Origin of the sequence: Amycolatopsis sp. WAC 01416 (assembly GCF_003947485.1) — a bacterium.
Lineage (GTDB): Bacteria > Actinomycetota > Actinomycetes > Mycobacteriales > Pseudonocardiaceae > Amycolatopsis.
On the sequence record NZ_QHHX01000011.1, the window covers coordinates 284,403 to 340,658 of the forward strand.

Below are 56,256 nucleotides of genomic sequence, written 5' to 3' on the forward strand. Positions count from 1 at the left end.
GCGACCGCGCCCCGTCCGGGCCCGCCGTCGAGGACGTTGCCCGGATGCAGGTCGCCGTGCACGATCGCGGTCTCTCCCCCATCGGTCGCGAGAGCCAGCGCCCGCAGCCGGGCGCGATCGAGCGTCTCCAGCGACAACGTGGACGCGGCCACCGATCCGCGCAGCCCTCGCTCGGCGAGGCCGTACATGAAGGTGACCCGGTCTTCCAACGTCGAGAAGCCTGACGGCGGAGTCACCGCATGGATCTGGGTCAGCAGATCGCCGACCTCCGCCCACGGCACGTTCGCCCCCGCCTCCAGCAACTGCGCGCCGGGATCGATGCCCTCCAGCAGGATCGCCCCGTCGGCGAGTTCGGTGGCGAGCACCTGCACGACCCGCGAACAGCCGTCCCACGCGCGGAGCGCGGCGGCCTCGGACTCGGCGATCGCGTGATCCGGGGTGAGTTTGAGGACCTTCTTGGCGCCGTCTTCCCCAGCACAGATCAGGGTCCGGCCGGTGTTGCCGGGTTTCGCGTCGACGACGGTGAGCCCCCACCGCGCCGCCAGCCGCGCCACGAGCGCGGGCAGTTCGTCGCACCAGGTCGTGACGTCGTCACCGAACCGCTTGACCAGGCGTGCGCGGGCCTGATCGTCCAGCACCTTCAGAACAGCGGCCACGGAATGGCGCGCCAGTCGTCGCCGGGCTCCGGGAAGACACCCTCCGCCAGCAGCAGGTCGGTGCGCTCGGCCAGCGCGCGGATCTCGAAACCGGTGAGGTGCTCGCCGAGCGCGTCGCCGAGTTCGCCGTCCAGCCGCTCGCGCAGACCACGAAGCCTGCCCACCTCGGCCTCGCTCAGCCGCTCGCCGATCCAGCCCCAGAGCACCGTCCTCAGCTTCGGGTCGGTGTGCAGGCAGATGCCGTGGTCGACGCCGTAGATCCGGCCGTCGGCACCGGCGAGCACGTGGCCGCCCTTGCGGTCGGTGTTGTTGACCACGATGTCGAGCAGGGCGAGTTCCCGCATCCCCTGCCGGTCCGCGTGCGCGAGCACCGCGGGTTCCCCGTCGCGATCGTGTGCGTGCAGCACGACGCGCCAGTCGTCCGGCAGATTGTCCGGGGAGCGGACGTCGACCAGTTCCTCGTCGGTGGTCTCGATCCACAGCTGCACCATGCCGGGCCCGAACGGCCCGTCGCGCAGCACCGTTGGCGGGATCGCGCCGAGCCCGGAGGCTTCGGCGACCATGGCCGTCGCGACCTCGCGACCGGCGAGCGTCCCGTCCGGGAAGTCCCACAACGGCCGCTCACCCGACACCGGTTTGTACACGACGTTGCCGGTCACGCCGTCGAGTTCGATCGTGCAGAAGAGCGTGACGTTGGAGGCGTCGACGAGCCTGCCTTCGACGTCGATCTTGCCGCGCGCCACCAGCTCCCGCGAAGTCTCCGTCACCCTGTCAGTCCTCGAGGACGTCGACGTCGCGCCGGTACCCGTTCTGACGCGGGCAGATGTGGCCCGCCGGATCGAGCGGCTCGGCGCACAGCGGGCACGGCTTGCGGCCGGCGTTGACCACCCGGTCGGCCCGCTCCGCGAAAGCGCGCGCCGCGCCAGGGCTCAGGAAGACACGGACGGCGTCCGGACCTTCTTCGGTGTCGTCCAGAACGACCGTTTCGTCCACCTCGCCTTCCGTCATCGCGAGCAGTTCGATGACGACGGCGCTGCTCTCCGCGTCCCAGCCGAGACCCATGGTGCCGACGCGGAACTCCTCCTCGACCGGAACCGTGAGGGGGTCGACGTCGAGGAGCTCGTCGGGCGCGTCGTCCGGTACGTCCGCGCCGAACCGGCTGGCGACCTCTTCCAGCAGCGATCCGAGCCTTTCGGCCAAGACCACGACCTGCTGTTTTTCGATCGTCACACTGATCGTGCGGACGTCCTCGGACGCCTGGAGGTAGAACGTGCGGTCGCCGGGCTCACCGACGGTTCCTGCGACGAACCGGTCGGGCTGGCGGAAGACGTGGATTACGCGAGACATGGCACCGTTGACCCTAGGCCACGGCCCCATGATCGGCATCCGCCGCCCCAAGGTTCAGCCAAGGGCGAAACCGCCACGCCCCGGGCCGTCATCGGCAAAGGGACGAACCTAGTCTTCCCTTGTGGTTGAGATCGCCCCTTACGGCACCTGGACGTCTCCCCTGTCGGCCGCCGATGTCGCGGCCGCGGGAGTCAGCGCGCAATGGCTCGGAACGGCGGGAAACGAGGTGTGGTGGGCCGAAGCGAGAACCGGTGAGGGCGGCCGCGTGACCCTCGTGAGGTCCCGCGCCGACGGCACCGTCGAAGACGTCCTTCCCGCTCCGTGGAACGTCCGGAACCGGGTCCACGAGTACGGTGGCCGCCCCTGGCTCGTCCTCGGCGACGACCTGGTCTTCACCCACTGGGCCGATCAGCGCGTCTACCGCCGCGACCTGACCACCGGCGAGACGACCCCGCTCACTCCGGAACCGGCCACGCCGCACCAGATCCGCTACAGCGACCTGCGGCCCGGCCGGACCGGCGAAGTGTGGCTGGTGCGCGAACGCAGCACCGGTCCCCGGCGCGTGGACATCGCCCGCGACCTCGTCGCCGTTCCTCTCGACGGCGGCCCGGAACGGGTGTTGACGGCCAGTCACCACTTCCTCACCGCGCCGCAGCTCTCCCCCGACGGCACGCGTGCGGCGTGGATCGGCTGGAACCATCCCGCGATGCCTTGGGACGGCACGGAACTGTGCGTCGCCGGACTCCGCGAGGACGGGACCTTCGGGCCCCACCGCGTCCTCGCCGGCGCGGCGGACGTCGCCGTCTGCCAGGTCGAATGGGAGACGGCGGACAGTCTGCTGGCGCTGCTCGACCCGGACGGCTGGTGGAACCTGCACCGCGTCGGACTCGACGGCGGCATCACGAACCTCGCGCCGTCGGAGCAGGAGATCGGCGGTGCGCAGTGGAAACTCGGCGCCCGCTGGTTCACGCCGCTCGGGGACGGCAAGTTCGCCGTCATCGCCTCGGGCAAGCTCGCCGTCCTCGACGAGACGACGCGGCAAGTGACCCCTGTGGCGGCCGCCGCCGACCTCACCGCGTGGTCCACCAACGGTTTCGCGATCCACGAAGGCCGCGTGGTCGGCGTCGCGGCAGGGCCTGCCCGCGAAGACACCGTCGTGAAGGTCGATCTCGAAGCCGGGACGGTCACCGAACTCGCGTCGGCGCCCGAACCGCCGTCACCCGCCTACCTGTCGACGCCCGTGGAGCGGATCTTCAAAACCGAAGACGGCGACCAGATCCCCGCTTTCGTCTATCTGCCCGCGAACGCCGACTTCGCCGCGCCGGACGGCGAACGTCCGCCGTTGTTCGTGTACCCGCACGGCGGACCGACCGGCCGGGACAGCGCGGTGCTCGACTACGAGATCGCGTACTTCACCAGCCGCGGGATCGCCGTCGTCACGGTGAACTACGGCGGCTCGACCGGATACGGCCGCGCCTACCGCGAACGGCTGCGGGAACAGTGGGGCGTCGTCGACGTCGCGGACTGTGTCACCGTCGCCGAAGCCCTCGCCGCCGAAGGCACCGTCGACGGCGACAGGCTGGCTATCCGCGGCGGCAGCGCCGGCGGGTACACCTCCGCCGCCTCGCTGACCACCACGACGACCTACCGCGCGGGCACCGTGATGTACCCGATCCTCGACCTCGGCCAGTGGACCGGTGACGGCGGCGAGACGCACGACTTCGAGTCCCGCTACCTCGACGGGCTGGTCGGGCCGCTGCCGGAATGCGCACAGCGCTACCGGGACCGGTCGCCGATCAACAACGCGGGCACTCTCGCCGGCCCGTTGTTGTTCTTGCAGGGCCTGGAGGACGAGATCTGCCCGCCGGAGCAGGCGGATCGGTTCGTGGCCGGGCTGGCTGGGCGCGGCATCGAGCACGCCTACCTGAGGTTCGAGGGCGAGCAGCACGGTTTCCGGAAGGCGGAGACGATCGTGGCCGCACTCGAAGCGGAGTTGTCGTTCTACGGTCAGGTCTTCGGCTTCGAAACGCCCGGCGTGCCGAAGCTTCGGCTGAGCCGATGAGGCCGTCGAAGACGCGGCCGGGCGACACGATCGCCTTGGTCGCCCCGGCGGGTCCGGTCCCGGCGGATCTGGTCGAGAAAGCGCTGCCGGTCCTCCGCGGCTGGGGCGTCGAAGTCCACGTCGGCGAGTGCGTCCGCGCGGCGTCCACCGGCTACCTGTCGGCATCCGACGAGGCACGGGCCGCCGAGTTCACCCGCGCCTGGCTGGACCCCGGGGTGACCTGCGTCCTCGCCGCCCGCGGCGGCTACGGCTCACAGCGGATGCTCGACCTCGTCGACTGGACGGCGCTGCGGGCGGCCGGGCCCAAGATGTTCGCCGGGTCGAGCGACGTGACGGCGCTGCACCTGGCCGTGAATGTCCACTTGGGACTGGAGACGCTGTTCTCGCCCATGCCCGCGACCACGCTGTTCGACGCGGGCGCCGCCGAACACCTGCGGCTTTCGTTGTTCGAGCCGGACTCCGTGCGGACGATCGCGTCGCCGACGTCGTCACCGCTGGTGCCGGGCACCGCGACCGGCACACTCGTCGGCGGCAACCTCGCCCTCCTGGTCTCAAGCCTCGGCGCTCCGGAACAAGGCTCTGCCCGCGACGCGATCGTGGTGCTGGAAGACGTCACCGAGAGCCTCTACCGGATCGATCGGATGCTCACGCAGTTGCTCCGTTCCGGCTGGCTCGACGGCGTCCGCGGCTTCGTGCTGGGTTCGTGGAAGGCCTGCGGTGAACCCGAGGCGATCCGAGCCCTGATGCTCGACCGTCTCGGCCCCCTCGGCGTGCCCATGGTCTGGGAATTCGGCGTCGGGCACGTCCCCGCGTCGCCGACCATCCCCCTCGGTGCACGGGCCACCCTCGACGCGGACGCGGGCACCCTCCAGGTTTTGCCATAATGGCAACGGAACTTGCGGGATTGGTCGAACCGGGGGCATCTTTCGGACATGGATTCCACACAACAGTTCTGGGAAGACTTCTATCGCGACAAAGAGCAGGTCTGGAGCGGTAAGGCGAACCCGATCCTGGTGAACGAGGTCGCCTCGCTCACCCCGGGCACGGCACTCGATCTCGGCTGCGGCGAAGGCGGCGACGCCATCTGGCTCGCGCAGCAGGGTTGGCGCGTCACCGCCGTCGACATCTCGGAGGTCGCGCTCGAACGTGCCGCCGGGCACGCGGCCGGGGCCGGCGTCGAAGGCATCGTCTGGGAACGTCACGACCTGGCGAAGTCGTTCCCGGAGGGGCGCTTCGACCTGGTTTCCGCGCAGTTCTTCCACTCCCCCGTCGAGGTGGACGGCGAGCGGGACAAGGCACTCCGCCGCGCCGCCGAGGCCGTCGCCCCGGGCGGCACCCTGGTGGTCGCCGGCCACGCGGGCTGGCCGACCTGGATGGAAGAGCCGCCGCACAAGGACGTCCACTTCCCGACGACGGCCGAGGTCCTCGAAACACTGGCGCTGGCCGACGGTGAATGGACCGTGGAGCGGCAAGATCTGATCACGCACGACTTCCCGGGACCGGAGGGACAGCACGGAACGCGTTCGGACAACGTGCTCCGCGTGCGACGCTCGGGCTAGGTACCGTCGCGGCATGCGGATGACGCCTGCGGAAGCCCGGTCACGGTTCGAAGGCGAGCGGATAGCGAGGCTGGCGACGACGGGCTCGGACGGCGTGCCGCATCTGGTGCCGGTGACTTTCGTCGTCGAAGGCGACTCGGTCGCGTTCGCGATCGATCACAAACCGAAGAGCACCACGGCGTTGCGGCGGCTGAAGAACATCGCGGAGAACCCCGTGGTCAGCTTCCTGACCGACCACTACGCCGAGGACTGGACCGGACTGTGGTGGGCCCGGGCGGACGGTGTCGCCCGGGTACTGACCGATCCCGACGAGCAGGCGCTACCGGTGCGGCTGCTGCGGGAAAAGTATCCGCAGTACGAGGCGCAACCCGCTCCGCATGCCGTGGTGAGCACAGTGGTCTGCTCCTGGAGTGGATGGCGCGCTTCTTGAGCTTTTTGGCGTTGTTGCCGCCCGGCGGCAACAACGCCACCGCCGTGCTGTATAGGTCGTTATACACTTTGGTGGCCGGGTCAAGTCCATGAAGGACTCCTTGAGGGACTCTGGGTCCGTGAAGGGGCCCTTCACGGACCGCTTGCTCGCCTCAGGAGTCACACCCGTCACATCTTGATCGCGTGAAGGCCCCCTTCACGCGGCTCAGCCGAGGAAACTCGCCCTTCTCGACCGCGCCATTCCCCACCCTGGAAGGCAGGGCCCGGCAAGTCGCATAGCCTCTGGTCAAGCAGGTCTTGGAGCGGCGGAGGCGGGCTCGCCACAGCGGCCTGATACCTCCTCGACTGTCCACAGGGGACAGTTCCGGGGGTGACAGTGCCTCATCCGGGTGTTCCGCGGCGGGGTCGTGAGTGGCGATTCGGGTTAGGGCGGACCTGTATTTGCCTACCTACGCTGGACCAGGCCGAGAGGGTTGACGATGTAGGAATTGGGACGTTGAGTGTCCCGATTCCTACATCGTCACGACGTCGTGCCGGCCCCGGATCTTGATCAACGGAGGAGGGGGACACTCAACGTCCCCCAATCCTCCACGCCTGGCCCTTGCCGTAACACCGGCACCAATGGGTAGGCAAATACCGGTCCGCCAGAACCGTCCTTGCCACTCACGACCCTGTCGAAAACCGAACATATAAGCATCAAGTGGACATTCCGCCGCCGACGAGGGTCCTTTGTGGACATTCAGGCTCACCCCTTGAGCAAGCCGAACCGCCACTCAAGCTCTGCCCCTTCGGACAGTCGACGATATCCGGTCGAATCACCAATAACGCCACCGACCAGCGGATATTCGACTTTGCCGGGACCTGACTCTGAAGGCAGGGGCCCAGTCGAAAATCAGGAGGAGCGGGGGGCCTCGGCGGGCAGGAACTGCTCCACCGGCCTCCCCCGCCAAGCCGAGATGATCCCCAGCGGATCAGGCCGCAGCAGCGACGCGGCCGCGTACACGCTCGCCGCGACGACGCCCGCCATGAACCACCAGTCGTACAGCGCCTGCTCCCCTGTCGGGTAGTAGACCAGCGTCACGAACACCGACACCGCGACGACGACCGCGAGGTTCCGGCGACGCCATTCGAACGCGGACAGGACCACGAAACCCCAGGTCAGGTACCACGGCAGTGAGGGCGGCGGGACGATCGCGCCGGCGAGCAGGACGATCGCCATCCGGTGGATCGCCGGGTTGCCGCCGTCGCGGGCGAGCCACCATTGGCGGCCGGCGAAGACGAACAGGCCGACCATCGCGATCGCCCGGAACACGGTGACGAACGGCGAGACCTCGACGTCGATCACCAGGTTCACCAGCGAGTAGAAGATCTCGCCGATCCCGGTCGGGAAGTTCATCCAGTTCGCGATCAGCGTCGGCGCCTTGAGGCCGGTCAGCCAGCCGAGGTTGACCGAACCGAGCGACAGCCAGGTACCCGCGACGAACACCGGCAGGAAGATCCCGACCGACGCGGCGCCCGCACGGAAGAAGTTGACCACCTTCCGGTCGCCGGGCAGGTGGTTCGCCCACACCCAGACCAGGAACGGCAGCGCCCACGCCGCGGTGGGTTTGATCAGCATGCCGACGGTGACCAGGACGATCGCGACGACGTGTTTGCGCTCCAGCGCGGCCAGCACGCCGACGGTGAGGAAGCCCAGCATCAGCAGGTCGTTGTGCGGGCCGCCGACGAGGTGGATGACCGTCATCGGGCTGGCGATGGCGAGCCACAGGGTGATCGGCAGCTTGCCGCCGAGGTGTTTGACCAGCCGCGGCAGCGACCACAGCATCCCGACCAGGCCGAGCATCAGGACCAGGCGGGTCGCGATGACGCCGGCGATCATGTCGTTGCCGGTGACCGAGACGATCCCCTTGGCGACCAGCAGGAACAGCGGGCCGTACGGCGCGGGCGTGGTCTGCCACAGCGGGTGCACGTTCTGCACGACGTCCGGCAGCACGGTCAGCTCGGCGGGTCCGTTGGCGTACGGGTCGAGCCCATGCAGGAGCTGAGCGCCCTGCGCGAGGTAGGAGAAGACGTCGCGGGTGAACAGCGGCGGCGAGACCAGAAGAGGCGCCATCCAGCAGGCGGAGGCGATCACGATCGGACGGCTGCCGATCCGTCCGGCGAGCGCGTAGCGGCCCAGCCGGACCCATGCCCAGATGATCAGCCCGAAGCCCGTGTAGAGCATCGCGTTGGCGAGGATGCGGCCGTGGCCGTAGCGGATCCACGACAACGGTCCGTGCCCGAGGATCGGGTCACGGATGAGGATGCCGCCGGCGCCGAGCGCCGCCAGCATCAGCAGCGTGCTGCCTATGGTTCCCATCGCGATGGTGCGGTACGGGAACCGGGAAGGCACCCGGAGCCGCTCGCCGAGGGAACCGGCCGAGGGCGTCTGCGGGGGTTCTGTCGTGGTCGCCATTTCGAGATTGGAGGTTACACACCGCGCCTGTGCGTGTGCGCGGCAATGGGTGTTTCCCGCGTCGGACACGGGAATCCCCTCGCTCAGCGGTCGGCCGCCGCACGCTGGGCGGTGCCACCGGGCAACGCCGCGAGCAGCGACTTCGTGTAGTCGTGTTTCGGGTCCAGCAGGACCTCTTCCACGGTACCGACCTCCACCAGTTCCCCGCGATACATCACCGCGACCCGGTCGGCGATGTTCCAGGCCAGTCCGAGGTCGTGGGTGATCACGAGCCCGGCGAGACCCAGCTCACGCCGCAGGCGCAGCAACAGCGCGAGGATCTCCCCTCGCACCGAAGCGTCGAGTGAGGCCACCGGTTCGTCGGCGACGATCACGCCTGGGTCCAGCGCGAGCGCGCCCGCGATGACGACCCGCTGCCGCTGCCCGCCGGACAGCTCGTGCGGGAGCCGGTCGAGGAACTTCTCCGCGGGCCGCAGTTCGGCCGCTTCGAGGGCCTTGATGACGAGCTCGTGCTCGTTCGCGGCCATTCCGTGGATGCGGGGGCCTTCCGCGACGGCCTCGTACACCGTGTGGTTCGGGTTCAGCGCGCTCGTCGGGTCCTGCAGCACGAGCTGGACCTGCCGCCGGTACGCCTTGAGCCCGGCGCCGCCGAGCGGGACCGGTTTCCCGGCGTACCGCACCGCACCGGAGTCGGGTTTCTGCAGCCCGAGCAGCGTCCTGGCCAGTGTCGTCTTGCCAGAGCCGGACTGGCCGACGAGCGCGACGATCTCGTCCTTCCGCACCTGGAGGCTCACGCCGGCGACGGCGTGGATGCGCTTGCCGGTGCGGTCGCGGAAGCTGACGCGCAGGTCCTCGGCCTCCAGCAGCGCGGGCTGGTCACCGGTGCGTTCCGGTTCCGGTGGCAACGGCGTGCTGGTGGCGGGCGCGAACCGCGACACCGGGTCGCCGACGGTCGGGAACGCGGCCGCCAGCGCCTTGCTGTGCTCGTGCCGCGGCGCGCTCATCAGCTCCGCGCTCGGCCGTTCCTCGACGATCTCGCCGTCGTACATCACCGCGATCCGGCGGCAGGTCGCGGCGAGCACCGACAGGTCGTGGCTGATCATGATCAGCCCGATCCCCTGTTCGGCGACCAGCCTGCCCAGCAGGTCGAGCACCTGTGCCTGGACGACGACGTCCAGCGCGGTGGTCGGCTCGTCCGCGATGATCAGTCGCGGTGAGCAGGCCAGCGCCATCGCGATCATGACGCGCTGTTTCTGGCCGCCGGACAGCTCGTGCGGGTACGCCCCGGCGCGGCCGGGCGGCAGGTCGACCTGTTCGAGCAGGTCCTTGACCTTGGCCTGGATCTCACCGTCCGACAGCGCCTTGCCACCGGGCGGGTGCAGGCGGATCGGCTCGGCGATCTGCTCGCCGATCCGGCGGACCGGGTTGAGCGCGTGCATCGCGCCCTGGAACACGACCGAGGCCTCGGCCCAGCGCACCGCGCGCAGCCTGCCCCACTTCATGGCCGTGACGTCTTCACCGTCGAGCAGGATCTCCCCACTGACCTTGGCCGACCGCGGGAGCAGCCGCAGGACGCTCATCGCGACGGTCGACTTTCCCGACCCCGACTCCCCCGCGACCCCGAGGGTGTCACCGGGTTCGAGCACGAGGCTGACGCCGCGTACGGCGGCGACCTCACCGCTGCCGGTGGCGTAGGTGACGCCGAGGTTCTTCAGTTCCAGCAAGGGGCTCATGAGTGCTGTCCCTTCAGGCGCGGGTTCAGCACGGTCTCCAGCGCGCGTCCGACGAGGGTGAAGGCGAGAACGACCACGACGATCGCGATACCCGGCGGCAGCAGGTTCCACCAGGCGCCCTTGCTGATCGCGCCGTTGTTCAAGGCGGTCTGCAGCATGGCTCCCCAAGAGACTGTGTTCGGGTTGCCGACGCCGAGGAACGCCAGCGTCGCGTCCGCGATGACCGCGTTGCCCACGACGAGCGTGGTGTTGGCCAGCACGAGCGGCATGACGCCGGGAAGGACGTGCTTGCCGACGATGTGCAGGTGACCGCCGCCGAGTGCTTTCGCGCGTTCGATGTACGGGCGGCCCTCGATCGTGAGGGTCTGCGCGCGGACCAGGCGCGCGGTGCTTGGCCAGGCGGTGACGCCGATGGCGATGATCACCGTCATCGTGCCCTGATCCAGCACCGAGGCGAGCGCCACGGCGAGGACGAGCGACGGCAGCACCAGGAAGAAGTCCGTGAACCGCAGCAACAGCCCGGAAAGCCAGCCACCGAAATGCGCGGCCGCGATCCCGATGAGGGTGCCGATCAGCACTGAGAGGAACGCCGCCGAGAAGCCGGTGAGCAGCGAGATCCGCGCGCCCCAGAACGTCATCAGCAGCACCGAGCGGCCGTCGATGTCGGTGCCCAGCCAGAACTCGCCGCTGGGCGGTTCCAGCGAAGTGCCTTCGGCCTTGGTGACGTCGAGGCCGGATTCGTCCGAAATCACCGGGGCGAGGATGGCCAGCAGCGTGATGAGGCCGAGGAAGGCCAGTCCGAAGACGCCCGCCTTGTTCGTCGTGAACTCGTGCCAGCGCTTCGCCACCGACTCACGGCGGCGGCGCCAGACGATCGAACCGGGTTTTTCCGCTGTGGTCATGCCGTCCGCACCCTGGGGTCGAGCACGCGGTAGAGCAACTCCGCGAGCAGGTTCATCAGCACCACCGCACCCGCGAGGGTCACGAAAACTCCTTGCAGGACAGGCAGATCAGGCCCGCGGAGCGCTTCGTAGAGCAGCTGCCCGAGCCCCGGCCAGCTGAACACGGCCTCCACCGAGACCGCACCCGAGACGACCATCCCGAACTGCATGAAGACCAGCGTCACCGTCGGAAGCAGGGCGTTGGGCACGGCGTGCCGCTTGCGGACGAGGTCGTCGCGCAGCCCCTTGGCCCGCGCGGTGGTGAGGTAGTCCGAATTCATCTCGCCGATCAGGGACGACCGCATGACCAGCATGTACTGCGCGTAGAACACCACCAGCAGGGTCACGCACGGCAGCACCAGATGGTGGAGTACGTCGAGCCCTTCGCTGAAGAAGCCCGGCGCGACGTCCGGGGAATGCATGCCACGGCTCGGAAAGAGACCGTTGCTGGCCACCAGCAACATGAGCCCGAGCCAGAACTGCGGTACCGACCACAGCGTCAGCGCGAGTCCTGTTTGGACCTTGTCGAACCTGCTCCCCCGGCGCCAGCCCGCGCGGATGCCGAGCCACAGGCCGAGCATGACCGCGAGCACGGTCGCGCTGCCGACGAGCAGGATCGTCGGCCACAGCCGCTCGCCGACCATGTCGAAGACCGGGCGCCGCTGCAGGTACGAGACCCCCATGTCGCCCTGGAGCAGGCCGACGACGTAGTCCCAGAACTGTTGCAGCAGGGGCTTGTCCACGCCCATCTGCTCGCGCAGCTCGGCCATCATCTTCGGGTCGGTCGGCCGGTCGCGGACCATGAACCGCACGGGATCGCCGGGCAGTGTCCGGAACAGGAAGAACCCCAGCACGACGACGAGCGCGAGGCTCGCCAGCGCGCCGCCGATCTTGGAGAGCACGAACCGGGCGGTGCCGGTCCCGCCCCGGCGCTCGTCGGGATCGACGAGCGCCGGGGTCTGGTCGAGGGAACTGAGTGCTTCGGTCAACGAGTTCTACTCCCGGTCGTCGGCCGACTTGCCGCGCCGCCCGAGCAGCACGCCACCGCCGACGAGCACCACGAGCACGACCGCGCCGATGCCGATCCACAGTCCGGTGTTGCTGCTTTCCTCGGCGCCCGGCGCTGCCGCGTCGGCCGGAGTGGCGCCGTAAACGCCCCAGTAGCCGGACTGCTCGAGGATCGCGCCGTCGGGCTGCGGCTGCTTGGTGAACGAGGCGAACTTGTCCGAGCGGTAGGCCTCGAGCACGTTGTCGTAGTCGAGGACGACGTCGACGTACTCGCCGGCCAGCACGGCTTGCGCTTGCTTGACGAGCTCGGCGCGCTTGGCGGGGTCGAACTCGGTCAGCTGCTTCTTGTACAGGTCCTCGTAGCGCGGCTCGCAGAAGAACGTCGCCGAGCTGCCGCCGTTGCCCTCCGCGTTCGGGCGGCCGGCGCAGGTGTTCAGGCTGAGGGCGTAGTCCGGGTCGGGCGAGGTGCCGTAGCCGGAGATCGCGAGGTCGTAGTTGCCCGCGGTGGTGCGGTCGTCCAGCTCGTCGTCGGAGACGAGTTCCTGTTTGACGCCGATGCCGACGTCCTTGAGCCAGCCGCTGACGAACTGCGCGACACGCTGGTCGAACGGCCGGTTCGCGTGACCGGCGAGCCGGAACTCCAGCTTCGCGCCGCCGGGCGCGACGCGGATGCCGTCCGCGCCCTTGGCGTAACCCGCCTGGTCGAGGGTGGCGTTCGCGGCCGCGATGTCGAACTTGGTCTTCTCCGCGTCCGACGGGGTCCAGGTGTAGGCCTTGTAGATCGCCGGGACGACACCGGTCCCGGGCTGGCCGTAGCCGTTCATCACCTTCTGGACGATGCTCTCCGTGTCGATCGCCTGCGCGATCGCCTTGCGGACCCGGACGTCCTTCAGGATCGGGTTGCCGTCACCGATCGGCTGGTCGAGGACGTTCTTGACGCCGAAGTTGATGATGAGCTCGTTGTACCGGCGGCCCGGCGCCTTGTTCGTGGTGATGTTCTTCTCGCCCTTGAGCGCGTCGAACTGCGTCGGCGTGAGCCGGTTGATGACGTCGACCTCGCCCTGCTTGAGCGCGTTGACCGCGGCCTCGGCGTCCTTGAACTGCAGCAGCTGCAGTTCGTCGACCTTGGGCGCGCCACGCCAGTAGTCCTTGTTCGCCTTGAACTTCACGAACTCGTTCTTCTTGTACTCGGTCAGCAGATACGGTCCGCTGCCGACGCCGACGACGGCCATCTCGTCGGTCGAGGGGGCGTTGAGGTCCTTGATCGGCTCCCAGATGTGCTTGGGCACGATCGGGACGTCGAGCGAGGTCATGCTCGCCTGCGGTGCCTTGGTCTTGATGACGAGCGTCTTGTCGTCCGGCGCCGACACCGACTCGAAGTTGGTGACGTAGCTGCCGTTCGCGGTGCGGGCGTTCTCGTCGTCGAGCATCCGCTGGAAGGTGTACGCGGGGTCCTGCGCGGTGATCGGCTTGCCGTCGGACCACTTCATCCCCTGACGGATGGCGAAGGTCCAGGTGAGCTTGTCGTCCGAGGTCTTCCAGGACTCGGCGATGCCACCCGTGGGCTGGGTGTCCTCGGCCGAAGGCAGGGTGAGGAACTCGTAGTTGAACCGGCCGACCTGCGTCGACGCCGCCAGCTGGGCGGTGAAGGGATTCAGGTGGTCGATGCCGGTCGTGAGCGCCACCCGGAGGACCTTGCCCTGCTGCTGTGCCGCCGCGACGGGCACGAAAGGCACCGTCGCGACCGCCGAAGCGGCAAGGACCGCGACTACGCGAAGACCGCGTAGTCGCTTCGGAAAACGCTCAGTGCGCACGAAGACCACCCCATCGAAACTCGCTGTAACCCAACCCCCGAGGCGGAAAAGTAACCACATGTCGCGGTAACCGCGCAATGACTCGCCAACACCGATCGTGCACGGCGGATGTCGTCGCGTGGTCGATAGCTACTTTACGTCTCGACGACATTGCGGTGAGTCACCATTTCGGCGCGCGAGACGGCAACACGTGCAGTGTCCTGGGTATTCAAGGGAAGCGTGCTTGCAGCACGCTTGCGCCCGATGATGCTCAATCGATACGTGCGACGAAGTGCGAGCAAAGCGACTCGTCACCTGCTTGCGGTACTTGCGTGCGCAACCATCGCAAGCAGGTGACGAATCGCGACGCGTCAGCCGACGGGGACCTCACGCCGTCGCGCGCTGGCGGCGGCCGCGTAGAGCCACGCGAACAGCGCCCACATGCCGGCGAAGATGAGCCCGACGGTCACGTACGCGACCGTCCACAGCACGGCGGGCGTCTCCGACTTCCGTTCCCGTTGCAGGAACTCGATCTCGGACATGAACGGGCGGGTACCGGACGCCGCGTCGATCGCCGGGGCGTCCGCGGCCGGGTCGGCGGGCGCGTAGATCGGGGCGAGCCCCATCACCCGGTTCGGGACGTGCACGCGGATCCCGGTCTTCCACTGTCCGAACACCGGCAGCGGCTGGGTCGTGCGATACACCCCGTCGCCGATCTTCTCCAGCGGCGCGGTGAAGAAGTCGCCGCCCTGCCAAGCGAAACCGTTCAGCCACACGGCGTCGTCGGCGAGATCGGGATGGGAGATCGTGACGGTCGCGTCGACCCAGCGGGGCGCGCCACCGCCGTGCGGGTTCGAGATCGGCAGCCCGGCCGCGGCCTCCGTCAGCCGGACGTCGGCGGTGAATCCGCCGTCCGGATCCTGCGGGACGGCGACGGCCGACATCAGGGCGACCGCGCCCAGCGCGCCGACGAGTCCGACGGTGTGGCGGGGGCCGGCCGCGGGCACCTGCGTCGCCGTCTCCTCCACGCGCTGGTACTGCCAGACTCCGATGAATGCACCCGCCAGAGCGGCGCCGGTCCCGAACAGGACGAACAACGGCAAATGGGCCGCCGGCCAAGGGTTCGGCATCAGCCACTGGGTGAACGCCGCCTCGGCGAGCATCCCGGCCGTCCCCACGAGCAGACCGGCGACAGCGGCGAAGGTGTAGCCCCGACGGCTCCGCATCGCCAGCGCGACGACCTCGATGATCACCGCTTCGGCGACGTACGGCAGCAACGAAGCCACGTGCAGATCGGCGAACAACGGGATGATGGTGAACGAAGCACGGGAGGCGAGGAAGACCGCCAGGACGATCAGCGCGCCGCCGGGCCCCCAGGACAACCGCCCGTAGGTCAGCGTCCAAGCTCCGATCAGGCCGACGAGCACAACCTGCGACAGCATCGGGAACTGCGGGACGCCGAGGTCGAACTCCATGAGGAACGCCGAAGCGCCCATCATCCAGGCGCCGGCGAGCACCGGGCCGAGCAGGCGCACGACCGGTCCGGTCGCGCCGACCTGTCGCGCTTCGCCGAGCAGCAATTGCAGCCCCAGCACCACGCAGACGCCGCCACCGATCATCAGGACGTGCGTCGGCCCCCATTCGGTGACGTCCTGGCCGAACAGCCGGTGCCAGACGTCGTCGAGCGGGAATCCCGCGATGCCGACCAGACCGGTCGCCATCATCTGGATGGACCCCATCGGTGCCCGCCAGTGCGGGCCGATCTTGAACGTGCGCTTGGGCAGGTTCTTCGTAGCCAGTGTCGCGCTGAGCACGCCGCTGGCGAAGATGCCCATCAACCCGAAGTAGATCGGGAAGTGCGACGGGTTCGCGAGCGGGCCTTCGTCGCGGCCGAGTTCCATGTGGATCGGCACGTCCCAATAGACGCCGATCAGCGCCGACATCCCGGAGAGGAACGCGACGAACATCGGCAGCGCGGCCCAGCGTGGCAGACCGCTGAAGTCACCCATCCATTCGGCGACGCGGCCGATGACGGTCCGCTTCCCCGCGCGTTCGCGGAGCACGAAAAGGGCCAAGGGCAGGAAGACCGCGGTGAACATCAGGCCCGCGATGACGATCTGCCCGAATTGCGCGCCGCCGGCAGGCGGGCTCTCCTGAGCCATGAACACCGTTCTCGCCTTCCTGCTAACCTGAGTAACTGTTACCTTGGGGTAACACGATAGAGGCATGGTTCCGGCCAGGCAAGCCGGGGCGTACGACTTGGAGGAACCTCGATGCGGAGGATCGGCGGGATCTGCGGGATCACCGTGGCCGCGCTGCTGGCCGTGACCGGCTGTTCGGGATCGACCGGCTCCCAACCGTCGCCGGGCACCGGCACCGTGAAGTTCTCGATCACCGCGGGCAAGCGCACAGCGGGCCCGGCGGAGGTCTCGGTGCGCACCGGCGAGAACGTCGCGCTCGAGGTCACCTCCGATCAGGCGGACGAACTGCACGTCCACGGCTACGACAAGGCCGCCCAGCTGGCCCCCGGGGTTCCGGGGACTGTCTCCTTCACCGCGAACATCGACGGGATCTTCGAGGTGGAACTGCACAAGAGCGGCGCGGCGGTGACCAAGCTCCGGGTCAGCGGATGATCCTGGCGCACGGCCTCGGCGGCAGGTCCGATCTGCCGGTGCCACTGTGGCTCGCGCTCTACGCGGGAGCGGCGGCCGTCGTCGTCTCCTTCTTCGCGCTCACCGTGTTTTGGAAGGAACCAAGGCTCCGCGGCGCCGACGCCGGCAGCGCACTCCCCCTCCCCCTGCAGCGGTTCGTCGACAGCGCGTTCTCGCGGGTCGCGTCACGCATGGCAGGCGTGGCGCTGTTCGCGGGTTTCCTCGCGATGGCGTGGGCCGGTCCCGGCAGTTCGGCCGACAACCCGGCTCCGGCATGGTTCTACGTCTGGTTCTGGGTGGGACTGGTTCCGCTTTCGCTCCTGTTCGGCCCGGTCTGGCGGCGCCTGAATCCACTGAGGACGGTCGCGTCGCTGATCCCCGCGCGGCATCGCGAACTCCCGGACCGGCTGGGCTACCTGCCCGCGATCGTCGGTCTCCTGGCGTTTCTCTGGTTGGAACTGGTGTTCCCGCACTCGGATTCGCCGAGGGCGATCGCTCTTTTCTGCACCGTGTATGCCGTTATACACATTGCTCTCGGGGTGGTCTACGGTCCGCGCTGGTTCGACCGCGGCGATGCTTTCGAGGTCTACGCGCGCCTGATCGCGGCCTTGTCCCCGTTCGGCAGGCGCGGTGACGGACGGCTCGTGGTCCGGAATCCACTGGACGGGCTGGTCGCCATCTCCCCCGCGCCCTGGCTGACCGCGCTGGTACTGGTGGTGCTCGGCTCGACGGCGTTCGACGGCCTGACCCGGCTCCCGTTCTGGACGTCGCTGGACGCCAGTGTCCTCGGGGGCACCGCCGGGCTCGCGGCCTGTATCGCGCTCACGTACGGCGCCTACGCGGGCGCGATCAGCCTCACCAGGCCGTATCTGCGCCGAGGTTTCGACCCATATCCCGCGTTCGCGCCGTCGCTGATCCCGATCATGGTCGGCTACACGGTCGCGCATTACTTCTCGTTCGCCGTGTTCTCCGGGCAGCAGGGCTTCGGCCGCGCGATCGACTACACGGTCGTCTCGACCGGCGTGATCGCGCTGGTGCAGATCGCCGGAATCGTCGCGGGGCACGTGCTGGCCGTAACCTCGGCGCATGACCGTTCCGTCGGCGTGCTGCGCGCGAACTACGTCAAGGTGGGCCAGTACCCCATGCTGGCGCTGATGATCGGCTACACCGCGCTCGGGATCGCACTGGTGTCCGGCTCATGACCATCGCTGCGCGGGTGATGATGATGCACCAGGGCGGCTGGGACGAGATCCTCATCTTCGTCGGCCCCGTGGTGATCATCGGGCTGCTCGTCTACGTCGCGCGCAAACAGGTCCCGACCACCCCCGAAGAGGACGACGACTAGCCCTGGGTGGGCAGAGGGAATCCCGGCTCCACCCAGGGCTTTGCCGTGCCTGGACACGGCCTAGTCACGGAACCGATCCGTGGCTGCCAGCAACGCGGCCAGGATGCCGGGTTCGTCGTACGCGTGCGCGGCATCCGGCACGATCACCAGTTCCGAATCCGGCCATGCCTTGTGCAGGTCCCACGCGGAGACCACGGGCGTGGCGAGGTCGTACCGCCCCTGCACGATCACGCCGGGAATGTCCTTCAATGCGGCAGCTTCCCGGATCAGCTGTCCTTCTTCGAGCCACCCGTTGTTCACGAAGTAGTGGTTCTCGATCCGCGCGAACGCCAGCGCGAATTCCGGCAAGGCGAATTCCGCCACCATTTCGGGCCGCGGAAGCAGCGTCACCGTCGCGGCCTCCCAGGTACTCCACGCGACAGCGGCCGGCCCGTGCACCAGGGGGTCAGGGTCGGCGAGCAGCCTCGCGTACAGCTCGACGGGATCCCCGTCGAGCTCCGCGATCGGCGCCATGAATTTCTCCCACAAGTCCGGAAAGACGTTCGCCGCACCACCCCGGTAGTACCAATTCAACTCGGACGAACGCAGCGTGAAGATCCCGCGCAGCACCAACTCCGACACGCGTTCAGGGTGCTTCTCGGCATACGCCAGCGCCAACGTCGACCCCCAGGACCCACCGAACACCTGCCACCGCGAGATGCCCAGCGACTGCCGCAGTCGCTCGATGTCATCGACGAGATGCCAGGTCGTGTTCAACGAAAGATCGCCCGACGCGGAGGCATGCGGCAACGACCGCCCGCAGCCGCGCTGGTCGAACAGGACGATCCGATACGCGGACGGGTCGAACAGCCGGCGGTGCGACGGCGAGCAGCCGCCGCCGGGACCGCCGTGCAGGAAAACCACGGGCTTGCCGTCGGGGTTGCCGCATTCCTCCCAGTACACGAGGTTGCCGTCACCGGTGTTCAGGTGGCCTGACGCGTTGGGTTCGATCTCCGGGTACATGCGCCTATCGTCGGACACCTGGCGCAGCTCACGGACGAGACGACGCTCACGGTAGGTGCTGCCTGCTTGTCCAGTGCGGTGAACCGCTGGATCAGGCCGCCGATTCCGCCACGCTGGCGCGCTTCACATTCCGGCTTCCGACACATCCTCAGCCGTCATGGCCTGGCCCGCCCCCGAGAAGCAACGCCCCCGCCAACTCGGTGACCTCGTCCCGAGAGCGGCCGTTGTGGTCGGCGGCCATGAAGTGCTTGCCGATCAGGAGCGAGAACGCGAGCAAGCACCGGGCTTCGACCTCGTCCTCGTCGGTGAAGATCTCGCGCATGAGGGAACGCAGGTAATCCATCCGCTGGTTGTCGACCCGCCGGAGCCGTTCGGCCACCGACTGGTCGCGCCGGGCCCAATCCCTGATCGCGAGGTCGATCGGCAGTAGCCGGTCGCCGGCGAGCAGTCCGGCTCGCCGGATCTTCGCCCTGGCGTCGCCGCCTTCGCGCTCGACGCTCTCGAACAGCAGGTCGGTGCTCATCCGCTCCCAGGTGGCGAGCATTTCCTCCAGCAGCGTGCCCCGATCGGCGAAATGGCCGTAGAACCCGCCTTTCGTGACGCCGAGCGCTTTCGCGAGCGCCTCGACGCGGACGGCGCCGGGACCTCCGGCAGCGAGGGCATGCAGTCCCGCGTCGATCCAGGCGCTCGGCGGGGTCCGGGTTTCGGCGGCCATGCGATCACCGTATCCCCCGTCACTCCGGCACCACGACGACGATATATACGCTACCGTATAGATGGCGGAAGTTGACTGGGAGGAACAACGACGATGACTGTCGGATTCGTGGCCACGCACTACCCGCACACCGATCATCACGACGATTTCGTCTCGCGCGTCCAGCGAGTCGCCGCCGTCCTGCGCTCCACTTCGGGCTGCCTCGCCGCCGAATGCTGGGTGACCGCCGCCGGAGACGCCGTGGTCTCGATCGTGCGGTGGGAATCCGAGGCGGCACAGGCGGCCTCGATGCAGGCTCTGGGCTCGGCGGATGTGGACGTCGCCTTCGACGATCGCGAGGTCCGGCCACGCGAGATCGTCCAACTGGTGTCGGCATGAAACTCGCGAACACGGCGCACACGGCCCACTCCTGGCGGATCCACGAAATCGCCGGGGACTTCGACCTCGAAGACGTCTGGGCACTGGAAACACCCGGCGGCCCGGACGACTTCGACAAGCTGGTGAAGCAGTTCTCGTCGGGCGATTTCCCGAACGGGGCGCCACTACCCGTCCGGGCGCTGTGGGCGCTGCGCTGGAAACTCGGCGGGCTGCTCGGCCTGGACAAGCGGACTTCCGGCCTCGACACCCGGGTGGGACCACTTCGCGCCAAACTGCCGGAAGACCTCCGCCGCACACCGACCGGGCCGGACGAAGATTGGTCGCCGTTCACCCCGGTATACCGGCTCGAAGACGAATTCGCCGCCGAAATGGCGAACGGGACCATGCACGGCGTCCTGCACATCGCGTGGGTCGAAGACGGGCAGGGCGGGTATCGCGGTCAGATGGCGGTGCTGGTGAAACCCAACGGCCTGTTCGGCCGGGCGTACATGGGATTCATCAAGCCGTTCCGGTACCTGATCATCTACCCGGCGCTCATGCGGATGATCGCGCGGGAGTGGCGCGGCTAGCGAAGGTCCGTGAAGGCCTCCTTGAGGGACCCTGGGTCCCTCAAGGAGGCCTTCACGGACAGCCGACCACGCGTCATCGCCGACTGCTCCGCACCAGCGTCATGTCTTTCTCTCGCACCGGTTCCTGGCAGTGTGCGCAGACGGTCTCCGGTGCGAGGACCTCGCCGCACGAATGGCGCCACACCGTCGGCGGCGGGCCGTCCGTGACATACCGGTCGCCCCACGCCATGAGGTTCAGCAGCACGTGGTTGAGCGCGTGCCCCGCCTCGGTGAGCACGTACTCGTAGCGCGGCGGATGCTCCTCGTAGAGCCGTTTCTCGAGGATTCCCGTCTCGACGAGCTTGCGCAGCCGCGCGGTCAGGATGTCCCGGCTCGCCCCGGTGTTGCGGACGATCTGGTCGAACCGCCGCGCCCCGAAGAACACCTCGCGCAGCGCGAGCAGGCTCCAGCGCTCCCCGATCACCTCCATCGCGTTGGCGATCGAGCAGTCCCTCGGTCCTTCGGTCATGCGACCAGCGTAAACCCAGTGAGTCTTGATTTCCAACCCACTCGATGCCACAGTGAGTTGGAGATTCCAACTCACCACTGGAGGCAGCCGTGCACGACGCGGTCATCGTCGACGCCGTCCGTACCCCGATCGGCAAGGGCAAGCCAGGTGGCGCCCTGCACGAAATCCATCCCGTCCAGCTGCTCGCCCACACGTTGCGAGCCCTCGTCCAGCGCAACGGCCTCGACCCGGCGCTGATCGACGACGTCATCGGCGGCGCGGTCGACCAGGTCGGTGAACAGGCCCAGAACGTCACGCGGTGGGCGGCACTCGCGGCCGGGCTGCCGGAGTCCGTGCCCGCGACCACCGTCGACCGGCAATGCGGGAGCAGCCAGCAGGCCGTGCACTTCGCCGCGCAGGGCGTGATGGCCGGCGCGTACGACGTCGTCATCGCCTGCGGTGTCGAGTCCATGAGCCGCGTCCCGATGTGGTCGAACGTGCTGCCCGGCACCGATCCCCTCGGCCCCGGGGTCGCCGAGCGCTATCCGGAAGGCCTGGTGCCGCAAGGGATCAGCGCCGAGCTCATCGCCGCGAAGTGGTCGCTCGGCCGCGACGCGATGGACGAGTTCGCGGTGTCCTCACACCGGAAGGCGGCGCGGGCGCACGCGCTCGGGCGGTTCGCGAGCCAGATCGTGCCGATCGAGACCCCGTCAGGCCTGGTCTCCACCGACGAGTCCGTCCGGCCGGGCACCGACCTCGAAACGCTGGCCAAGCTGCGCCCCGCGTTCCAGGACGAGGGGATCTCGGAAAGGTTCCCGCAGATCGACTGGTCGGTGACCGCGGGCAACAGCAGCCCGATCAACGACGGCGCCTCCGCCGTGCTCATCACCTCCAGCGAGACCGCCGCCAGACTGGGCCTGCGGCCGCGCGCCCGGCTGCACAGTTTCGCCGTCACCGGCTCCGACCCGCTGCTCATGCTCACCGGCGTCATCCCGGCGACGGAGAAGGTGCTGCGGCGCGCCGGTCTGCGCCTCGCGGACATCGACCTGTTCGAGATCAACGAGGCGTTCGCCAGTGTCGTGCTGGCGTGGCAACAGGAGACCGGGGCCGACCCGGCGAAAGTCAACGTCCACGGCGGCGCGATCGCGCTGGGCCATCCGCTCGGCGCGAGCGGCACCCGGCTGATGGGCACGCTGGTCAACGCGCTGCACCAGCACGGCGCCCGCTACGGCCTGCAGGCGATGTGCGAAGGCGGCGGCCAGGCCAACGCGACCATCCTGGAGACGTTGTGACCGACCGGCTTCCCAAGAAACTGGCGAACCATCCTTCGGTACGGGCGGTGCTCGCCAAACCGCGGGACAAGCCGTCACCGGTGATCGACGCCGGCTGGCTCAAGGAGATCTGCCTTGCCGCCGGTGCCGACGACGCGGCGGCCGTCCCGCTCGACCATCCGGATCTGGCCGGCGAACGTGAACACATCCTGCGCGCGCTCCCCGGCACCAAGACCCTGGTCTCGCTGGTGGTGCGGCTGAACCGCGACGACGTCCGCTCCCCCGCCCGCAGCGTCGCCAACCAGGAGTTCCATCGTGGCGGTGAGATCATCAACGAGGCCGGGCACACGATCGTTCGGACACTGCAGGACGCCGGATACCGCGCGATCAACCCGTCGGCGACGTTTCCGATGGAGATGGAGCACTATCCCGGCCGGATCTGGGTGGTCGCGCACAAGACCGTCGCCGTCGCGGCCGGACTCGGCGCCATGGGGCTGCACCGCAACGTGATCCACCCGAAGTTCGGCAACTTCGTGCTCCTCGCGACGTTGCTCGTCGACGCCGAGGTGTCCGGCCACGGCGAGCCCCTCGACTACAACCCCTGCCTGGAGTGCAAGCTGTGCGTCGCGGCTTGCCCGATCGGGGCGATCTCGAAGACCGGCGAGTTCGACTTCCTCTCCTGTTCGACGCACAACTACCGCGAGTTCATGAGCGGCTTCACCGACTGGGCGCAGACCGTGGCCGACAGCGAGGACGCCGCCGACTTCCGGTCCAGGGTGACCGACTCGGAGAACGTGTCGATGTGGCAGAGCCTCGCGTTCAAGCCGAACTACAAGGCCGCGTACTGCATGGCCGTCTGCCCGGCGGGTGAAGACGTGCTCGGGCCGTACCTCGACGACCGCCGCGGCTTCCTCGGCACCGTGGTGAAACCGTTGCAGGACAAGGTGGAGACGCTGTACGTGCGAGAGGGTTCGGCCGCGAAGGCCTACGCCGAACGCCGGTTCCCGCACAAGCCGGTGAAGGAGGTCGACGGCGGCTATCCGGCACGGTCCTGAGCCACGTCGTCACATCTTCGTTCCCCCACGCGTCAGGGTTACGACTGATCGACGAAGGATGGGGACCGTGGACGAACACGACTGGCTGGCACGACGCTTCGAGGGGCACCGGACGCATCTGAGGGCGGTGGCGTACCGGATGCTCGGTTCGCTCAGCGAAGCGGACGACGCCGTGCAGGAGGCCTGGTTGCGGCTGAGCCGGTCGGAGTCCGGTGACGTGGACAATCTCGGCGGCTGGCTGACCACCGTCGTCGGCCGGATCTGCCTCGACATGCTGCGCTCACGCAAGTCACGGCGGGAAGACCCGGTCGGCGCGCAGCTCCCCGACCCGATCATCGGCCGTGAGGACGGGATCGACCCGGAACACCAGGCCCTGCTGGCGGACTCGGTCGGCTTGGCACTCCTGGTCGTCCTCGACACCCTGGACCCCGCCGAACGGCTCGCGTTCGTACTGCACGACATGTTCGCCCTGCCGTTCGACGAGATCGCGCCGATCGTGGGCCGGTCCTCCGCGGCGACCCGGCAGCTCGCCAGCCGCGCGCGCCGACGCCTGCAGGGCTCGCCGACCGTCCCGGACGCGGACCTGAGCCGTCAGCGGGCAGTCGTCGATGCGTTCTTCGCGGCCGCGCGGGACGGCGATTTCGACGCGCTGGTCTCGGTGCTCGACCCGGACGTCATCCTCCGTGCCGAGGGCGGCGCGGCCCCGGCGGGGACCTCGCGTTTCGTGCGCGGGGCGGCCACGATCGCGAGCCAGGCACTCATGTTCCGGGCGGCTGGCGAGGGCGGGGAGCTGCGCCCCGCACTGGTCAACGGCGCGGCCGGGATGGTCGTCACCAAGGACGGCGTCCCGACGACGGTCTTCGCCTTCACCGTCGTGGACGGGAGGATCGCGGCGATCGATATCCTGGCCGACCCGGACCGGCTCGCCGCGCTGGACTTCGAACCGCTCGGCTGAACTGTCAGGAAAGGGTCGTTCAGGACATTTTGTCCTGAACGACCCTTTCCTGACCTGCGCGCTGCCGGGATCAGGAGGTCGGGAAGTTGTCCGCGGTACGGATGCGGTCCCGGATCCAGACGCCGGCGGGCTTCAGCGGAGCCGTGCCGGTGAACGAGCTGCCCGAGCAGGTGCCCGGCTTGAACACCGCGCCCGAACGGCTGTCGTCGGAGAAGTTCCAGTTGGTCCAGCTGATCTTCTTCGACGCCAGGAAGTCCAGGTACTTCTGGGAGTTGGTGAAGTCGTTCCCGCCGTCACCGCTGGCGGTCTGGGTGCCGAACTCGGTCACGAACAGCGGGATCTTGCTCGCGGCCCGGCTCAGCGCGTTGAAGTACTCCGTTTTGTGCGACGCCGCGTAGAAGTGGAACGTGTACATGAAGTTGCTGGCGCGCACCGGGTTGTTGATGATGTCGGTCTCGTTGCGGCCGTCGGAGATGCCGAGCGAGCCCCAGCCGTGGGTGCCCACGAGCACGACGCCGTCGGAGTCCTGGGCGCGGATGACCGGGATCATCTGCTCCGCGTAACTGCGGACGCGGTCCCAGCTGACGTTGTTGGGCTCGTTGGCGATGTCGTAGATGATGTTGGTCTTGTCCTTGTGCCGCTGGGCGATCTCGGTGAAGAACGTCTTGGCGCGGCTCAGGTTCGCGTTCGGATCGCCCGGCGTGAGCTGGTGCCAGTCGACCAGGGCGTACATCCCGCGCTTGGTGGCTTCCTCGATGTAGGAGTGCACCATGTCGGTGAACTTGCGCGGGTTGGTCTCGTAACCGCCTTCCTGGATGTACATCGAGATCCGGAGGACGTCGGCCTTCCAGTCGTTGGACAGTGCATCGAGCGAAGCGGTCTTCACGCACTGGCTGAACCACTGGATCCCGTGGGTGCTCATGCCACGGAGCTGGATCGGTTTGCCGGCGGAGTTGCAGAGCTGGAGGCCACAGACCTTCAGCTGTCCGTTGATCGCCGCCGGGCTGCCCGGCGGCAGCGCGGCGACTGCCTGCGTTGCGGGTTCTGTGCCGGTCTCGGTTGCCATCGAGGTACTCGTGGCGGCGATCGGCGCCAGCAGTCCGGCGGCCAGTGCGGCCGTCACCCGGAGACGGATCTTGTCCCAACGCATTCGGCTTCTCCTCTCGCGTCGACGGCGCCGTCGTTGGCGCGCCGACGGTCAGGGCGGCGGGATTAAATAGGAAACTTTCCTTACTATTGGAAAGTAAAGGAGAGATTACCCACGGGATCGACGGACGGTCAAGACTTGACCACCCACTGTTTCGACGACCTCCACGCCCACCCGGACGACGAAGCACTGCTGACCGGCGGCACCCTCGCTCGCGCCGCCGCGGACGGGCACCGAGTCGTACTCGTGGTCGCCACCATCGGCATGAAAGGCCCGGACCCGCCGGGCTGGGTCCGCTTCGTCCGCGCGAGCACCGACGAAGCGGCCGCGCGGCTCGTGGCGATCCTGCGCGAGGAGAAGGCGTCCGTGCTGCTGAGCTACGACACCTGGTGCGGATCGTGCGCCTACAGCGCCCGGTCCGAGATCACCCACACCTTCGACGTCCGCCGCTTCGCGCGCCGGAAACAGGCCGCGATCGCCGCGCATTCCACCCAGGTGAGGGGAACCTGCAGGCTCGCGCCGCTGATGCGTGTCATCACCCGGCTTCCGGCGCCGCTCTTCGGCCTCGCGTTCGGCCGCGAGTGGTACATCGACGCGACACCGCGCGGCTCACGCCCCTGACCGGCGAGCTCGATACGCGGCGGCCTTCACCCGGTTCTGACAGGCCAGGCCACAGAACCGTTTGATCCGCGCCTGGCTCGCGTCGATGTACACCTGATCGCACCGCGGCGCCGCGCACAACCCGACGCGATGCGGGATCTGCTCGCCGAACGCGGCGGCCACGGACACCGCGAGCCCGGCCGTCCACTGCTGGACGAGGTCGGCTTCGGGGCCGTGAAAATGGAGGTGCCACGTCTGGTCGCCGTGGCGGTGCAGCGACGGACGCGCCCTGCTGTCGGCGAGCAACCGGTTGAGCAACCCGGCCGCCTCGTCGTGCTCGCGCCTGGAGAGCGACTCGATGATCTCCCGCAACCGGGACGCGAGATTTCGCAGCCTCTCCGCGCTGGACAGGTCGACGCGGCCGTTCCCGGTGTCGCCGACCGCTTCGGCGGCCGCGCGAACCAGATCACGACCGCCGAGCGCGGGTTTCGGCCTGCCGTGCACGTGGTTCCCGGTGAGCGCGTTGATCAGCGCGACCCCGGCTTCGAGCCGCATCGCTTGGTGCCCGTCCTGCTCGTCGGCCATTCGACCCCTCCCCCGCACGTCACTGGTTCGCAGGACGTTCGCGGTGACGCTACCAAAGGCTCGCGTCACCACAAGTGCGGTGAAGTCTTTCGGAGCAGCGGAATCCGGCGGAAGGCGGAACCCGCGTCCACTGTGGACAGACAAGTGCCGGAGAGGGCGGGGCAGGTCTCGTGAGTGGCCAGGACGGTTCTATCGAGGGGCAAAGTCAAAGGTGGCGTGACCGGGTCTCTGTCGCGAGGTCAGCTTCGCCGACTCAGCGACAGGGAGGCCTTCGCGGCGCGGGTCCGGGCTGACTGACTGACGAAGCCCCACAGGCACCAGCAGTCACAGCTGGTGGAAGCGAAGGACTCCAGCCAGACACTCACGTGAGTTTCGCGGGAATGTCGTGAAGGGCCCCTTTGAGACGATGAAGGTCTCAAAGGGGCCCTTCACGACATCAGAGGTCGACGCCTGACTCATCGGAAGCACGGAAGGAGCCGCCCTCTCGAAATTACGAACTGGGCATCCGTGCCCCAGATAGCGTCCTTTGTGGATAGTCAAGGAATGGCGGGACTCACTCACGAGTCGCTGACGCAGCGAAGGGAGGCTTCGCCCCACCGCCGGCCCCGCCCGGGAACACGACACGTTTGCCTTTCCCGTCAATAACCGTCCTACCACTCACGAGACCGAGCCGCGTCACCACCGAGGCGGACCGGCGTCCACGATCTTCTGCGAGAGCTCCAGCGGGTCGAGATGCATCAGCGACTCCATCCACCAGGTCATCCCGGCTTGCCCGAGCGCGGGCAGGTCGACCTTGATGGGTTCCTCCCACGCGGGACTCGCGTTCCCGGCGACCGCGACGTCGAAGGGACGCCCCGGCTCCAGTCCGGCGAGGCGGAGCGCGCGGTGGGTCTCCGCGATCTCTTCGGCGGTCGGCGTGTGATCCTCCGGGTTGGGGAAGATCCCGTCGCACAACGCCGCCCGCCGGACGACGCGCGGGTTGTCGGTCGAGCTCGCCACCCAGATCGGGATCGGGAACGGCTCGGGCAGCGCCTCGGCGAGGGCGACCTGGTAGTGCGCGCCGTCGTGGTCGAACCGCCTGCCGGACCAGATCGCGCGGATGACGTCGAGGCCTTCGTCGAACATCGCCGATCGGGTCAGGAGGTCCGTCTGCTCACCGAACCGGCTGAAGTCACCGGATTCGTCCGAGCCGAGCCCGGTGCCGAGGATCAGCCGCCCGCCGGAAAGCCGGCTGACCGTCGACGCGTGCCGAGCGACCACCCATGGGCGGCGCCGGGCGGGCGGCGTGATCATCGGGCCGAACAGCAGGCGGCTGGTGGCGTGCGCGATCGCGCCGAGTGTCGTCCACGGGTCGGCGATGGGCATGGTGTCCGCGACCACGTGGTCCCACAGGAAGAACCCGTCCCAGCCCGCCGCCTCCGCGCGCACGGCGAGGTCGACGAGCACCCCCGGCTCACCGAACGGGCCGAAAGGCGGCAGATAGACGGCGTGTCGGACCGTGCTGCCGGTCAAGTCGATCATCTCCCCAACGTCATCGTCGAAGCCCCCGGACGGCCGCTTGTTTACGCCGTTCACTCACGTTAGCGTCCGGAAGATGGCGGACACCGGTGAACGATCGACGAAGTGGCCGGAGCATCGGAGAAGGTTACGCCGGGTGTTGTCCTCGGTGGTCGCCGTCTCACTATGCGCGACACTTTCGGCCGTGAACGCGTCCGCATCGCAGGATGACGACTGGTCCCGGGACTTCTACTGGGGTGTCGCGTCTTCGGGCTACCAGTCCGAAGGCAGCGCGCCCGACAGCAACTGGAAGCGGTTCGTGGACCGTTCCGCCGGCAAGGACGGCGTCGACGAGTACCGCGACTCCGTGGACTTCCGGCACCGCTACGCCGACGACATCCGCCTCGCGGCCGGGCTCGGCGTCAACACCTATCGCTTCGGTGTCGAGTGGGCTCGCGTCGAACCCTCGCCTGGCCGGTGGGACGAGACCGAACTGGCCTTCTATGACGACGTTCTCCGGCAGGTCCGGGCCGCGGGCATGACCCCGATGATCACGCTCAACCACTGGGTCTATCCGGGGTGGGCGCTCGATCAGGGCGGCTGGGCGGAGACGCGGACCGCCGACGCGTGGCTGGAATTCAGCCGGAAGATCGTCCAGCGCTACGCCGGTCAGGACGTCCTTTGGGTGACGTTCAACGAGCCGCTCATCTTCCTCAAGAACGAACAGAAGGTCGGCGCCCTGAACGCCACGCGGTACTTCGCGGCGCAATCCAACGTCGTCCAGGCGCACCGGCGGGCCTACGACCTGATCCACGAACTCGATCCCACCTCGAAGGTCACCAGCAACCAGGCCTACATCACCGGGGTCAACGGGATGGCCGACTGGTTCTTCCTCGACCAGGTCAAGGACAAGCTCGACTTCATCGGCATCGACTACTACTACGGCCTCAGCATCGACAACTGGACGGTGTTCGCCGCCGCCACCGACAAGTTCTGGGACGTGAAGCTCCAGCCCGAAGGCATCTACTACGCGCTGCGCAGCTACCACGACCGGTTCCCGCGCCTGCCTCTGTACATCGTCGAAAACGGCATGGCGACCGACAACGGCAAACCCCGCGACGCGGACTACAGTCGCGGCGATCACGTCCGCGACACCGTGTACTGGCTCCAGCGGGCGAAGGCCGACGGGATGAACCTCATCGGCTACAACTACTGGAGCCTCACCGACAACTACGAATGGGGCAGCTACCGTGCCCGGTTCGGACTGTACACAGTGGACGCTCTCACCGATCCGGCGCTGACCCGGCGCCCCACGGACGCCGTTCCCGCGTACCAGGGTCTGGTGACCGCGGGTGGCGTGCCGCAGGGCTACCGGCTCAAGCGCGGGCCCGGGACCTGTTCCCTCGTGGACGGACTGAACAGCTGTCTCAATCCGGCCAAAGTGGCCGGACCGCTCATGCCGCTGAGGTGACCAGTTCGAGCCGCCTGCCCTCGAAGGTCCGCCGCATCCGCCGGTCGTGGGTGACGACCACGAGCGCGCCGGAGTACTCCGCGAGCGCCTGTTCCATCTCCTCCACGAGATCCGGGGCGAGGTGGTTGGTCGGCTCGTCGAGCAGCAGCAGGTCGGTCCTGGCCGTCACCAGCCTTGCCAGTTCCAGCCTGCGCCGCTGCCCGACGGACAGCTCCCGCACCGGCTTGCGCAGATCCGGTGCCCGGAACAGACCCAGCGACAGCAACCTCTCGGCCGCCTCGTCCTCGTCACCGTCACCGGCGAAGACCGCCAGGACGGTTCGGGCGTCACCGGCGAGCCCGCCGTTCTGGTGTAGGAACCCGATCCTGCCCGCGCGCTCCGCCGATCCCGTCGACGGTGCCAGTTCCCCGGCGAGCACCCGCATCAGGGTCGTCTTGCCCGCCCCGTTGGGCCCGGTCACGAGGATCCGTTCGCCGGGCAGCACGCTGAGCGACGTCCGCGGCAGACGGCCGTCGACCGACACGTCGTCCACCTTCACCACGTACTGATCGGCTTCCGCCTTCCCCGCGGCGATGCGCGCGTTGAACCGGAGCGGCCGCGGCGGAGGCGGGACCGCTCCGGCATCGAGCCGCTGGATCCGCTCGCGGGCCGACCGGATCCGGCTCATCGCCCCGTGTGCCCGGGAGCGGGCCCGGAACGCGCCTGCCCCGCTGAAAGCCGCCGGGGCCTTGCGCGGGATCGCCGAGAACCGGTCGATGTTGACGTCCGCCAGCCGTTCGTAGCGGGCCTTCTCCAGTCGCCACTCCTCGTACTCCCGGACCCACCGGGCCCCCGCGGCCTCTTTCGCGGCGAGGTAGCCCACGTAACCGTCGCCGTGCCGGTGCACGGTCCGGCGATCGGCGTCGACCTCGAGGATGGCGGTGGTGACCCGGCTGAGGAACATCCGGTCGTGGGTGATCGCGACGATCCTGCCGCGATGCCCGCGGAGATGGTTCTCCAGCCAGGCGACGGCTTCGTCGTCGAGGTCGTTGGTCGGTTCGTCCAGCAACAGCAGTTCGGGCGATGCGGCCAAGGTGGCCGCGAGCACCAGCCGGGACCGCTGCCCGCCGGACAGGCTGCCCAGCGCGCGGCCGCGGTCGAGGCCCGGCTGCCCGAGCCCGTGCAGGGCGACCTCCACCCTGGCGTCGGCCTCGTAACCGCCGCGGGCTTCGTAGGCGGTGATGAGGTCGCCGTAGGCAGCGAGGTCTTCGACGGTCTCGAGCGACGTCTCGGCCGCCCGCAGCCGGGATTCGAGCTCCCGGATGTCGGCCAGCGCGAGGTCGATCGCGTCGCCGACCGTGGCCGTGTCCGGCAGTTCCAAGGTCTGCGGAAGGTAGCCGACACCTCCAGGCGCCGTGACGGTCACCGTGCCGTTGTCCGCCCGGTCGCGGCCGGCGATCAGCCTCAGCAGAGTGGACTTACCCGAACCGTTGTCGCCGATGACGCCCGCCTTCTCCCCCGGTTTGACGCTGAAGGAGACCTGATCGAGCACGACATGGTCGTCGAAACGCTTGGTGACACCGGAGAGCACGAGTTGTGTCCCGGGATTTCGACACGGGGTACGCATAGGGGCGTCCTCCTGGATTCTCGAAGGAAGAAGTGCGCGTGCGGAAGGACGCGGCCCGGCGGAGCGAAGGCTCTACGCCAGGGCCGCGTCGAAGACGAGAATCACAGGTTGAAGAAAATCCCCATGGCGAAGACGGTAGCCGGGGAACCCGGACGGGTAAAACGAATTAAAGGTTGTGTACGGGTTCACAGAGTGGTCTGTGTCCCCATACCGCGACAGCGGCGCCCCGGTGACCGAGAATCGAAGACGGAGGTTTTCGCGGTCTGAGGGAATGGGGTTCCTCGTGCACGGGTCCAGCGGTCCGATCGCCCGGTTCAGGCGACGGCTCTTCCCTGGTCACAACTCGCTCGCCCGTGGCTCCGACCGATTCGAAGCCCTTCTCCTCAAGCTCGTCATCCTCGCGGCGCTGCTCGCCGTCCCGGTCGCGGCCGCCGCCGGCTCGGCCAACCACGGCAGGCAGGTCGCCGCGGCCGCCGTCGACGCGGCCGGACGTCAAGCCACCACCGCGTACCTGCTGAAGGCCGCACCCGTCCGCATCGTGGACAGCGAGAGCGTCGGGACCGACAACCCGGCCGCCGAGGCCACCTGGACCGACTCGCGTGGCGTGCGGCACACCGGCGGCGTCCTCGCGACGCCGGGCAGCCCCGCCGGAACGGCCGTGCCGATCTGGATCGACGCCCGCGGTGCCCTCACCGCCGCACCGAGGACCGCGTCGACGGCCGTGTTCGATTCCGTGCTCGTCGGACTCTGGCTCTGGTTCGCGGTGGTCGGCTCTCTCATCCTGCTGCACCGGGTCGTCCGGCTGGCGCTCGACCGGCACCGGTTCGCGGCGTGGGAACGCGCCTGGGCGGTCTACCCGCGTTCCGGTTCTTGGCCCTGATCCCGGCGGCGAGGGCAAAGAACCTCGGCTAGTCTGCCCCGCATGCGCATCATGATCTCGGCGGACATGGAGGGCGCCACCGGCGTCACCTGGACCGAGGACGTCATCCCCGGCACCGAGCAGTGGCAACGATTCCGGCGCCTGTTCACCGGTGACGTCAACGCCACCATCGCGGGCCTCTTCGACGCCGGCGCGACCGACGTCCTGGTCAACGAGGCGCATTCGTCCCAGCGGAACCTCCTTCTCGAAGACCTCGACGGCCGGGCGCGAATGCTCACCGGCAGGCACAAGCCGCTCTCGATGATGCAGGGCATCGACACCGGCGTCGACGGCGTCGTCTTCCTCGGCTACCACGCCGGCGCCGGTTTCGACGGCGTGCTTTCCCACACGTACCTGGAGAATCAGATCACCGGCGTGTGGCTCGACGACGTCCCCGCCAGCGAAGGCAGGCTCAACGCCGCGATGGCCGCCGAGTACGGCGTCCCGGTGCTGGTCGTCTCCGGCGACGACAAGGCCTGTGACGACGCCCAGGATTACGCGCCGGAGGCCGAACTGGTCACGGTGAAGGAGTGCGTCAGCCGCTACGCCGCGATCTGCCTGCCGCCCGCCAGGACCGCCGAACTGCTGTCCTCGGCCGCGGCGGACGCGATGAACCGGGCGGGCCGGGTCGAGCGGTTCACCACCCCGCACCGGATCGAGGTCGAGTTCGACGCGAGCCATCTCGCGCAGGCGGCGGCGGTGATCCCGACGGTGGAACAGATCGGCGTGCGGCGGGTCGGCTTCGACGCGCCGGACATGACCGAAGCGATGAAGGCGTTCAAGATCGTCACGGCGATCGCGGCCGGGGCGGTGCAGGGCATCTATGGCTGACATGGAATCGCGGAGCGAGGTTCGCGCTGACCTGGATGTCGTCGAAGTCTGCTCGCGGCTGATCCGGTTCGACACCACGAACCGGGGCGACGGGGACTCCGAAGGCGAGCGCGAAGCCGCCGAGTACGTGGCGACACTGCTTTCCGGGCTCGGGATCGGCGCGAAGATCATCGAATCCGCGCCCCGGCGCGCGAACGTGATCGCCCGGGTCCCCGGCACCGACCCGAGCCTGCCGTCGCTCCTCGTGCAAGGCCATCTCGACGTCGTCCCCGCCGACGCGGCCGACTGGTCGGTGGACCCCTTCTCGGGCGAGGTCCGCGACGGGTTCCTCTGGGGCCGCGGCGCCGTCGACATGAAGGACTTCTGCGCGATGGTGCTCGCCGCCCTCGCCACCGGCGTCCGCCCGCGGCGTGACATCGTCCTGGCGTTCGTGGCCGACGAGGAGGACAAGGGCGAGTACGGCGCGCACTGGCTCGCCGCGGCGCACCGGGACCTGTTCGACGGCTGCGCGGCCGCGATCAGCGAATCGGGCGGGTACACCTACCACGTTCCCGCCGCCGACGGCCGGACCATGCGGCTCTACCCGGTGGCGACGGCCGAACGCGGCACCGCGCATCTGCGGCTGACCGCCAAGGGCCGCGCGGGGCACGGATCGCGCCCCAACGACGAGAACGCGGTCACCCGGCTGGTCACGGCGCTCGGCAAGATCGCCGCGCACCGCTGGCCGGTCCAGCTGACACCGACGGTGCAGGCGTTCCTGGAACGCACCGGGGAGGCGCTCGGCGTCCCGGTCGATCTGTCCGATGTGGACGGAACGATCGCGCGGCTCGGGCCCGCCGGGGCGCTGGTGGTGCCGACCGTCCGCAACAGCACGACGCCCACCATGCTCGACGCCGGTTACAAGGTGAACGTGATCCCGACTTCGGCCGAGGCCCAGGTGGACGTCCGAGTCCTCCCCGGCACCGAACCGGATCTGCTCGCCGAGGTCGACGCGATGCTCGGCGAGGGCGTCACCCGCGAGTTCGTCGCGCACCAGCCGCCGGTCCAGGCGCCGGTGGATTCACCGTGGTTCGACGCGATGGCGGGAGCTTTGCGCTCAGAAGACCCCGAAGCCGTCGTAGTCCCGTACTGCATGGGCGGCGGAACGGACGCGAAAGCGTTCAGCCCGCTCGGGATCGACTGCTACGGCTTCGCTCCGCTGTGGCTGCCGGAAGGCTTTCCCTACCGGGCGATGGCGCACGGTGTCGACGAGCGGGTCCCGGTGGAGGGACTGCGGTTCGGCACGCGGGTGCTGCGGCACTTCCTGGCGACCTGCTGACCGACCTCGGCCGTGTCACGCCTCCAAGCACGCGAGTTCGCTCTTCAAGCACGCGTGCTCGCTGCCTGGGCGCGTCCCGAGAGCGGTTTCGCAGCACAAGGCCCTTCATCCGAATTTCATGAAAGCCGCCTAGCTTCGGTGACGTGAGACCCCTGACTTCGCGCGTCCGGACGGGCGTGCTCCTGATCGGCCTCGTCACGGCTCTTTCGGCGTGCCGGGCCGGGCTGCCGATACCGCGTTCCGACTCTTCGCCCGCGACGCCCACCTCGGACTCCGCTCCCTCTGCCCAGACCCAGACCCTGACCGTGACGTCCCCGGCGCCCACCTCGTCGTCCGCGCCGGGTCTCGAGCCCGCCGCGATCGACAGGGTGTTCCAGGTCTACATGAACGGACTGGCCAATCACGACATGACCGCGTTGCGCAGCGGGACCTGCCCGCGCCTGCGGTCGACCCTGCTCGGCTTCGAACTCCGCGGGCACTACGTCGAACGCTGGCAGATGCTGCCGTACACGGTCCCGTCCGGGCAGGAGTTCGTGACGGTCCAGGCCACGGTCACCCAGCGGAACGCACGCACCGGCAAACTCGCCGGTGACGTCGTCTACTCCTGGTACGTCGAGCGGAACGAGGACACCGCCTACTACGTTTGCGGGTGGCTCGACCACAAATGACGCCAGGAGGCAGCCGGTGAAATCCGTCGCGCGACTCGCACGGGACGAACGGGCGGACTTCGCCGCGTTCCTTCGCTCGCTGTCCCCCGAGCAGTGGGACGCGCCGACGTTGTGCGCGGAGTGGACGGTCCGGGAAGTGGTCACCCATGTCGTCGACTACGACACCCTGCGCCTGCGCGAGGTGCTCGGCCAGGCCGTCCGCGGAAGGCTGCGACTGGACCGGATCAACGCGCTCGGTGTCACGCGAAAGCCCGACCGGACGCCTGAAGAGCTGATCGCAAGGTTCGAAGAACATCTCGAACCCCGTGGTCTGACCGCCGCGTTCGGCGGGCGGGTGGCACTGCTCGACGGGCTCATCCACCAGCAGGACATCCGGCGGCCGCTGGGGCTTTCCCGCGAGGTGCCGCCGGACCGTCTGCGCCACGCGTTGGCCTTCGCCCGCTACGCCCCGCCGATCAAGGCCAACCGGCGGGCACGCGGGCTCCGGCTCGTCGCCACCGACCTCGACTGGTCGGCCGGATCCGGACCGGAACTCCACGGCCCCGGCGAGGCGCTCCTCCTGGCGATCGCCGGGAGGGCCGTGGCGCTCGACGAGGTTTCCGGCCCTGGTGCTGCGATCCTCGCGTCCAGAGTGGACGGATAGGCCAAGGTCAGCCGACCGCCACGGGAACGGGCGCGGTGGCCATCCGGTGACGGACCGCGTTGCCGAGCAGCAACTGTCCCACGGCCGCCGCCAGGCACAGGCCGAGGCAGACCGTCCACAACACGGGCGCGCCGAGTACCAGCAGCTGTGTGCCGCCGAGCGGGGCGACGAAAGCGGCGAGGCCCGCCGCCGTGCCATAGGCGCCGTTGTACCGGCCGCGCAGATGCGGTGGGGCGAGCTCCGCCACGATCGCGACACCCACCGACTGGATCACGATCTCGCCGAGGGTCCACACCACGGCGCACGCGGCGTACACCAGCGTCGTCGACGCGAAGGCCGTGGCGCCGAACCCCAAACCCGTCAACAGGATCCCGAATGCGAGCACCCGCGAAGGGTCCCAACGGCCCAGCCGATGACCCACCAGTGGTTGCACGACCACGATGACAACGCCGTTGACCGCCATCACCAGTCCGTACCCCGCGGGCGAAAGCCCGTCCTCTCGCATCGCCAGCGGCAACGTGGCCAGGCTCTGCAGGAACACGAACGCGACCACCAGCGAGATGAGCATCAGCCCGGCCATGACCCGGTCGCGCAGGACGACGGTGAAGCCACCCGGTTCCCGCGATCGGCCGCCGCCGCGCGTCTCCGGAACCGCCCGCCAGACCAGCAGGCCGAACAGCACGCACGTCGCCGCGTCCACCCAGAACAGCGTCGTGAAACCGGCGCGGGCCATCGTGCCGCCCAGCACCATCGCGATCGAGAAGCCGAGGTTGATCGCCCACAGCAGCAGCCCGAAGGCCCGCGTGCGGTCGGCGCCGGGCACCAGATCCGCCACGATCGACTGGGTGGCCGGGCGGAACACGTCGAGTGCCAGCCCGAGCAGGAACGCGGCGACGGCGATCAGTTCGAGGCGCTCGACGTAACCCAGTACCAGCATGATCGCGCCGGTGGCGAGCATGCCTCCGGTCAGCGTCGCCCGCCTGCCGATACGGTCGGCCAGCAGGCCGCCGATCAGCTGCGAGAACACCTGGCCGATGCCGAGCAGCGCCAGCACGGTTCCCGCCGTCGCCACCGAAAGGCCGCGCTCGCTGGTCAGATACAGCGCCAGGAACGGCAGGACCATCGTGCCCAGCCGGTTGACGAGCGTGCCCGTCCACAGCACCCAGAACGACTTGGGCAGCCCGCCGAGCCGCGTCCGGAAGAACTCCGGCGCCGTCATGGTTCGAGCTCGTAGCAGCCGACGCCGTCGAGGTACCGCAGCGTGCCGAGGTCGCGCAGGACGTACTCCTCGATCTCGTGCATGAACGTGACGACCACCGGGAACGTCGTGTCGTCGACGGTGCGGCGCAACGACTTCCCCGGCCGGGTCAGCACGAACATCTCGTGGAAGCTCTCCAGCCGCTCGATCTCGTCGAGCACGGTGTACCCGCGGAGCGTGCCTTCGACCGGTGAGAGCAGCGCGGACCAGGCGTAGTGCCGCCGGATCCGGTAGTCCTCGCCCCACCGCTCGCGGAACCGCTCCGGCCGCAGCACGGCGTCGGCCATCCAGTCCAGCTGGGACTCGCCGATCGCGAGCCGCGCCAGATGCGGCAGGTCGCCGCCCGAGAGCCGGGAACCCACCTCGATCAACCGCGGGCCCTGTGGGGTCCGCTTGATCTCGACGTGCGCGGCGCCGTGCCGGATGCCGAGCGCGTCGAGTACCGCGAACGCGTAGTTCACCAGTTCGTCGTGGCCCGGCCCGCGCCTCGGCACGATCTGGCAGGCGCCGAGCAGGTCCGGCACCCCGTTGATGGCGAAACGCGAGCTCTTCCAGATGTCGCACACCTGGTGCAGGCCGTCCATGCTCACCGTGTTGACCATGTACTCGCTGCCTGCGAGGTACTCCTGCGCGATGACGAAGTCGTTGTCCTCGGAGAACACGTTCTGGCGGCCGGTGATCGTGCGCAGCGCCTCGGCCGACCGCTCCGGGGTGTCGCAAAAGGACACCCCGTCGCCGCCGGCGCTGCGGTTCGGCTTGACGACGATCCGCCCGCCCACTTCTCGGTGCCATGCGGCGAGTTCGGCCTCGTCCGCGGTCAGCAACTGCCGTGCGACGGGCAGCCCTGCCGCGGCGACGGCCTCGCCCATGGCGGACTTGTCCCGTCTGGCGAGGGAAAGCGCGGTGCCGTTCGACGGCACGCCCAGCGCCTCGCTGAGTTCGTCGGTGAAGGCGACCGCGTATTCGCCACCGGCCACGACCGCGACCGGCTCGTGCACGGCCAGCGCGTCCAGCGTCTTCGCGAGATCGCCGTCGTGGACGATGTTCTCGCGATAGTTGCTCATGGTCGGTGAGGACTTCCGGTACTGCCCGGGCGCGTCGGGCGCGCTCTGCACGCGCACACATTCCGCGCCAAGCGCCAGGAACGCCGGCGCGATGTGCCGGGCGGTCTGCGGCAACCCGTGATCGGCCGTTTCGTAGGTGTCCACGAGCACGACACAGGGCTTCGTCGACAAGCCTTTCACCCCTCAACCGGTGGGATTCGGAACACCGACGGTCTCATCCGCCGTGATCAACGGGCATCTCCCCGATTGCGATCCCGCGCCGGACTTCTTTCGGAGAGCGATTCAAAGCACGAAAGGAGAGGAAATGACCTTTTCGGAGATGCGACGGTTTCGGCACCCGCCCCCAGTGCCCGATCCGAAGTGAGGTCAGATGACGCCGACGGTCACCATGGAACCTTGGGAGAGAAATGCGGTAAAGCACACCGACGAACGGTTGAACGGGGCCCGTGATCCACAGTGGTGGTACACCGGGATCCGCCCCGAGCCCGGCCGATGCCCGGGTGTCGCCGAATCCGGCGAGATCAGCGCGCTGCCGTTGCCCGACTTGTCCGTATGCAGCCGCGAAGAGGTGCTGGACTACTTCGACAACGCCTGGACGATGCACGAGGTGATGTTCGCCGGGTTGAAAGGCGCGGAGGCGTTCTACCGCCCGCCGGACCACAACCTGCGGCATCCGATGATCTTCTACTACGGTCACACGACCGCGCTGTACGTCAACAAGTTACGGGTCGCCGGGCTGCTGGACGCGCCGATCGACGCCTATCTCGAACACGTCCTGGAAATGGGTGTCGACGAGAACTCGTGGGACGACATGTCGAAGAACGACATGGTGTGGCCGTCGGTTTCGGAGGTGAAGGACTACCGGGCCGAGGTGTACCGGACGGTCGTCGGCATCATCGAGACCACCCCGTTCGCCCCCGACCTCGGGCGGCCGGTGACGATGGACGACCAGGCCTGGGCGCTGTTGCTGTCCATCGAGCACGATCGCATCCATCTGGAGACCAGTTCGGTCCTGGTCCGCGAAATGCGTTCTGGCCTCGTAGAACGACCGGCCGCGTGGCCGTCGCCGTCGCCACTGCGCCGCACCACCGAGTCCGGCAAGCCCGAACCCGGTTCCGTGCCCGCCAACGGCACCGTCACCGTGCCCGGGCGCACGGCACAGCTGGGCAAGCCGCTGTCCTTCCCGTCCTACGGCTGGGACAGCGCGTACGGCTCACGCCGTCAGGAACTGCCGGACTTCGAAGCGGCCCGCTGTCTGGTGAGCAACGGCGAGTTCCACGGGTTCGTCGCCGACGGCGGTTATCGTCGGCCGGAGTTGTGGTCGGCCGAGGGCGAGGCATGGCGCCGCTTCCGCAACACCAAATGGCCGCGTTTCTGGGTGCCGACCGGCCCGACCGGGCTGCACGCGTTCCGGCTGCGCACGCTGTTCGACGAGATCGACATGCCGTGGGACTGGCCGGTGGTGGTGAACTACCACGAGGCCAAGGCCTTCGCCGCCTGGCGGTCCGAAAAGGACGGACGAGAATACCGGCTGCCGACCGAAGCGGAGTACTTCCTGTTGCGCGATCTGCCGGAGCGGCCTGGCGTCGAGGACGACGTGGCCATGCGGCTCGACGGCGGGCAGCTGCGCGATGCCGGCATCAACCTCGGTCTGGCCTGGGGTTCCGAAGGCCCTGTCGACCACTCGCCGACGACGTCGCAGGGCGTGCACGACGCCGCCGGCAACCTGTGGACCTGGAGCGAAGACACCTTCAACCCGCTCGAGGGCTTCACGCCGCACCCGTACTACGAGGACTTTTCGGTGCCCAGTTTCGGCGGACAGCATCAGCTGATCGTCGGTGGCGCGTACATCAGCACCGGGGAGCTGGGCAGTATCTGGGCGCGGCACTTCTACCGGCCGCATTTCCTGCAGCAGGCCGGTATCCGGCTGGTCGTGGCGCCGGAGTCCACTCTGGACGGTGATGCGCGGGCGGAACTCGACCGGGCGTTGCTCGGCCAGTACGGCACGGCCGAACATGCCTTCGGCCGGTCCGGTCATCCACTGGCCACGACCGCGGCCTATCCGGATCGGCTGGCCAGGAGGTTCACAGAGGCCGCGGCCGAAGCCGGGGTCGAGCTGCGCCGCGTCGCGGATCTCGCCACCGCGGCAGGCGGGTTGGCGTTCTCGCTGGCGGAGCGGCCGATCGAGGTCGTCGGACTGGACGACCGGCCCATGTTCGTCGCGGCGGCAAACCGGCTGGCCGAGGGCTGGGACGTCGGCTACCGGGTGCCGGGGCGCGGGGAACTGCACGCGCGGCGGCCGTCGATCGCGCCGGACGGCAGCGTCTCGTTCACCCTCGCCGAGTCCGGCCGTCCGCCTGCCGCGCTGGGCACGTTCGACGGCGTGGTCGTGGCGGACGCCTTCGACCGGCTCGGTGGCGCGGCGGGTTACCTGCGCCCGCTCGTCGGCTCGGAGAACTTCCTGCGCGCCGGAGGGCTGCTGCTCGTGGCACTCCCGCGGGCGTCGGCCGCCGAGCTCGCGAACGTCCTCGGCGAGACGTTCGAGCTGCTGTCGGAAAGCACGGAGCCGAGCCTGACCCGGGCCGACGGCCGCCGGTACGAGATCACCGACCTGGAGGTCTCCATCTGGCGCAAGCGTTGACCCTGGCACTTCCGGCAGGCAGCCTGACGCGCGCCATGAACGGTCCGTTCCTCGCAAATTTTGCGAGGAACGGACCGTTCCTCGCATCCGCCGCAGGCTTCACAACGCCGCAGCCAGGGCGTTGAAGGCGATGTTCAGCCGCTCGCAATGAGCGGCGGCGACGGCGGCGAGTCATCTCCGGCGACGGTGCGCTAGGCGGCGACGATCAGTGCGGCGACCAGTTCGCTGTCGCCCGTGAAGCGGATGCCGCTCTTCGAGCCGCCACGATCTCCTCGCTTCGCCATGTGACACCATTACCAAATAAGCTTACCGCATAAACCTAGCCGATACATGGAGCGCACCGATGTGATCGTCGTCGGAGCGGGGCCCACCGGCCTGTTCCTCGCGAGCGAGCTGGCCTTGCGAGGAGTACGGGTGACCGTCCTGGAGCGGCTCGATGAGCCGCGGCCGAACTGCGGCTCGCGGATCTGGCAGGCAGTCGTGGGTACTCACGCCGCGAAGTTCCTGGGAGCCCGTGGCATCGTCGCTACGACAACGAATTCGAGGCGGCCGGATTCACTCCGCGGGTCGTCCAGCGGGCAGCGACCGTGCAAGGTCTGCTCGGTCTGGTCGCCGCCGGTATCGGGGTCACGAGGCCGGCGCGGTCGTCGCACAGCCTGCGCCGGAGCGGTGTGGTGTTCGTGCCGCTGAGGGCCGACACCGCCCGGACAGTGGTGGCCTGATCGCCGGAGAACGGCAAACCCGCGCCGTCCGGCGTGCTCGACATCGTGACGGAGCTGGCGGCCGGGACGGATCCGACGGAGGCCGGCTGACCGGACATCGCGACCGTCACACCGCCATGATCACCCTGTCGGGCCAGGTGTCCGTAGAATCCGGTGACGATGCGACGTTTCCGGTGGTGGTGGGGTGCTCTCGCGCTCACGTTCGTGGTGGTTCTCGTCGGGTTCATTGCCTTTACCGGGTCGGAAAGCCGCCCAGGGCAGCCGTCCCCGCGCCAAGGCCCACCGGGAACGGGGCCGCTGACCGTCGTCTCCATCGGCGACAGCACCGTTTCCGGCGAGGGCGCGGGCGACTACACGCCCACGACCAACGGGCAGGGCGGCAACTGGTGCCACCGCTCCCCCAACGCCTTCGTCGAGCAGATCAAGATCCCCGACGTCACCGCGCGGGTGAACCTCGCGTGTTCGGGGGCGCCCTCGGAGCAGATCGCCCTCGGCGAGGCCAAGCAGTGGACCGAGCCGTCACAGGCGCAGCAGCTGGCGAACCTGATCAAGGACCACCGGGTCGCCGCGGTGGTGATCGCGATCGGCGCGAACGACGAGCCGAAGTTCTCCGCTCAGGTCAACGAATGCTTCAAGGCCTGGTTCTCCCCGCAGAATCCGCCGTGCAGCGCGGCGCTTCGCACCACCTGGAAGTCCAAAGTGGACGCCATGGTTCCGAAGGTGACCAACGCCGTCGCCGACGTCAAGAAAGTGCTGGCGCAGGCCGGTTACGTCCCGGCGGACTACCAGCTCGTGCTGCTGTCGTACGCCTCGCCGGTCGGCCCCCAGATCCCGGAGGCACTGCGCAGCCTCAACGGCTGCCCGTTCCGCACGGAAGACCTGGAGTGGATGCGCCGCGACGGCGTCCCCATCCTGTCGGATGGACTGAAGCAGGCGTCAAGGGCGACCAGCGCGCGGTTCCTCGACCTTTCGCGGGCGGGCGCCGGCCATGAGGCATGCAGCAGCGACCCGGCGAACGAGTGGTTCAGCAGGCTGACCCTGCAGCTGCGCGACCTCGGCCAGGTGGACCGTGCCAGCCACGCGTTGCAGGAGTCGTTCCACCCCAACGCGAACGGGCACGCACAGATCGCGAACTGCCTCAACGAGTTCCTCGCCGCGCGCGACGGCAACGCGTCGTGTCTCTCGGGCCCCGACGGCAAACTGCACGCCGCGCCCGAGGTGATCGCGCGTTAGTCGCGTGCTCCGGCTGTGGGCCGTGTCGTCCGTCCAATCACACGAGACGTCCGTCCAATCACACGTGACGTCCATCCGGTCACGCGTGTCGTCCGTCCGATCACGGCGAAACTAGAGGTCGAGGGCGGCGCGCAACGCGATGTCGATGCGCTCCTGGACCTCTTGGTCGATCTCCGCGATCTTCTCGTCGAACCACGGCCGGTACAAGCGCGTGAGGTTCAACGTGGAGACCCAATAACGCGCGTCGACGGCGACGCCGAGGATGTCCTGCGGGTCACGGTCCAGCAGTTCGGTGCCGAGCAGCCACGGCCGCTCGGATTCGTTCACCCCGTCCGAGGACAGCAGTACGACGGTGCGCTGCCGTGCCGGTTCGGTCGGGGGGTGGTACGTCCAGACTTCACCCCTGTGCACGCAGATCCTTCTCCGCGGCTGTCAGCTCGGCCTCGTCCGATTCGGCGGACGGTTCGACCGGGGCGCGCTGCGGGGTGTATCCGGTGCGGACGGCTTCCCTGCGGGCCGCCTTGGACAACCACGACGAGACCGAGATCCCGTGTGCTTTGGCGGCCCGCTCGGCGAACTCGAGCGCACCACTGTCGAGTGAGAGTGTGACCTTACGTGTTGCCATACCTTTTATCGTACCAGCGCCGCGCAAGCCCACCCTTTCCCGGTTTCACAGGGTGGGAGAACGGCCCTCGAACGGTGTCGACAGCACCACCGTGGTCCGCGTCGAGACCTTGGCGGACTCGCGGATCCGGCGGAGCAGGTCCTCCAAGCCGAGCGGCGACGCCACCCGGACCAGGAGGATGTACGACTCGTCCCCGGCGACCGAGTAACAGGACTCGATCTCCTTGATGTGCTCCAAACGCTGCGGATAGTCGTCCGGGGCGGCCGGATCGTTCGGGGTCAGCGAGATCAGCGCCGTGAGCGGGAGGCCGATCTGCTCGCCGTCGAGCCGCGCGGTGTACCCGAGGATGACCCCGCGCTGCTCCAGGCGCCGCACCCGCTGATGCACCGCCGACACCGACAGGCCGACCCGCTCGGCCAGATCGGTGAAACTGCGCCGTCCGTCCGCGGCCAGCTCCTGGACGATGGCCTGATCCAGCGGCTCCAGACCTCCGGTCATGCGTCGAGCACGATCAAGTCGTGCGGACGCTGGTTGACCGGCTCGACGCCGTCCTCGGTGACCACGACGATGTCCTCGATGCGGGCACCCCAGCGGCCGGGCTGGTAGATGCCGGGCTCGACGCTGAAGGCCATGCCGGGCTCGAGCGGCAGCGCGTTGCCCTTGATGATGTAGGGCTCCTCGTGCACGTCGAGGCCGATGCCGTGGCCGGTGCGGTGGATGAAGAACTCGCCGTAACCGGCCTCGGCGATGATGTCGCGCGCGGCGGCGTCGATCGACTCGGCGGTGACGCCGGGGCGGACGGCGTCGACAGCGGCCTGCTGTGCCCGCTGCAGGACCGCGTACGTCTCGGCGACGTCGGCGTCGCGCGGCTCACCGACCGCGTACGTGCGGGTGGAGTCGGAGTTGTAGCCCTCGGCTATCGGGCCGCCGATGTCGACCACGACGACGTCGCCGCGTTCGATCACCCGCTCGGAGACGTCGTGGTGCGGGCTGGCGCCGTTGGGGCCCGAGCCGACGATCACGAAGTCGGCGTGCGTGTGGCCCTCTTCGACGATCGCGGCGGTGATGTCCGCGCCGACCTCGGCCTCGGTGCGGCCGGGGCGCAGCCATTCGTGCACGCGAGCGTGCACGCGGTCGATCGCCGCGCCCGCGTCGCGCAGCGCCTGGATCTCGGCGGCGTCCTTGCGCATCCGCAGTTCGCGCACGATCGGCCCGGCCAGCGTCTGCTCGGCGTCGCCGAGCGCGCCGCGGAAGGCGAGCACGTGCAGCGCCGGGGTGAAGTCGCTGACGGCCACGCGGCCTGGCTTGCCCAGCCTGTCGGCGACCAGTTCGTAGGCGTTGTCACCGTCGACCCAGGTGACGATCTCGATGCCGAGTTCGTCGGCGGGGACGTCGGCGTAGCCGGGCGCCTCCAGCTTCGGCAGCACCAGGGCCGGGACGCCGTCGGCCGGGATCACCAGCGTGGTCAGCCGCTCGAAGGAGCCCCCGGCCTGGCCGATGAGGTAGCGCAGGTCCGAGCCGGGTGCGATCAGCAGGGCGTCGGTGTCCGCGGCGGCCGCGGCGGCGCGGCGCCGGTCGAGGCGGGCGCGGAGGCTGGCGGCGTCGGGAGCTGGGTTGTGAAGGGAACGGCGCGACATGACGCCGAGCCTAGTCGGTCCGCGCCCCTTGGTTCACCGGCCGGTCATCCCCGATCGGGGCGGGATCGTCGAGCCCGCGCCAAACCCGGAAGATCGCCGGGAAGGTGGTGGCGATCAGGTACAGGCCACCGAACACGGAGAGCGCGCCGACGAGCCCGATCCCGTCCAGCAGCAACCCTGCCGCCATCGAGCCCAACGGCGCCGCGGCGAGCACTCCGCCCACGAGGAGGCTGAGCACGCGGCCTCGGACGGCTTCCGGTACCCGTTCGTAGACCGCCGGGAGCACGATCGGGTTGAGCGCGCCCGCCCCGATCCCGGCGACCGCCAAGCCCGCGAGCAGTACGACCGGCGCCGGCTCCAGCGCGAGCAAGGCGAACCTCGGGGCGCCTTCGATTCCCACCGCGACGAGGATCGCCGTCCGCCGCGAAACGCGGTGGCCCACCCAGCCGTAGAGCGCCGAACCGAGCAGCGCGCCCGTCGCGACCGCGGTGATCATCGCTCCGATGAGCGCGGTGCTGTGCAGGACCTGGTCTCCGTATGCCGGGTACAGGACACCGAGCAGGCCGAAGTCGAGGCTGCTGGTGAGCATCAGCATGCCGACGACGGCGCGCAGCACCGCGTCGCGTTTGACGTACACGAGCCCTTCGCGCAACTGCTTGAGATATCCACCAGACGACGGTCTCGGCGGACCGGCCGCGACCGGGATCAGCGCGAACACCAGCGCCGAGGACAGCAGGAGCGCGCCCGCGTCGACGAACAGCACCGGTATCGGGCCGATGAGCGCGATCAGCGCGCCGGCGGCGGGTCCGCCCACCATCCGGCCGGTTCTCATCGCCGCTTCGACGGCGCTCGCCGCCCTGCTCACGCGGACATCGCCGAGTTCGGCGACGCCGGGGAGCAGCACCTGCTTCGCCGTGTCGGCGGGCCCCCGGGAAACACCCATCACGAACGACAGCACGATCAGTCCGGGCAGGCTGAGCCCGGTCGTGCCCATCGCGAGCGGGATCAGGAGCACCGCGACGGTGCTCAGCAGATCCGCGCCGACGCTGGCGCGGCGCGTGCCGACCCGGTCCACGATCGGCCCGCCCAGCAACGCGGCGACCATCAGGCCCAGCACTTCGGCCGCGGTGACGAGGCCGGTCTTGGTGCCGCTGCCCGTGCTCTGCAGCACGAACCAGGGAATCGCGAGCAGTGTCATCATCACCCCGGCCGAGGAGATCCCCGAAGCCACGACCAAGGCCCCCAGTGGCATCCGGCTCATGGCGTCTCCGGCCGCGATTTCCTCGGGAAAGCCGCCCACTGCACGCGAACCTGGGTGTCGCCGTCCTTCTCCGGACGGCGGTAGCGGTTGACCACTTCGAGGATCTCGTCGCTCAGCGCGGCGGCCTCGTCCGGCGTCAGCGAGAGCTGCGAGTCGTCGAAGACGACCTTGTCGATCCACTCGTCGGCCCAATCCCGCACTTCGGCGACGAACTGCGCTTCGGCGGCGTAGCGCCGCTCGACCATCGTGTGGGCGTAGGCGTTGAACGGACCGGCGAGGTCCGGATCGTCGATGAAGTCCCGTGCGCGCATCTGGTCCCCCTCGTGCAACGCCTTCCACCACCTGTCGCGCCTGCTGCCGCGTTCGGTGTCCTCCGCGATCAGCCCCGATTCGGCCAGCTGACGCAGATGCCAGCTCGTGGTCCCGGAGCTCTCCCCTGCTCGCTTCGCCAGCCCGGACGCCGTCGCCGGACCGTCCTCTCGCAGCAACTCCAGGATCTTGACGCGCAGTGGGTGCGACAGCGCCCGCAGAACACGGCCGTCGACCCGCGTGAGATACCTCTCGCTCTTCCCCATGTCATCGACCCTACAATCGCAGAAAGTTCTTTGCAAAGAGTTCTCTGCGATTAGACACCGATATTCGGCGATTCTGGAGTTTGACTTCAAGTTAAGTGCAGGTTTTACGGTCTTCGACATGACAACGAACTCGCCTTACCAGCTCGCCGTCGTGATCAGCAGCGTCCGCGAGGGCCGCTTCGCTCCCGTCGTCGCGAACTGGTTCCTCGACCGCGCCAAACAGCGCGACGACGTCACCCTGACAGTCATCGACCTGGCCGAAGCCCCCGGCGGTCTCTCCCCCGGCGTCGCCGCCGCGGACGCCGTCGTCGTGATCGTTCCCGAGTACAACCACAGCTACCCCGGCCCGCTCAAGACCGCGCTCGACGCCACCGGCCCCGAATGGCACGGGAAGCCCGTCGCCTTCGTTTCCTACGGCGGCATTTCCGGCGGCCTGCGCGCGGTGGAGCACCTGCGCCCGGTCTTCGCCGAACTCCACGCCGCGACGATCCGCGAGACCGTCAGCTTCCCTTACGCCTGGAACCACTTCGGCCCGGACGGTGAGCACGACGACTTCGAAGGCGCCTCCATCGCGGCCACCACACTGCTGAATCAGCTGAACTGGTGGGCCAACGCCCTGCGCGACGCACGCCAGGTGCGGCCGTACGCGGCCTGACCGGTATCCGTGGAGGACTCGGCTGGGGGTCGGGTCCTTCACGGACATCCGGGCCGGGACATGGCAGGCTGTCCGCGTGACCGGACCACTCGCTCTCCTCGATTCCGCGAGCCTCTACTTCCGCTCGTTCTACGCACTGCCCGAGTCGATGACCGCCCCCGACGGGACGCCGGTCAACGCCGTACGCGGGTTCACCGACACCGTCGCGCGGATCCTCGTCGACCGGCGCCCCGCACGGCTGGTGGCCTGCCTGGACGCGGACTGGCGGCCGAAGTTCCGCACCGATCTGCTGCCCAGCTACAAAGCGCACCGGGTGGCCGAAGAGATCCCGGAGGGCAGCGACGTCGAAGAGGTGCCGGACACGCTCACTCCGCAGGTGCCGATCATCCTGGAGCTGCTGGAGGCCTTCGGGCTCGCGACGGCCGAGGCGGCCGGATACGAGGCGGACGACGTCATCGGCGCGCTCGCGATCCGCGAGAAGAACTCCCCCGTCGAGGTCATCACCGGGGATCGCGACCTGTTCCAGCTGGTCCGGCACGAACCGACGTCCACCGTGGTCATCTACGTCGGCAAGGGCTGGAACAAGGCCGAGATCCTCGGCCCCGACGAACTCGCCGAGAAGTACGGGATCCCGGCCGCGAACGCCGGCCCCGGGTACGCCGACATGGCCGCGCTGCGCGGAGACCCGTCGGACGGGTTGCCGGGTGTCGCCGGGATCGGCGAGAAGACCGCCGCGAAGCTGATCACCCAGTTCGGTTCGCTGCAGGAGCTGATCGAGGCGTCCACCGCCGGCGACTCGCGGGTGCCGCTCAAGACGCGGTTGCGGCTGAGCGACGCCGCCGACTACCTCGCGGTCGCGCCGACCGTCGTCCGGGTCGCGGCCGACGCGCCGGTCGAACAGTCCCGTCCGGACACCGTCCCGTCCGAGCCCGCCGACCCGGACAAGGTCGCGGAACTGGCGGAGCGCTGGAATCTCGGCCGTTCGGTGGAGCGCCTGCTGGCCGCGCTCCCCAAGCCGTGAGCAACACCGAGGCCGACCCGGCCGAGCTGCTGTGCCGGGAGCGGCCGGGCGAGGGTGTCACCGTGCTGACCCCGCGCGACGTCCCGCTCGGCGGTCCGCGCGCGATCCGGGTCCGCCGCACACTTCCGCAGCGGCAACGATCGCTGATCGGCGCGTGGTGTTTCGCCGACCACTACGGCCCCCAGGACGTGTCGGACTCCGGCGGGATGGACGTCGCGCCGCATCCGCACACCGGATTGCAGACCGCGAGCTGGCTGTTCAGCGGCGAGATCGAGCATCGCGACAGCATCGGCACGCGGGCCATGGTCCGGCCGGGTGAACTCAACCTGATGACCGCGGGCCACGGCATCGCGCACTCCGAGGTCGCCACAGTGTCCACACCGGACACCGCGACGCTGCACGGCGTCCAGCTGTGGATCGCGCTGCCGGACGAACATCGCGACACCACACGGGATTTCCGCCACTACGCACCGCCGCTGCTCCGGCTGCCCGGGGCCACCGCACGCGTCTTTCTCGGCAGCCTCGCCGGAACCACGTCGCCGGTCCCGGTGTTCACTCCCCTGCTGGGCGCCGAGCTCACCGTGGAGCCCGGAGCGACCCTGTCCCTCGACGTCGACCCGGGGTTCGAACACGGTGTCCTGCAGGACCTCGGCTCCGTCACCGTCGCCGGAGCCGCACTGGGCACCGGAGAACTCGCCTACCTCGCGCCCGGCGCCGGACGGCTGGAGTTGACGAACTCCGGTACCGAACCGGCCAGGGTGCTCCTGCTCGGCGGGACCCCGTTCACCGAGGAACTCGTCATGTGGTGGAACTTCGTGGGCCGCAGCCACGACGAGATCGCCGAATACCGCGAGGCGTGGCAGGCACAGGCGGACCGGTTCGGCCGGGTGGAGGGCTACCAGGGCACGACGGCGTGGTTGCCCGCACCCACGCTGCCGCAGGTGCGGATCAAACCTCGTCGCAATCCGGCTTAGCGGGGCGAACGGTTCCACTGAGGGACAAGTCAAACGTGGCGTGGGTGACAAGCGTGGACTCGCCACAGGGACCTGACACCCTGTCAACTGTCCACAAGGGACGCCAGCAAGGCAACGGTGTCCATTTTGGGCACTTTGCGTGGGGGTCGTGAGTGCTAATGAGCGTTCTAACCCTCATTAGCACTCACGACCCCACCTCGAATCCACTCTTATGGGCATCAAGCAGACATTTCACCACTCGAAAGTGTCCCTTGTGGACACTCAAGGCGCGGCCGGCTCCCGTAGTCCACCTTTTGGCCACCGAAGAAGCTCTTCCGTGACCTAGAAGAACGTCCCGCACCACGGCGACCGCGCGGTGTGGAACAGGGAGTCGGCCCGGGCGACCGCCGCCTCGTCCACCACCTCGACCCGGCCCGACAACGCCAGATCACCGAAGAGACCGTGGCCGAGGTACAGCGACGACAAGGCGGCGACGTCCAGCCGCAGGTCGGCGTCGGCGGTCGTCCGCTCCGCGCCGTCCGGGCCGACGACGTAACGGCCGCTGTTGTCCGGAAGCTGCTTGTCGAGCACTTCGAGCACCACGGGTTCGGCGGTGCCGTAAGTGCGTGCCCGCAGCGCGGCGGAGACATCGATGAGCCGTAGCCACAGGTCGTCGATGACCTCGATGGTGTTCACCGCTCGCGGGTCGGTGAGCAGTTCGGCGATCGGCTCGTCCATCGGACGGCCGCGTCCGGTGACGGCCGAAACCAGGTCGATCGACAGCAGGAACCGCCACAGTCCCGCCCAAGCCCGCGGCGTGGCGGCATGGAGTTCCCTGATCTCCAGGATCGCTCCACGTTCCGGCGCCTGCCGGTCGCGCGCGTCGATGGTCTGGTAGACGACGAAACCGTCGTCCCCGTCGGGTCCACTGTGGACCGCGACGCGATAGCCGTCGTTCCCGGTGACCAGCCGGTCGAAGAAGCCCGGCCACCAGTGCGCCGGCCGGGCGACGAACCCTGGCCGCGTTCCCTCGAAGCCGTTGTACAGCGCGGGAACACGCTCCACGGCCTCGGCAGGGGTGACGAACCTGACCACCCCTTCCCGCCCCACGCCGTCACGGAGCCGGGCGCGTGGCCGTTCGACGGAAACGCCTTTGCCGAAAGTGGCCGCGCCGTAACCGAAGCGGCCGTAGATCACGGCTTCCGACGCGTGCAGCGCGGCCAGTGGCACACCGCGTGCCGCGAAGTCCTCTAGCTGAACGGCCATCATCGAGGTGAGGATCCCGCGGCGGGTCCAGTCCGCGCGGACGCCGATCCCGTCGACGGCCGCCGTGACGAGCTTCTGTCCACCGGGGACGATGAGCTCGACGTCGAACGAGCTGGCGATCCCCACCGGGGTGCCGTGGTCGTCGAACGCGGCGAATTTCCCGGCGGCGGGCCAGGACGGAGCCATCTTCGCCCAGACCTCGTCCGAGGCGGGCCTGCCGTGCAAGGACTCCGCCAGGACTTCGAGGCAGGCCCGTTGTTCACCTTCGGCCACCGCACGCACAGAGAATTCGCTCATAGCGGGAGATCCTGCCGTCCGGCCCCGGCGAACCCAACCGGTTTTCAGGCCGGCGCGCCGACTTCGTAGCGGCCGTCGTCACCGGTGACGGTGATCGTGACGGTCTTGCCCTCGCCGCCGACCTGGACGGTGCAGCTGAACGTGCTTCCGTCCTTGACCGTCTGGTTCGGCGGGCACAGCACGTCGCCGACCTCGCTCACCTGATAGGTCTCGGTCAGGATCTTCCGCACGTCCGCCTGCATGGTCCTCGGGTCGAAGACCCTGCCCGGAACGGCGGAGGACGAACCGCCCGACGTGCCGGACGCGCTCGAAGAAGAGCTCGTCGTCGGCGGGACCGTGACGGTCTTCGTCGCCGGCGCGGGCGACGGGGTGTCCGAACACGCCGCCAGCACGACGAAAGCGGCACCATACAGACCGACCGTCGCGACGGCTCGCCTGCTCACGCTTCTCCACCCCCACCGGTGTGATCATCCAACGTCAGAAGAAGGTACCGCACCAGGGATTCACTCGCGTGCCGAACAGCAGGTCCGCCCGCTCCAGTGCGGTCTCGCCGGTGGCGCGGACGCGGCCGGCGGTCGCGAGATCCGACGGGCGCCAGCCGCCGAGGTACACCATCGACAGGGTGTCGGCGTGCAGCTCGAGATCCGCCGGGTCGGTGGTGCGGGCAGCGCCGTCCTCGGAAAGGCGGTAACGGCCGGAGTTGTGCTCCAGGAGCGGATCGATGACTTCGATGACGATCGGCTCGCCCCGATACGTGCGGGCGTCGAGCATCGCGGCGACGTCCACCAGCCGGAGCCAGCCCTCGTCCTGGACCTTCTGCACGGTTGCGTGCCGCGGGTCGGTGAACAGCAACTCGACCGGTTCGTCGAGCGGTCGTTTCTCCGCCGTGATGCGGTCGACAAGGTCCACGGACAGCAGGTGACGCCACAACCCGGCGAACGCGTCGGGATTCGCGTAGTGGAAGGACTGGACCTTCATCACCGTCGGTGCGCCGAAGTGGGCCCTCTCGACGGTGTAGGTGACAAAGCCGTCGGTGCCGTCCGTGCCTCGATGCACGGCGGTCGCGGTCGGCGTGGTCGCCCGGCGCACCTCCCGGACGTAGCCAGGCCACAGATTCGGGCTCCGCGCGATCATGCCAGGCCGGGTGCGCGGAAGGGCGTCGAAGAGCGACGGCCATTGCTCGATCGTGCTTTCCAGGCCCAGCAGGGAGATCTGCCCGCCCGCCGGTACCTCGGGGCGGAACCTGGCGCGGTTCCGGTCGATCTCGATCGACTTGCCCCTGGCCGCGATGCCGTAGCCGAACCGTCCGTAGATCGCGCCTTCGGAAGCGTGCAGCATCGCCGAGGGGATGCCTCGAGCGGCGAAATCCTCGAACTGGGCGCGCATCAACGCCGTCAGCACACCACGGCGGGTCCGGTCGGCGCGGTCGTCGGCGAGGCTGACCGCGGCGAGCGGCATGGTGCCGCCGCCGGGCAGCGTCACTTCCGAATCGAAGGACCGGACGGTGCCGATCAACTCCGGGTCGAACGCACCCAACCCGCGGTCCGGCTGGAAGGACCCGGCGGCGGCCGACCACTCCTCGTCGGTCATCTCCTTGACGTGCAAGGCACGCCTGAACAGATCGGTCGCGGCGCGGTCCTCGTCGGACCGCAGCGGCCGCACGGAAAAGTCGCTCATGATCCGATCATGCAGGATCGACCGCGCCCGGCGCCCGTCGTTTATTTGGTGACGGCGGGCGGCGAGACCTCGTAGTTGCCGGTGTCACCCTTCACGGTGATCGGCACCTCCTGCGGCTTGCCTTCGATCGTGGCGGTGCAGGCGAACTTCACCCCGTCCTTGACCTCCTGGCCCGCGGGGCAGGTGACCGCGCTGATCTCCTTGATCCCGTAGGTCTCGGTGAGCAGCTTCTGCACGTCGGTCTGCATCTGCGTGTTGTTGAAGACCTGGGTGTTGAACCAGCCGGGGGTGACGAAACCTAGGATGCCGACCGCCGCGATGATCACCACGAGCGCGCCGATCCCGATGAACAGGCCCTTCTTCGACTTCGGCTTGTCCTGCGCCTCGCCCTGGGCGCCCTGGAACTGACTCTGGCCGTAGTCGTATTGGCCTGGCTGCTGCCCGTACTGCGGCTGCTGCTGCGGACCGCTCTGGGGGTAACCCGGCTGCTGCTGGGGCCCGCTCTGCGGATAGCCCGGCTGCTGCTGGCCGTATTGCTGCTGCTGACCCCACTGAGGCTGCTGTTGCTGCGTCTGGGAAGGGTCATGACCAGGCTGCTGCGGATACCCTGGCTGCTGCTGGGCCGGGTCGTAGGGCGCGGGCTGCTGACCCCATTGGGGCTGTTGCTGCTGGGTCTGCGACGGGTCGTGCTGCGGCTGCTGGCCCCACTGCGGTTGCTGCTGCGGGCCGCTCGGCGGTTGAGTGCCGCCCGGCTGTTGCCCGTAGCCCGGCTGCTGCCCCCACTGGGGCTGCTGCTGCGGGTCGTTGCCGCCATACGGCGTGCTCATCGTTTCGCCTCCGCCTGTTCCGCCATCGTCACCGGCCGGATCACTGACCGTCGTGGGCGATCCAACCACAGGTTGGCACCCCTGCCCACTGTTCACGGGTGGTGTCGGGGCAACTGGCCGCGACCGTGCTCACACCGGCGGCGCGGCCATTCCGCCGGTCGGCCCAACGCCTGGTGAGTGGTGGGGACGGTTCTCTTGAGGGGTGAGTCCAGTCCGGGGTGTTGCGAAAGCCTCTTTCGCAACGTCGACCCAGACTCTCGTGAGTGGCGCTGCTTCCGCGGACCAAATCCGGATCGCGTTCCGTGAAGGACCCCTTGAGGGACCCAGGGTCCCTCAAAGTTCCCCTCACCAGCCCAGGAACACCACCTGGAGTCCACCAGCATCACCAGTCACACGAGCAGCGCGTGAAGGACCCCTTCATGTACCTAGGCGCAAGGAAGGGGACCTTCACGCACGTCCGGCTACGCGCCGCCGGCCGCCACGACTCCGCGCCGCAGAGCCTTCACCGCGTCCGAAGCGGCCGCCCCGACCGGATCCGCCTTACCGAGGACGTCGCGGATCTGGTCCAGCAGGTCGATGACCTGCCGGCACCACCGCACGAAGTCGCCCGCGGACAGTTCCTGCCCGTTCGCTTCGGCGGCTGTGAGTACCTTCTCCAGCGACTCGCCGCGGGCCCACCGGTAGACGGGCCAGGCGAAACCGGCGTCGGGCTCGCGGGTGCGGTCGAGCTTGTGGCGCCGCTCGTCCTCGGTGAGCTCCATCCACAGGCGCGTGGTCGCCTGCCAGGCGTCGACCACCTTGCCCAGGGGCAGGCGAGGCTCCCCCGCGGTGTCCCGGCGCGCCTCGAAGACCAGCGTCGAGACGACCGCGGCGAGTTCGGGCGGGGTGAGGCCATCCCAGACGTCGTGTCGGATGCATTCGGCGGCGAGGAGGTCGGACTCGCTGTAGAGGCGGGTGAGCCGCTTGCCGTGTTCGGTGACGCGGTTCTCGCCGTCGCCCTTCGACTCGGGGCCGAGGTAGCCGCGTTCGCCGAGCAGCCGCAGGATGCGGTCGAAGGCGCGCGCGAGCGAATGCGTGGTCGCGGCGACCTTGCGTTCCAGTTGCTCGGTTTCGGCGGTGAGCCGCTGGTACCGCTCGACCCAGCGCAGATTCGCCTCGCGTTCGGCCAGGCCGTGGCAAGGATGCGCGCGCAGCGCACGCCGCAGCGCGGCCAGCTCACCGTCCTCATTGGCCCCGGCGCGGCGTTTTTGCCTGCCGGGCAGGGAGATTCCCGCGTTGCGCAGACTCGCGGCGATGTCACGACGGGTCTTGGGCGAACGCAGCTCGATGTGCTTCGGCAGCTTGATGTTCCCCAGCGCCTCCACCGGCGCCGGGAAGTCGGAGACCGAGAGCGGGCCGGACCAACGGTCCTCGGTGACCACGACGGGCCGCGGTTCGCGGATCGGGTCGAGCCCCGGGTCGACGACGACCGCGAGCCCCGCGCGGCGTCCCGCGGGCACGGCGATGACGTCGCCTTTGCGGAGCTTCTCCAGCGACTCGGCGGTGCCGGCCCGGCGAGCGGAGGTGTTCTGCCGCGAGAGTGCCTTCTCCCGGGCGGAGATCTTCGCGCGCAGATCGACGTACTCCAGCATCTCGTCGAAATCGCCGGTGATGGCGGAGGTGTAGCCCCGCAGGGCCTCCTTGTTCCGCTCGATCCGCCGCGCCGTCCCGACCACCGACCGGTCGGCCTGGAACTGCGCGAACGACTGCTCCAGCAGGTCACGGGCCGCCTCGGCGCCGACCTGGGCGACCAGGTTCACCGCCATGTTGTAGCCGGGCCGGAAGGACGACCGCAGCGGGTACGTCCTCGTCGAGGCCAGCCCACCGACCTGCTTCGGGTCGATCCCCGGCTGCCAGGCGACGACGGCGTGGCCTTCGACGTCGATGCCGCGCCGCCCCGCTCGCCCGGTGAGCTGCGTGTACTCCCCCGGCGTCAGGTCGACGTGTGCCTCGCCGTTGTACTTCACGAGCCGTTCCAGCACCACGGTGCGCGCGGGCATGTTGATGCCGAGCGCCAGCGTCTCGGTGGCGAAGACGACCTTCACGAGGCCCTGGACGAACAGCTCCTCGACGGTCTCCTTGAACGCCGGGAGCAGCCCGGCGTGGTGCCCGGCGATACCGCGTTCGAGAGCCTCACGCCATTCCCAGAACCCGAGGACGCCGAGGTCGCCTTCGGGCAGGTCCTTGGTGCGCTCGGCGACGATGCGGCGGACCTTCTCGACCTCTTCGGGGCCGTTGAGCCGCAGGCCCGACCGGACGCACTGGCCGACGGCGGCGTCGCAGCCGGCGCGGGAGAAGATGAACACGATGGCGGGCAGCAGGCCGGCGTTGTCCAGCCGCTCGACCGTGTCGGTGCGGGACGGCGGCCGGTACCTCGGCATCCGCGACGGCCCGCCTCGCCGGCCTCTCGGCCCGCGCAATCCGGCCGGGGCGAACCGGCCGCCGATCTCCTCGGTGCGGCGAAGCAGGCTCGGGTTGATCCGCAGTTCGGCGCCCGGCGCGTTTTCCTCCTGGCCTGCGAACAGATCCAGCAGCCGGTTGCCGACCAGCATGTGCTGCCACAGCGGCACGGGGCGGTGCTCGTCGACGACGACGGACGTGTCACCGCGGACCTCGACGAGCCATTCGCCGAACTCCTCGGCGTTGCTCACCGTGGCCGACAGGCCGACGACGCGGACGTGCTCGGGCAGGTGGAGGATGACCTCTTCCCAGACCGCGCCGCGGAACCGGTCGGCGAGGTAGTGGACCTCGTCCATCACCACGTACGCGAGTTCGCCGATGGTCGAGGACCCGGCGTAGAGCATGTTGC

At 68.9% G+C, this 56,256-nt stretch carries 54 protein-coding genes and 1 pseudogene (2 of these 55 running past the window's edge); 26 read left to right on the plus strand and 29 right to left on the minus strand.

The features are described from left to right. The 3 genes in view from DL990_RS34175 to DL990_RS34185 are tightly spaced (at most 4 nt apart) and all read right to left on the minus strand, a layout consistent with a single transcriptional unit that may run on beyond the window. Window positions 1-656, minus strand: the 5' portion of a protein-coding gene (locus tag DL990_RS34175) for an aminoglycoside phosphotransferase family protein (RefSeq protein WP_125801193.1). Its footprint begins 244 nt before the window's first position; 656 of the gene's 900 nt are visible here — the first part of the coding sequence; the start codon lies at window positions 654-656; the stop codon falls past the left edge of the window. Then, window positions 641-1,423 (minus strand): SCO1664 family protein, encoded by a 783-nt coding sequence (locus DL990_RS34180; RefSeq protein WP_125801194.1) that lies wholly within the window; start codon window positions 1,421-1,423, stop codon window positions 641-643. Before DL990_RS34180 ends, DL990_RS34175 begins: the two co-directional genes overlap by 16 nt. A gap of 4 nt (window positions 1,424-1,427) precedes the next feature. Then, on the minus strand, window positions 1,428-2,003 hold the full coding sequence (locus tag DL990_RS34185; RefSeq protein WP_125678033.1) for a DUF3090 domain-containing protein: 576 nt from the start codon (window positions 2,001-2,003) through the stop codon (window positions 1,428-1,430). A gap of 121 nt (window positions 2,004-2,124) precedes the next feature. Between DL990_RS34185 and DL990_RS34190 the strand changes: the two genes are divergently transcribed. From DL990_RS34190 to DL990_RS34205, 4 genes are read left to right on the plus strand one after another with little or no spacing between them, the layout of a single operon-like run. Further along, window positions 2,125-4,065, plus strand: coding sequence for a prolyl oligopeptidase family serine peptidase (locus DL990_RS34190; protein WP_125801195.1), 1,941 nt, complete (start codon window positions 2,125-2,127; stop codon window positions 4,063-4,065). Then, on the plus strand, window positions 4,062-4,949 hold the full coding sequence (locus DL990_RS34195) for an LD-carboxypeptidase (RefSeq protein WP_125801196.1): 888 nt from the start codon (window positions 4,062-4,064) through the stop codon (window positions 4,947-4,949). The genes DL990_RS34190 and DL990_RS34195 overlap by 4 nt, the downstream gene beginning before the upstream one ends. Window positions 4,950-4,997: 48 nt before the next feature. Beyond that, entirely contained in the window at window positions 4,998-5,624 is a 627-nt protein-coding gene (locus DL990_RS34200; protein ID WP_125787758.1) for a bifunctional 2-polyprenyl-6-hydroxyphenol methylase/3-demethylubiquinol 3-O-methyltransferase UbiG, read from the plus strand. A 13-nt stretch (window positions 5,625-5,637) separates the two neighbouring features. Continuing rightward, entirely contained in the window at window positions 5,638-6,054 is a 417-nt protein-coding gene (locus tag DL990_RS34205) for a TIGR03668 family PPOX class F420-dependent oxidoreductase (protein WP_125787757.1), read from the plus strand. An 891-nt stretch (window positions 6,055-6,945) separates the two neighbouring features. Here DL990_RS34205 and mptB read toward each other — a convergent pair. From mptB to DL990_RS34235, 6 genes are all read right to left on the minus strand, one after another. Next, the gene (mptB, locus tag DL990_RS34210) at window positions 6,946-8,508 is read right to left on the minus strand and encodes a polyprenol phosphomannose-dependent alpha 1,6 mannosyltransferase MptB (RefSeq protein ID WP_125801197.1); all 1,563 of its coding nucleotides are present in this window, start codon (window positions 8,506-8,508) and stop codon (window positions 6,946-6,948) included. 83 nt (window positions 8,509-8,591) lie between these two features. Then, window positions 8,592-10,241 (minus strand): ABC transporter ATP-binding protein, encoded by a 1,650-nt coding sequence (gene nikE / locus DL990_RS34215; RefSeq protein ID WP_125801198.1) that lies wholly within the window; start codon window positions 10,239-10,241, stop codon window positions 8,592-8,594. After that, window positions 10,238-11,143: an ABC transporter permease gene (locus DL990_RS34220; RefSeq protein ID WP_125787754.1), complete on the minus strand. Its 906-nt coding sequence runs from the start codon at window positions 11,141-11,143 to the stop codon at window positions 10,238-10,240. The genes nikE and DL990_RS34220 overlap by 4 nt, the downstream gene beginning before the upstream one ends. Next, window positions 11,140-12,171 (minus strand): ABC transporter permease, encoded by a 1,032-nt coding sequence (locus DL990_RS34225; protein ID WP_125787753.1) that lies wholly within the window; start codon window positions 12,169-12,171, stop codon window positions 11,140-11,142. The genes DL990_RS34220 and DL990_RS34225 overlap by 4 nt, the downstream gene beginning before the upstream one ends. A 6-nt stretch (window positions 12,172-12,177) precedes the next feature. Then, window positions 12,178-14,064 carry an ABC transporter substrate-binding protein gene (locus DL990_RS34230; RefSeq protein WP_233620662.1) on the minus strand — a complete coding sequence of 629 codons (1,887 nt, stop codon included), beginning with the start codon at window positions 14,062-14,064 and terminating at the stop codon, window positions 12,178-12,180. Window positions 14,065-14,354: 290 nt separating this feature from the next. Continuing rightward, window positions 14,355-16,145 carry a hypothetical protein gene (locus DL990_RS34235; protein ID WP_233620663.1) on the minus strand — a complete coding sequence of 597 codons (1,791 nt, stop codon included), beginning with the start codon at window positions 16,143-16,145 and terminating at the stop codon, window positions 14,355-14,357. Between the two features lie 111 nt (window positions 16,146-16,256). Here DL990_RS34235 and DL990_RS34240 point away from each other — a divergent pair, with 111 nt between their 5' ends. From DL990_RS34240 to DL990_RS41590, 3 genes are read left to right on the plus strand one after another with little or no spacing between them, the layout of a single operon-like run. Beyond that, window positions 16,257-16,616, plus strand: a complete 360-nt coding sequence (locus tag DL990_RS34240; RefSeq protein ID WP_125787750.1) for a hypothetical protein — start codon at window positions 16,257-16,259, stop codon at window positions 16,614-16,616. Further along, window positions 16,613-17,836, plus strand: a complete 1,224-nt coding sequence (locus tag DL990_RS34245) for a hypothetical protein (RefSeq protein WP_125801201.1) — start codon at window positions 16,613-16,615, stop codon at window positions 17,834-17,836. The genes DL990_RS34240 and DL990_RS34245 overlap by 4 nt, the downstream gene beginning before the upstream one ends. Continuing rightward, complete coding sequence (locus DL990_RS41590) at window positions 17,833-17,979, plus strand: hypothetical protein (protein ID WP_199746720.1); 147 nt, start codon at window positions 17,833-17,835, stop codon at window positions 17,977-17,979. Before DL990_RS34245 ends, DL990_RS41590 begins: the two co-directional genes overlap by 4 nt. A gap of 60 nt (window positions 17,980-18,039) precedes the next feature. Here the strand turns inward: DL990_RS41590 and pip are convergent, their stop codons facing one another. Both pip and DL990_RS34255 read right to left on the minus strand, forming a co-directional pair. Continuing rightward, window positions 18,040-18,999: a prolyl aminopeptidase gene (gene pip, locus DL990_RS34250; protein WP_370451388.1), complete on the minus strand. Its 960-nt coding sequence runs from the start codon at window positions 18,997-18,999 to the stop codon at window positions 18,040-18,042. Window positions 19,000-19,129: 130 nt separating this feature from the next. After that, window positions 19,130-19,696 carry a TetR/AcrR family transcriptional regulator gene (locus DL990_RS34255; protein WP_125787747.1) on the minus strand — a complete coding sequence of 189 codons (567 nt, stop codon included), beginning with the start codon at window positions 19,694-19,696 and terminating at the stop codon, window positions 19,130-19,132. Between the two features lie 93 nt (window positions 19,697-19,789). Here DL990_RS34255 and DL990_RS34260 point away from each other — a divergent pair, with 93 nt between their 5' ends. Together DL990_RS34260 and DL990_RS34265 are read left to right on the plus strand one after the other, a co-directional pair. Then, window positions 19,790-20,074: an antibiotic biosynthesis monooxygenase gene (locus DL990_RS34260; protein WP_125787746.1), complete on the plus strand. Its 285-nt coding sequence runs from the start codon at window positions 19,790-19,792 to the stop codon at window positions 20,072-20,074. Further along, complete coding sequence (locus tag DL990_RS34265) at window positions 20,071-20,643, plus strand: DUF2867 domain-containing protein (RefSeq protein WP_125801202.1); 573 nt, start codon at window positions 20,071-20,073, stop codon at window positions 20,641-20,643. The genes DL990_RS34260 and DL990_RS34265 overlap by 4 nt, the downstream gene beginning before the upstream one ends. Before the next feature lie 73 nt (window positions 20,644-20,716). Here the strand turns inward: DL990_RS34265 and DL990_RS34270 are convergent, their stop codons facing one another. Then, complete coding sequence (locus DL990_RS34270) at window positions 20,717-21,151, minus strand: helix-turn-helix domain-containing protein (protein WP_125787744.1); 435 nt, start codon at window positions 21,149-21,151, stop codon at window positions 20,717-20,719. 89 nt (window positions 21,152-21,240) lie between these two features. On the opposite strand from DL990_RS34270, the gene DL990_RS34275 reads away from it, so the two are divergent. The 3 genes from DL990_RS34275 (at window position 21,241) to sigJ (ending at window position 24,411) form a co-directional block, all read left to right on the plus strand. Beyond that, window positions 21,241-22,422, plus strand: coding sequence for a thiolase family protein (locus DL990_RS34275; RefSeq protein WP_125801203.1), 1,182 nt, complete (start codon window positions 21,241-21,243; stop codon window positions 22,420-22,422). Continuing rightward, window positions 22,419-23,456 carry a (4Fe-4S)-binding protein gene (locus DL990_RS34280; RefSeq protein ID WP_125801204.1) on the plus strand — a complete coding sequence of 346 codons (1,038 nt, stop codon included), beginning with the start codon at window positions 22,419-22,421 and terminating at the stop codon, window positions 23,454-23,456. The genes DL990_RS34275 and DL990_RS34280 overlap by 4 nt, the downstream gene beginning before the upstream one ends. Before the next feature lie 67 nt (window positions 23,457-23,523). Beyond that, window positions 23,524-24,411, plus strand: a complete 888-nt coding sequence (gene sigJ / locus DL990_RS34285) for an RNA polymerase sigma factor SigJ (protein WP_125801205.1) — start codon at window positions 23,524-23,526, stop codon at window positions 24,409-24,411. A gap of 70 nt (window positions 24,412-24,481) precedes the next feature. On the opposite strand, the gene DL990_RS34290 is transcribed toward sigJ, so the two are convergent. Further along, window positions 24,482-25,561, minus strand: a complete 1,080-nt coding sequence (locus DL990_RS34290; RefSeq protein WP_125801206.1) for a glycoside hydrolase family 5 protein — start codon at window positions 25,559-25,561, stop codon at window positions 24,482-24,484. A gap of 135 nt (window positions 25,562-25,696) precedes the next feature. Between DL990_RS34290 and DL990_RS34295 the strand changes: the two genes are divergently transcribed. After that, entirely contained in the window at window positions 25,697-26,179 is a 483-nt protein-coding gene (locus DL990_RS34295; RefSeq protein WP_125801207.1) for a PIG-L deacetylase family protein, read from the plus strand. Here DL990_RS34295 and DL990_RS34300 read toward each other — a convergent pair. Next, window positions 26,168-26,743 carry a CGNR zinc finger domain-containing protein gene (locus DL990_RS34300; protein ID WP_125801208.1) on the minus strand — a complete coding sequence of 192 codons (576 nt, stop codon included), beginning with the start codon at window positions 26,741-26,743 and terminating at the stop codon, window positions 26,168-26,170. The genes DL990_RS34295 and DL990_RS34300 overlap by 12 nt on opposite strands. Window positions 26,744-27,418: 675 nt before the next feature. Next, window positions 27,419-28,264: an LLM class flavin-dependent oxidoreductase gene (locus DL990_RS34305; RefSeq protein WP_125801209.1), complete on the minus strand. Its 846-nt coding sequence runs from the start codon at window positions 28,262-28,264 to the stop codon at window positions 27,419-27,421. Between the two features lie 181 nt (window positions 28,265-28,445). On the opposite strand from DL990_RS34305, the gene DL990_RS34310 reads away from it, so the two are divergent. After that, window positions 28,446-29,711, plus strand: a complete 1,266-nt coding sequence (locus tag DL990_RS34310) for a family 1 glycosylhydrolase (protein WP_125801210.1) — start codon at window positions 28,446-28,448, stop codon at window positions 29,709-29,711. Here DL990_RS34310 and abc-f read toward each other — a convergent pair. After that, on the minus strand, window positions 29,695-31,317 hold the full coding sequence (gene abc-f, locus DL990_RS34315; RefSeq protein WP_125801211.1) for a ribosomal protection-like ABC-F family protein: 1,623 nt from the start codon (window positions 31,315-31,317) through the stop codon (window positions 29,695-29,697). The genes DL990_RS34310 and abc-f overlap by 17 nt on opposite strands. A gap of 283 nt (window positions 31,318-31,600) precedes the next feature. On the opposite strand from abc-f, the gene DL990_RS34320 reads away from it, so the two are divergent. The 5 genes from DL990_RS34320 (at window position 31,601) to DL990_RS34340 (ending at window position 35,696) form a co-directional block, all read left to right on the plus strand. After that, window positions 31,601-32,197 carry a hypothetical protein gene (locus DL990_RS34320; protein ID WP_233599063.1) on the plus strand — a complete coding sequence of 199 codons (597 nt, stop codon included), beginning with the start codon at window positions 31,601-31,603 and terminating at the stop codon, window positions 32,195-32,197. 42 nt (window positions 32,198-32,239) lie between these two features. Next, window positions 32,240-33,067 carry a M55 family metallopeptidase gene (locus tag DL990_RS34325; protein WP_007035431.1) on the plus strand — a complete coding sequence of 276 codons (828 nt, stop codon included), beginning with the start codon at window positions 32,240-32,242 and terminating at the stop codon, window positions 33,065-33,067. Window position 33,068: 1 nt separating this feature from the next. Further along, window positions 33,069-34,385 (plus strand): M20/M25/M40 family metallo-hydrolase, encoded by a 1,317-nt coding sequence (locus tag DL990_RS34330; protein ID WP_125801258.1) that lies wholly within the window; start codon window positions 33,069-33,071, stop codon window positions 34,383-34,385. A gap of 143 nt (window positions 34,386-34,528) precedes the next feature. Continuing rightward, the gene (locus DL990_RS34335; RefSeq protein ID WP_233620664.1) at window positions 34,529-35,053 is read left to right on the plus strand and encodes a hypothetical protein; all 525 of its coding nucleotides are present in this window, start codon (window positions 34,529-34,531) and stop codon (window positions 35,051-35,053) included. A gap of 16 nt (window positions 35,054-35,069) precedes the next feature. Next, window positions 35,070-35,696 carry a maleylpyruvate isomerase family mycothiol-dependent enzyme gene (locus DL990_RS34340; RefSeq protein WP_125787733.1) on the plus strand — a complete coding sequence of 209 codons (627 nt, stop codon included), beginning with the start codon at window positions 35,070-35,072 and terminating at the stop codon, window positions 35,694-35,696. 7 nt (window positions 35,697-35,703) lie between these two features. Here the strand turns inward: DL990_RS34340 and DL990_RS34345 are convergent, their stop codons facing one another. After that, the gene (locus DL990_RS34345) at window positions 35,704-36,915 is read right to left on the minus strand and encodes an MFS transporter (RefSeq protein WP_125801212.1); all 1,212 of its coding nucleotides are present in this window, start codon (window positions 36,913-36,915) and stop codon (window positions 35,704-35,706) included. Beyond that, entirely contained in the window at window positions 36,912-38,189 is a 1,278-nt protein-coding gene (locus DL990_RS34350) for an ATP-grasp domain-containing protein (protein WP_125801213.1), read from the minus strand. The genes DL990_RS34345 and DL990_RS34350 overlap by 4 nt, the downstream gene beginning before the upstream one ends. A gap of 199 nt (window positions 38,190-38,388) precedes the next feature. On the opposite strand from DL990_RS34350, the gene ovoA reads away from it, so the two are divergent. The 4 genes and pseudogenes from ovoA to DL990_RS34365 all read left to right on the plus strand — a co-directional run bounded on the left by ovoA (window position 38,389) and on the right by DL990_RS34365 (window position 42,614). Next, window positions 38,389-40,659 carry a 5-histidylcysteine sulfoxide synthase gene (gene ovoA, locus DL990_RS34355; protein WP_125801214.1) on the plus strand — a complete coding sequence of 757 codons (2,271 nt, stop codon included), beginning with the start codon at window positions 38,389-38,391 and terminating at the stop codon, window positions 40,657-40,659. A 330-nt stretch (window positions 40,660-40,989) separates the two neighbouring features. Next, window positions 40,990-41,103 (plus strand): annotated as a pseudogene (locus tag DL990_RS42005) (FAD-dependent oxidoreductase); the annotation flags it as partial. A gap of 23 nt (window positions 41,104-41,126) precedes the next feature. Continuing rightward, window positions 41,127-41,381, plus strand: a complete 255-nt coding sequence (locus DL990_RS42010) for a LysR substrate-binding domain-containing protein (RefSeq protein WP_233620668.1) — start codon at window positions 41,127-41,129, stop codon at window positions 41,379-41,381. Between the two features lie 159 nt (window positions 41,382-41,540). Continuing rightward, complete coding sequence (locus tag DL990_RS34365) at window positions 41,541-42,614, plus strand: GDSL-type esterase/lipase family protein (RefSeq protein ID WP_199746721.1); 1,074 nt, start codon at window positions 41,541-41,543, stop codon at window positions 42,612-42,614. 111 nt (window positions 42,615-42,725) lie between these two features. On the opposite strand, the gene DL990_RS34370 is transcribed toward DL990_RS34365, so the two are convergent. Genes DL990_RS34370 through DL990_RS34395 form a run of 6 tightly spaced genes read right to left on the minus strand, consistent with a single transcriptional unit; the run spans window position 42,726 to window position 46,712 of the window. After that, window positions 42,726-43,025: a hypothetical protein gene (locus tag DL990_RS34370; RefSeq protein WP_005150941.1), complete on the minus strand. Its 300-nt coding sequence runs from the start codon at window positions 43,023-43,025 to the stop codon at window positions 42,726-42,728. Continuing rightward, the gene (locus DL990_RS34375; protein WP_007035425.1) at window positions 43,012-43,239 is read right to left on the minus strand and encodes a hypothetical protein; all 228 of its coding nucleotides are present in this window, start codon (window positions 43,237-43,239) and stop codon (window positions 43,012-43,014) included. Before DL990_RS34375 ends, DL990_RS34370 begins: the two co-directional genes overlap by 14 nt. A gap of 45 nt (window positions 43,240-43,284) precedes the next feature. Further along, entirely contained in the window at window positions 43,285-43,737 is a 453-nt protein-coding gene (locus tag DL990_RS34380) for an Lrp/AsnC family transcriptional regulator (RefSeq protein ID WP_125787729.1), read from the minus strand. Further along, window positions 43,734-44,876 carry a Xaa-Pro peptidase family protein gene (locus DL990_RS34385; RefSeq protein ID WP_125801216.1) on the minus strand — a complete coding sequence of 381 codons (1,143 nt, stop codon included), beginning with the start codon at window positions 44,874-44,876 and terminating at the stop codon, window positions 43,734-43,736. The genes DL990_RS34380 and DL990_RS34385 overlap by 4 nt, the downstream gene beginning before the upstream one ends. Window positions 44,877-44,886: 10 nt before the next feature. Further along, window positions 44,887-46,137 (minus strand): MFS transporter, encoded by a 1,251-nt coding sequence (locus DL990_RS34390; RefSeq protein WP_125801217.1) that lies wholly within the window; start codon window positions 46,135-46,137, stop codon window positions 44,887-44,889. After that, complete coding sequence (locus DL990_RS34395; protein ID WP_125801218.1) at window positions 46,134-46,712, minus strand: transcriptional regulator; 579 nt, start codon at window positions 46,710-46,712, stop codon at window positions 46,134-46,136. The genes DL990_RS34390 and DL990_RS34395 overlap by 4 nt, the downstream gene beginning before the upstream one ends. Before the next feature lie 118 nt (window positions 46,713-46,830). Here DL990_RS34395 and DL990_RS34400 point away from each other — a divergent pair, with 118 nt between their 5' ends. The 3 genes from DL990_RS34400 (at window position 46,831) to DL990_RS34410 (ending at window position 49,362) form a co-directional block, all read left to right on the plus strand. Next, window positions 46,831-47,367, plus strand: a complete 537-nt coding sequence (locus DL990_RS34400; protein ID WP_125801219.1) for an NADPH-dependent FMN reductase — start codon at window positions 46,831-46,833, stop codon at window positions 47,365-47,367. Window positions 47,368-47,443: 76 nt separating this feature from the next. Beyond that, window positions 47,444-48,388 (plus strand): 5'-3' exonuclease, encoded by a 945-nt coding sequence (locus tag DL990_RS34405; protein ID WP_125801220.1) that lies wholly within the window; start codon window positions 47,444-47,446, stop codon window positions 48,386-48,388. After that, on the plus strand, window positions 48,385-49,362 hold the full coding sequence (locus DL990_RS34410; RefSeq protein WP_125787723.1) for a pirin family protein: 978 nt from the start codon (window positions 48,385-48,387) through the stop codon (window positions 49,360-49,362). The genes DL990_RS34405 and DL990_RS34410 overlap by 4 nt, the downstream gene beginning before the upstream one ends. A 321-nt stretch (window positions 49,363-49,683) precedes the next feature. On the opposite strand, the gene DL990_RS34415 is transcribed toward DL990_RS34410, so the two are convergent. The 5 genes from DL990_RS34415 to DL990_RS34435 form a co-directional block, all read right to left on the minus strand. Then, complete coding sequence (locus DL990_RS34415; RefSeq protein WP_125801221.1) at window positions 49,684-50,904, minus strand: GNAT family N-acetyltransferase; 1,221 nt, start codon at window positions 50,902-50,904, stop codon at window positions 49,684-49,686. Between the two features lie 44 nt (window positions 50,905-50,948). Continuing rightward, on the minus strand, window positions 50,949-51,347 hold the full coding sequence (locus DL990_RS34420) for a DUF4333 domain-containing protein (RefSeq protein WP_125787721.1): 399 nt from the start codon (window positions 51,345-51,347) through the stop codon (window positions 50,949-50,951). 34 nt (window positions 51,348-51,381) lie between these two features. After that, window positions 51,382-52,581 carry a GNAT family N-acetyltransferase gene (locus DL990_RS34425; protein ID WP_125801222.1) on the minus strand — a complete coding sequence of 400 codons (1,200 nt, stop codon included), beginning with the start codon at window positions 52,579-52,581 and terminating at the stop codon, window positions 51,382-51,384. A gap of 41 nt (window positions 52,582-52,622) precedes the next feature. After that, window positions 52,623-53,408: a DUF4333 domain-containing protein gene (locus DL990_RS34430; protein ID WP_125787719.1), complete on the minus strand. Its 786-nt coding sequence runs from the start codon at window positions 53,406-53,408 to the stop codon at window positions 52,623-52,625. 461 nt (window positions 53,409-53,869) lie between these two features. Further along, on the minus strand, window positions 53,870-56,256 hold the 3' portion of the coding sequence (locus DL990_RS34435) for an RNA helicase (RefSeq protein WP_125801223.1). Its footprint extends 391 nt past the window's final position; only the last 2,387 of its 2,778 coding nucleotides appear in the window; the start codon falls outside the window, past its right edge — the gene reads right to left on this strand; its stop codon occupies window positions 53,870-53,872.

Excerpts from the sequence above, each read along its gene's own strand:
- DL990_RS34185 (WP_125678033.1), bottom strand. The coding sequence starts at position 2,003 with ATGTCTCGCGTAATCCACGTCTTCCGCCAGCCCGACCGGTTCGTCGCA.
- DL990_RS34195 (WP_125801196.1), top strand. The coding sequence starts at position 4,062 with ATGAGGCCGTCGAAGACGCGGCCGGGCGACACGATCGCCTTGGTCGCC.
- DL990_RS34200 (WP_125787758.1), top strand. The coding sequence starts at position 4,998 with ATGGATTCCACACAACAGTTCTGGGAAGACTTCTATCGCGACAAAGAG.
- DL990_RS34205 (WP_125787757.1), top strand. The coding sequence starts at position 5,638 with ATGCGGATGACGCCTGCGGAAGCCCGGTCACGGTTCGAAGGCGAGCGG.
- mptB (WP_125801197.1), bottom strand. The coding sequence starts at position 8,508 with ATGGCGACCACGACAGAACCCCCGCAGACGCCCTCGGCCGGTTCCCTC.
- nikE (WP_125801198.1), bottom strand. The coding sequence starts at position 10,241 with ATGAGCCCCTTGCTGGAACTGAAGAACCTCGGCGTCACCTACGCCACC.
- DL990_RS34220 (WP_125787754.1), bottom strand. The coding sequence starts at position 11,143 with ATGACCACAGCGGAAAAACCCGGTTCGATCGTCTGGCGCCGCCGCCGT.
- DL990_RS34230 (WP_233620662.1), bottom strand. The coding sequence starts at position 14,064 with ATGTGGTTACTTTTCCGCCTCGGGGGTTGGGTTACAGCGAGTTTCGAT.
- DL990_RS34235 (WP_233620663.1), bottom strand. The coding sequence starts at position 16,145 with ATGGCTCAGGAGAGCCCGCCTGCCGGCGGCGCGCAATTCGGGCAGATC.
- DL990_RS34240 (WP_125787750.1), top strand. The coding sequence starts at position 16,257 with ATGCGGAGGATCGGCGGGATCTGCGGGATCACCGTGGCCGCGCTGCTG.
- DL990_RS34245 (WP_125801201.1), top strand. The coding sequence starts at position 16,613 with ATGATCCTGGCGCACGGCCTCGGCGGCAGGTCCGATCTGCCGGTGCCA.
- DL990_RS41590 (WP_199746720.1), top strand. The coding sequence starts at position 17,833 with ATGACCATCGCTGCGCGGGTGATGATGATGCACCAGGGCGGCTGGGAC.
- DL990_RS34255 (WP_125787747.1), bottom strand. The coding sequence starts at position 19,696 with ATGGCCGCCGAAACCCGGACCCCGCCGAGCGCCTGGATCGACGCGGGA.
- DL990_RS34260 (WP_125787746.1), top strand. The coding sequence starts at position 19,790 with ATGACTGTCGGATTCGTGGCCACGCACTACCCGCACACCGATCATCAC.
- DL990_RS34265 (WP_125801202.1), top strand. The coding sequence starts at position 20,071 with ATGAAACTCGCGAACACGGCGCACACGGCCCACTCCTGGCGGATCCAC.
- DL990_RS34270 (WP_125787744.1), bottom strand. The coding sequence starts at position 21,151 with ATGACCGAAGGACCGAGGGACTGCTCGATCGCCAACGCGATGGAGGTG.
- DL990_RS34290 (WP_125801206.1), bottom strand. The coding sequence starts at position 25,561 with ATGCGTTGGGACAAGATCCGTCTCCGGGTGACGGCCGCACTGGCCGCC.
- DL990_RS34300 (WP_125801208.1), bottom strand. The coding sequence starts at position 26,743 with ATGGCCGACGAGCAGGACGGGCACCAAGCGATGCGGCTCGAAGCCGGG.
- DL990_RS34305 (WP_125801209.1), bottom strand. The coding sequence starts at position 28,264 with ATGATCGACTTGACCGGCAGCACGGTCCGACACGCCGTCTATCTGCCG.
- abc-f (WP_125801211.1), bottom strand. The coding sequence starts at position 31,317 with ATGCGTACCCCGTGTCGAAATCCCGGGACACAACTCGTGCTCTCCGGT.
- DL990_RS34325 (WP_007035431.1), top strand. The coding sequence starts at position 32,240 with ATGCGCATCATGATCTCGGCGGACATGGAGGGCGCCACCGGCGTCACC.
- DL990_RS34330 (WP_125801258.1), top strand. The coding sequence starts at position 33,069 with ATGGAATCGCGGAGCGAGGTTCGCGCTGACCTGGATGTCGTCGAAGTC.
- DL990_RS34345 (WP_125801212.1), bottom strand. The coding sequence starts at position 36,915 with ATGACGGCGCCGGAGTTCTTCCGGACGCGGCTCGGCGGGCTGCCCAAG.
- ovoA (WP_125801214.1), top strand. The coding sequence starts at position 38,389 with ATGACGCCGACGGTCACCATGGAACCTTGGGAGAGAAATGCGGTAAAG.
- DL990_RS34365 (WP_199746721.1), top strand. The coding sequence starts at position 41,541 with ATGCGACGTTTCCGGTGGTGGTGGGGTGCTCTCGCGCTCACGTTCGTG.
- DL990_RS34375 (WP_007035425.1), bottom strand. The coding sequence starts at position 43,239 with ATGGCAACACGTAAGGTCACACTCTCACTCGACAGTGGTGCGCTCGAG.
- DL990_RS34380 (WP_125787729.1), bottom strand. The coding sequence starts at position 43,737 with ATGACCGGAGGTCTGGAGCCGCTGGATCAGGCCATCGTCCAGGAGCTG.
- DL990_RS34385 (WP_125801216.1), bottom strand. The coding sequence starts at position 44,876 with ATGTCGCGCCGTTCCCTTCACAACCCAGCTCCCGACGCCGCCAGCCTC.
- DL990_RS34390 (WP_125801217.1), bottom strand. The coding sequence starts at position 46,137 with ATGAGCCGGATGCCACTGGGGGCCTTGGTCGTGGCTTCGGGGATCTCC.
- DL990_RS34395 (WP_125801218.1), bottom strand. The coding sequence starts at position 46,712 with ATGGGGAAGAGCGAGAGGTATCTCACGCGGGTCGACGGCCGTGTTCTG.
- DL990_RS34400 (WP_125801219.1), top strand. The coding sequence starts at position 46,831 with ATGACAACGAACTCGCCTTACCAGCTCGCCGTCGTGATCAGCAGCGTC.
- DL990_RS34415 (WP_125801221.1), bottom strand. The coding sequence starts at position 50,904 with ATGAGCGAATTCTCTGTGCGTGCGGTGGCCGAAGGTGAACAACGGGCC.
- DL990_RS34425 (WP_125801222.1), bottom strand. The coding sequence starts at position 52,581 with ATGAGCGACTTTTCCGTGCGGCCGCTGCGGTCCGACGAGGACCGCGCC.
- DL990_RS34430 (WP_125787719.1), bottom strand. The coding sequence starts at position 53,408 with ATGAGCACGCCGTATGGCGGCAACGACCCGCAGCAGCAGCCCCAGTGG.